The sequence below is a fragment of the Streptomyces sp. NPDC059832 genome, from assembly GCF_042731715.1.
Classification (GTDB): domain Bacteria; phylum Actinomycetota; class Actinomycetes; order Streptomycetales; family Streptomycetaceae; genus Streptomyces.
This window is the reverse complement of sequence record NZ_JBHWIY010000015.1, coordinates 1-56276: the sequence shown is the minus strand read 5'-3', so window position 1 is coordinate 56276 and position 56276 is coordinate 1. Positions and strand designations below refer to the sequence as shown.

General features: G+C 71.1%; 50 protein-coding genes and 3 pseudogenes (1 of these 53 running past the window's edge). 20 read left to right on the top strand and 33 right to left on the bottom strand.

The window, feature by feature from the left end; all coding sequences use genetic code 11:
* On the top strand, nt 1-54 hold the final stretch of the coding sequence (locus tag ACFV8T_RS25565) for a heme A synthase (protein WP_385331541.1). It extends 966 nt beyond the left edge of the window; the window shows 54 of its 1020 coding nt (coding positions 967-1020); its start codon lies off the left edge, out of view; its stop codon occupies nt 52-54.
* Nucleotides 55-173: 119 nt separating this feature from the next.
* Here the strand turns inward: ACFV8T_RS25565 and ACFV8T_RS25560 are convergent, their stop codons facing one another.
* Both ACFV8T_RS25560 and ACFV8T_RS25555 read right to left on the bottom strand, forming a co-directional pair.
* Entirely contained in the window at nt 174-530 is a 357-nt protein-coding gene (locus ACFV8T_RS25560) for a hypothetical protein (RefSeq protein WP_385331538.1), read from the bottom strand.
* Between the two features lie 97 nt (nt 531-627).
* Entirely contained in the window at nt 628-1581 is a 954-nt protein-coding gene (locus ACFV8T_RS25555; protein WP_385331536.1) for a heme o synthase, read from the bottom strand.
* Nucleotides 1582-1979: 398 nt separating this feature from the next.
* On the opposite strand from ACFV8T_RS25555, the gene tkt reads away from it, so the two are divergent.
* The 6 genes and pseudogenes from tkt to ACFV8T_RS25525 all read left to right on the top strand — a co-directional run bounded on the left by tkt (nt 1980) and on the right by ACFV8T_RS25525 (nt 9007).
* Nucleotides 1980-4082: a transketolase gene (gene tkt, locus ACFV8T_RS25550; RefSeq protein WP_385331534.1), complete on the top strand. Its 2103-nt coding sequence runs from the start codon at nt 1980-1982 to the stop codon at nt 4080-4082.
* 34 nt (nt 4083-4116) lie between these two features.
* Nucleotides 4117-5235, top strand: a complete 1119-nt coding sequence (gene tal / locus ACFV8T_RS25545) for a transaldolase (RefSeq protein ID WP_385331532.1) — start codon at nt 4117-4119, stop codon at nt 5233-5235.
* A gap of 5 nt (nt 5236-5240) precedes the next feature.
* Complete coding sequence (gene zwf, locus ACFV8T_RS25540) at nt 5241-6773, top strand: glucose-6-phosphate dehydrogenase (protein WP_385331530.1); 1533 nt, start codon at nt 5241-5243, stop codon at nt 6771-6773.
* Nucleotides 6770-7783, top strand: a complete 1014-nt coding sequence (gene opcA / locus ACFV8T_RS25535) for a glucose-6-phosphate dehydrogenase assembly protein OpcA (protein ID WP_385331528.1) — start codon at nt 6770-6772, stop codon at nt 7781-7783. The genes zwf and opcA overlap by 4 nt, the downstream gene beginning before the upstream one ends.
* Nucleotides 7780-8562, top strand: coding sequence for a 6-phosphogluconolactonase (pgl, locus tag ACFV8T_RS25530; protein WP_266420928.1), 783 nt, complete (start codon nt 7780-7782; stop codon nt 8560-8562). Before opcA ends, pgl begins: the two co-directional genes overlap by 4 nt.
* 86 nt (nt 8563-8648) lie before the next feature.
* Nucleotides 8649-9007: pseudogene (locus ACFV8T_RS25525) on the top strand (VOC family protein).
* Between the two features lie 6 nt (nt 9008-9013).
* Here the strand turns inward: ACFV8T_RS25525 and ACFV8T_RS25520 are convergent.
* The 14 genes from ACFV8T_RS25520 to ACFV8T_RS25455 form a co-directional block, all read right to left on the bottom strand.
* On the bottom strand, nt 9014-10594 hold the full coding sequence (locus tag ACFV8T_RS25520; protein WP_385331525.1) for a PH domain-containing protein: 1581 nt from the start codon (nt 10592-10594) through the stop codon (nt 9014-9016).
* Nucleotides 10591-11094 (bottom strand): PH domain-containing protein, encoded by a 504-nt coding sequence (locus ACFV8T_RS25515; protein WP_266420923.1) that lies wholly within the window; start codon nt 11092-11094, stop codon nt 10591-10593. Before ACFV8T_RS25515 ends, ACFV8T_RS25520 begins: the two co-directional genes overlap by 4 nt.
* A 4-nt stretch (nt 11095-11098) precedes the next feature.
* Complete coding sequence (gene pgi, locus ACFV8T_RS25510; RefSeq protein ID WP_385331523.1) at nt 11099-12751, bottom strand: glucose-6-phosphate isomerase; 1653 nt, start codon at nt 12749-12751, stop codon at nt 11099-11101.
* A 187-nt stretch (nt 12752-12938) separates the two neighbouring features.
* Nucleotides 12939-13274: an RNA polymerase-binding protein RbpA gene (locus ACFV8T_RS25505; protein ID WP_072483070.1), complete on the bottom strand. Its 336-nt coding sequence runs from the start codon at nt 13272-13274 to the stop codon at nt 12939-12941.
* A 109-nt stretch (nt 13275-13383) separates the two neighbouring features.
* On the bottom strand, nt 13384-13620 hold the full coding sequence (gene secG, locus ACFV8T_RS25500; protein ID WP_072483071.1) for a preprotein translocase subunit SecG: 237 nt from the start codon (nt 13618-13620) through the stop codon (nt 13384-13386).
* A gap of 115 nt (nt 13621-13735) precedes the next feature.
* Nucleotides 13736-14512, bottom strand: a complete 777-nt coding sequence (gene tpiA, locus ACFV8T_RS25495) for a triose-phosphate isomerase (RefSeq protein WP_385331521.1) — start codon at nt 14510-14512, stop codon at nt 13736-13738.
* Between the two features lie 6 nt (nt 14513-14518).
* Entirely contained in the window at nt 14519-15730 is a 1212-nt protein-coding gene (locus ACFV8T_RS25490; protein WP_385331518.1) for a phosphoglycerate kinase, read from the bottom strand.
* Between the two features lie 108 nt (nt 15731-15838).
* Entirely contained in the window at nt 15839-16849 is a 1011-nt protein-coding gene (gene gap / locus ACFV8T_RS25485) for a type I glyceraldehyde-3-phosphate dehydrogenase (protein WP_329593142.1), read from the bottom strand.
* Between the two features lie 260 nt (nt 16850-17109).
* The gene (gene whiA / locus ACFV8T_RS25480) at nt 17110-18099 is read right to left on the bottom strand and encodes a DNA-binding protein WhiA (RefSeq protein ID WP_093539665.1); all 990 of its coding nucleotides are present in this window, start codon (nt 18097-18099) and stop codon (nt 17110-17112) included.
* Nucleotides 18090-19124 (bottom strand): uridine diphosphate-N-acetylglucosamine-binding protein YvcK, encoded by a 1035-nt coding sequence (gene yvcK / locus ACFV8T_RS25475; protein WP_385331514.1) that lies wholly within the window; start codon nt 19122-19124, stop codon nt 18090-18092. The genes whiA and yvcK overlap by 10 nt, the downstream gene beginning before the upstream one ends.
* On the bottom strand, nt 19121-20110 hold the full coding sequence (gene rapZ, locus ACFV8T_RS25470) for an RNase adapter RapZ (protein ID WP_266420903.1): 990 nt from the start codon (nt 20108-20110) through the stop codon (nt 19121-19123). Before rapZ ends, yvcK begins: the two co-directional genes overlap by 4 nt.
* Nucleotides 20107-22179, bottom strand: a complete 2073-nt coding sequence (gene uvrC / locus ACFV8T_RS25465) for an excinuclease ABC subunit UvrC (protein ID WP_385331511.1) — start codon at nt 22177-22179, stop codon at nt 20107-20109. Before uvrC ends, rapZ begins: the two co-directional genes overlap by 4 nt.
* Before the next feature lie 119 nt (nt 22180-22298).
* Entirely contained in the window at nt 22299-23192 is an 894-nt protein-coding gene (locus ACFV8T_RS25460; RefSeq protein ID WP_385331508.1) for a hypothetical protein, read from the bottom strand.
* Nucleotides 23193-23196: 4 nt separating this feature from the next.
* Nucleotides 23197-23829: a papain-like cysteine protease family protein gene (locus ACFV8T_RS25455; RefSeq protein ID WP_385331505.1), complete on the bottom strand. Its 633-nt coding sequence runs from the start codon at nt 23827-23829 to the stop codon at nt 23197-23199.
* Nucleotides 23830-24056: 227 nt separating this feature from the next.
* Here ACFV8T_RS25455 and ACFV8T_RS25450 point away from each other — a divergent pair, with 227 nt between their 5' ends.
* The gene (locus tag ACFV8T_RS25450) at nt 24057-24983 is read left to right on the top strand and encodes a hypothetical protein (protein ID WP_385331502.1); all 927 of its coding nucleotides are present in this window, start codon (nt 24057-24059) and stop codon (nt 24981-24983) included.
* 41 nt (nt 24984-25024) lie between these two features.
* On the opposite strand, the gene ACFV8T_RS25445 is transcribed toward ACFV8T_RS25450, so the two are convergent.
* Nucleotides 25025-25453, bottom strand: coding sequence for a Rieske (2Fe-2S) protein (locus ACFV8T_RS25445; protein WP_385331500.1), 429 nt, complete (start codon nt 25451-25453; stop codon nt 25025-25027).
* 272 nt (nt 25454-25725) lie between these two features.
* Nucleotides 25726-28785 carry an excinuclease ABC subunit UvrA gene (gene uvrA / locus ACFV8T_RS25440; RefSeq protein ID WP_385331497.1) on the bottom strand — a complete coding sequence of 1020 codons (3060 nt, stop codon included), beginning with the start codon at nt 28783-28785 and terminating at the stop codon, nt 25726-25728.
* Between the two features lie 175 nt (nt 28786-28960).
* Between uvrA and ACFV8T_RS25435 the strand changes: the two genes are divergently transcribed.
* Both ACFV8T_RS25435 and ACFV8T_RS25430 read left to right on the top strand, forming a co-directional pair.
* Nucleotides 28961-29650 carry a maleylpyruvate isomerase family mycothiol-dependent enzyme gene (locus ACFV8T_RS25435; RefSeq protein WP_385331495.1) on the top strand — a complete coding sequence of 230 codons (690 nt, stop codon included), beginning with the start codon at nt 28961-28963 and terminating at the stop codon, nt 29648-29650.
* A 10-nt stretch (nt 29651-29660) separates the two neighbouring features.
* Entirely contained in the window at nt 29661-30317 is a 657-nt protein-coding gene (locus tag ACFV8T_RS25430) for an MBL fold metallo-hydrolase (RefSeq protein ID WP_385331492.1), read from the top strand.
* Nucleotides 30318-30496: 179 nt separating this feature from the next.
* On the opposite strand, the gene ACFV8T_RS25425 is transcribed toward ACFV8T_RS25430, so the two are convergent.
* The 5 genes from ACFV8T_RS25425 to ACFV8T_RS25405 all read right to left on the bottom strand — a co-directional run bounded on the left by ACFV8T_RS25425 (nt 30497) and on the right by ACFV8T_RS25405 (nt 37679).
* A complete protein-coding gene (locus ACFV8T_RS25425; RefSeq protein ID WP_385331489.1) occupies nt 30497-31495 on the bottom strand; it encodes a TerC family protein in 999 nt (332 codons plus the stop codon).
* A 288-nt stretch (nt 31496-31783) separates the two neighbouring features.
* Nucleotides 31784-33718 (bottom strand): TerD family protein, encoded by a 1935-nt coding sequence (locus tag ACFV8T_RS25420; RefSeq protein ID WP_385331486.1) that lies wholly within the window; start codon nt 33716-33718, stop codon nt 31784-31786.
* Nucleotides 33719-33898: 180 nt separating this feature from the next.
* On the bottom strand, nt 33899-34477 hold the full coding sequence (locus ACFV8T_RS25415) for a TerD family protein (RefSeq protein WP_073747806.1): 579 nt from the start codon (nt 34475-34477) through the stop codon (nt 33899-33901).
* A 131-nt stretch (nt 34478-34608) separates the two neighbouring features.
* Complete coding sequence (gene uvrB / locus ACFV8T_RS25410; RefSeq protein ID WP_385331483.1) at nt 34609-36729, bottom strand: excinuclease ABC subunit UvrB; 2121 nt, start codon at nt 36727-36729, stop codon at nt 34609-34611.
* 62 nt (nt 36730-36791) lie between these two features.
* The gene (locus ACFV8T_RS25405) at nt 36792-37679 is read right to left on the bottom strand and encodes an MHYT domain-containing protein (protein WP_385331480.1); all 888 of its coding nucleotides are present in this window, start codon (nt 37677-37679) and stop codon (nt 36792-36794) included.
* A 215-nt stretch (nt 37680-37894) separates the two neighbouring features.
* On the opposite strand from ACFV8T_RS25405, the gene ACFV8T_RS25400 reads away from it, so the two are divergent.
* The 3 genes from ACFV8T_RS25400 to ACFV8T_RS25390 all read left to right on the top strand — a co-directional run bounded on the left by ACFV8T_RS25400 (nt 37895) and on the right by ACFV8T_RS25390 (nt 40872).
* A complete protein-coding gene (locus ACFV8T_RS25400) occupies nt 37895-38845 on the top strand; it encodes a glycerophosphodiester phosphodiesterase (RefSeq protein ID WP_385331478.1) in 951 nt (316 codons plus the stop codon).
* 47 nt (nt 38846-38892) lie between these two features.
* Nucleotides 38893-39435, top strand: coding sequence for a methylated-DNA--[protein]-cysteine S-methyltransferase (locus ACFV8T_RS25395; RefSeq protein ID WP_385331475.1), 543 nt, complete (start codon nt 38893-38895; stop codon nt 39433-39435).
* A 117-nt stretch (nt 39436-39552) separates the two neighbouring features.
* Nucleotides 39553-40872 carry an MFS transporter gene (locus ACFV8T_RS25390; protein WP_385331472.1) on the top strand — a complete coding sequence of 440 codons (1320 nt, stop codon included), beginning with the start codon at nt 39553-39555 and terminating at the stop codon, nt 40870-40872.
* Between the two features lie 4 nt (nt 40873-40876).
* On the opposite strand, the gene ACFV8T_RS25385 is transcribed toward ACFV8T_RS25390, so the two are convergent.
* The gene (locus ACFV8T_RS25385; protein WP_385331470.1) at nt 40877-41239 is read right to left on the bottom strand and encodes a cupin domain-containing protein; all 363 of its coding nucleotides are present in this window, start codon (nt 41237-41239) and stop codon (nt 40877-40879) included.
* Between the two features lie 153 nt (nt 41240-41392).
* Between ACFV8T_RS25385 and ACFV8T_RS25380 the strand changes: the two genes are divergently transcribed.
* Both ACFV8T_RS25380 and ACFV8T_RS25375 read left to right on the top strand, forming a co-directional pair.
* Nucleotides 41393-42358 (top strand): pseudouridine-5'-phosphate glycosidase, encoded by a 966-nt coding sequence (locus ACFV8T_RS25380; protein WP_385331467.1) that lies wholly within the window; start codon nt 41393-41395, stop codon nt 42356-42358.
* Complete coding sequence (locus tag ACFV8T_RS25375) at nt 42355-43251, top strand: carbohydrate kinase family protein (protein ID WP_385331464.1); 897 nt, start codon at nt 42355-42357, stop codon at nt 43249-43251. The genes ACFV8T_RS25380 and ACFV8T_RS25375 overlap by 4 nt, the downstream gene beginning before the upstream one ends.
* Before the next feature lie 69 nt (nt 43252-43320).
* Here ACFV8T_RS25375 and ACFV8T_RS25370 read toward each other — a convergent pair whose 3' ends face one another.
* Together ACFV8T_RS25370 and ACFV8T_RS25365 are read right to left on the bottom strand one after the other, a co-directional pair.
* The gene (locus tag ACFV8T_RS25370) at nt 43321-43971 is read right to left on the bottom strand and encodes a uridine kinase (RefSeq protein ID WP_385331462.1); all 651 of its coding nucleotides are present in this window, start codon (nt 43969-43971) and stop codon (nt 43321-43323) included.
* Nucleotides 43972-43999: 28 nt separating this feature from the next.
* Nucleotides 44000-45154, bottom strand: a complete 1155-nt coding sequence (locus tag ACFV8T_RS25365; RefSeq protein ID WP_385331459.1) for a hypothetical protein — start codon at nt 45152-45154, stop codon at nt 44000-44002.
* Between the two features lie 65 nt (nt 45155-45219).
* Between ACFV8T_RS25365 and ACFV8T_RS25360 the strand changes: the two genes are divergently transcribed.
* The gene (locus ACFV8T_RS25360) at nt 45220-45585 is read left to right on the top strand and encodes a nuclear transport factor 2 family protein (RefSeq protein ID WP_385331456.1); all 366 of its coding nucleotides are present in this window, start codon (nt 45220-45222) and stop codon (nt 45583-45585) included.
* Nucleotides 45586-45683: 98 nt separating this feature from the next.
* Here the strand turns inward: ACFV8T_RS25360 and ACFV8T_RS25355 are convergent, their stop codons facing one another.
* On the bottom strand, nt 45684-46352 hold the full coding sequence (locus ACFV8T_RS25355; RefSeq protein ID WP_385331453.1) for a winged helix-turn-helix transcriptional regulator: 669 nt from the start codon (nt 46350-46352) through the stop codon (nt 45684-45686).
* An 86-nt stretch (nt 46353-46438) separates the two neighbouring features.
* Here ACFV8T_RS25355 and ACFV8T_RS25350 point away from each other — a divergent pair, with 86 nt between their 5' ends.
* Nucleotides 46439-47650: a pyridoxal phosphate-dependent aminotransferase gene (locus tag ACFV8T_RS25350; RefSeq protein ID WP_385331450.1), complete on the top strand. Its 1212-nt coding sequence runs from the start codon at nt 46439-46441 to the stop codon at nt 47648-47650.
* A gap of 13 nt (nt 47651-47663) precedes the next feature.
* On the top strand, nt 47664-48281 hold the full coding sequence (locus ACFV8T_RS25345; protein ID WP_385331447.1) for a peptidase: 618 nt from the start codon (nt 47664-47666) through the stop codon (nt 48279-48281).
* A gap of 336 nt (nt 48282-48617) precedes the next feature.
* Here ACFV8T_RS25345 and ACFV8T_RS25340 read toward each other — a convergent pair.
* The 3 genes and pseudogenes from ACFV8T_RS25340 to ACFV8T_RS25330 all read right to left on the bottom strand — a co-directional run.
* Nucleotides 48618-48703: pseudogene (locus ACFV8T_RS25340) on the bottom strand.
* 32 nt (nt 48704-48735) lie between these two features.
* On the bottom strand, nt 48736-49467 hold the full coding sequence (locus tag ACFV8T_RS25335; RefSeq protein WP_385331444.1) for a hypothetical protein: 732 nt from the start codon (nt 49465-49467) through the stop codon (nt 48736-48738).
* Nucleotides 49468-49534: 67 nt separating this feature from the next.
* A pseudogene (locus ACFV8T_RS25330) lies at nt 49535-49687 on the bottom strand (RidA family protein); the annotation flags it as partial.
* A gap of 280 nt (nt 49688-49967) precedes the next feature.
* On the opposite strand from ACFV8T_RS25330, the gene ACFV8T_RS25325 reads away from it, so the two are divergent.
* Nucleotides 49968-50483, top strand: a complete 516-nt coding sequence (locus tag ACFV8T_RS25325; RefSeq protein ID WP_385331441.1) for a DUF3574 domain-containing protein — start codon at nt 49968-49970, stop codon at nt 50481-50483.
* A gap of 18 nt (nt 50484-50501) precedes the next feature.
* Here ACFV8T_RS25325 and ACFV8T_RS25320 read toward each other — a convergent pair whose 3' ends face one another.
* Entirely contained in the window at nt 50502-51050 is a 549-nt protein-coding gene (locus ACFV8T_RS25320) for an HXXEE domain-containing protein (protein ID WP_385331438.1), read from the bottom strand.
* Nucleotides 51051-51132: 82 nt separating this feature from the next.
* Between ACFV8T_RS25320 and ACFV8T_RS25315 the strand changes: the two genes are divergently transcribed.
* Complete coding sequence (locus tag ACFV8T_RS25315) at nt 51133-51711, top strand: TetR/AcrR family transcriptional regulator (RefSeq protein ID WP_385331435.1); 579 nt, start codon at nt 51133-51135, stop codon at nt 51709-51711.
* A gap of 142 nt (nt 51712-51853) precedes the next feature.
* On the opposite strand, the gene ACFV8T_RS25310 is transcribed toward ACFV8T_RS25315, so the two are convergent.
* Together ACFV8T_RS25310 and ACFV8T_RS25305 are read right to left on the bottom strand one after the other, a co-directional pair.
* Complete coding sequence (locus ACFV8T_RS25310) at nt 51854-53158, bottom strand: SWIM zinc finger family protein (RefSeq protein ID WP_385331432.1); 1305 nt, start codon at nt 53156-53158, stop codon at nt 51854-51856.
* The gene (locus ACFV8T_RS25305; protein WP_385331429.1) at nt 53155-56109 is read right to left on the bottom strand and encodes a DEAD/DEAH box helicase; all 2955 of its coding nucleotides are present in this window, start codon (nt 56107-56109) and stop codon (nt 53155-53157) included. The genes ACFV8T_RS25310 and ACFV8T_RS25305 overlap by 4 nt, the downstream gene beginning before the upstream one ends.
* Nucleotides 56110-56276 lie beyond the last annotated feature (167 nt).

Genomic DNA, 56276 nt, shown 5'->3' with positions numbered 1-56276 from the left:
GTGCCCGGCCCCGGCCCCGCCGCCGAGCAGCCGGAGCCCGCAGCGGCGGGCTGACCGCAGGCAGCCCCCTCTCCCGTACGCCGATCGCCGGACGGTTCCTTCTCGGAACCGTCCGGCGATCGGCGTACGGGGGCACCGCGCGCTCAGACCTCGCGCGCCCGGACCACGCGCGCTCAGGCCTCGTTGGAGGGGCCGCCGACCTGGATGCCGGCCATCCGCGTCCACTCGTACGGGCCGGTGCGGACCTTCGCGGCGAACTCCCCGTCGAAGGACTCGTGCATCGTGATCCCGGCCTTCCGCGTGGCGCTCTCGGCGACCTCGTACGACGGGGCGACCAGGTCGCCCCAGCCGCCGTCCTCGCCCACGAGCACGATGCGGGTGCCCATCTGCCCGATGTAGGCGAGCTGTCCCTCCGCACCGCCGTGCGCCTTGGAGAAGGCGCTGATCTCCTTGGCGAGCTTCGCCGCCCTGCGCTCCGCGCGGGCCGCCTGCTTGCCGCTCTCCACCTGGGTCTCTGCCGTCTCAGCCATGCCCAGGATGCTACCGACGGGTAGCGCAACGTGCGACGGGCGGGGTACGTGGCCTGGGCCACGTACCCCGCCCGTCGGCAGGGATCGAGGAGCGGGACTACCTGAGGAAGGGGTCGACCGCCACGGCGACGAAGAGCAGCGACACATAGGTGATGGACCAGTGGAACAGCCGCATCTCCTTGAGCTTTCCTCCAGTCACTCCGGCCTTGGCCCGGCTCTGCAGGCCGTGCGCCTCCCAGAGCCAGAACCCGCCGGTCGCCAGCGCCACCGCCGTGTAGAACCAGCCGGTGTAGCCCAGCGGCGTGAGCAGCAGCGAGACGGCCACCATCACCCAGCTGTAGATGACGATCTGGCGGGCCACCACCCGGTTGGACGCGATGACCGGAAGCATCGGGACGCCGACCCGGGCGTAGTCCTCCTTCACCTTCATGGAGAGCGGCCAGTAGTGCGGCGGCGTCCAGAAGAAGATGACGGCGAAGAGGATCACCGCGGCCCAGGACATCGAGTTCGTCACGGCCGACCAGCCGATGAGAACGGGCATGCAGCCCGCGATGCCGCCCCAGACGATGTTCTGCGAGGTACGGCGCTTGAGCAGCATCGTGTAGACGACGACGTAGAACAGCAGCGCGCCGAGCGACAGCGCCGCCGAGAGCCAGTTCACCAGCAGGCCGAACCAGACCGTCGAAATCGCCGCGAGGGCGAAACCGAAGACCAGGCACTCGCGCGGGCTCACCATGCCGGTGACCAGCGGGCGCTGCGACGTACGGTCCATCAACGCGTCGATGTCGCGGTCGATGTACATGTTCAGCGCGTTGGCACCGCCGGCGGAGAGGTATCCGCCGATGGTGGTGGTGACAACGAGCCACAGGTCTGGCACACCCTGAGCGGCGAGGAACATCACCGGAACAGTGGTGATCAGCAGCAGCTCGATGATCCGCGGCTTGGTCAGCGCCACGAAAGCCTTGACACGGGCCCCGAACGGGCGATGGCCCCCTGGGCTGGGAGTCAAGGCGACCCCTGCGGGTCGGGACTCGACGGCCGTCACGCACACCCCTGACAGAGAAATCCCAGCAAGCTCCGGGCGTGAAGGCCCGGTAAAGACTTGCGCGAACCAGACCACTGTAGACGTTGGGGACAGGCCGCCCTTCGCGGGGGTGGGTCGTGTTGGGGCGGCGCGGAATCGGGGCCCATGAGCTGGGGGGGGGTACCGCTCACCGGAGCGGAACAGAAGTATCGGGACGCGCTCGCACAGGGCCCATAAGTAAGGAGAAGCGCTCATCGGAGTAGCGCAGAAGTGAGCCGTCGCGCTCATACGGGAGGCGAACTCCGCGGGCCGCCTGCACCCTGGAAAGCAGCGGAAAATGCATGTTCCGACGGGGGTAGGCTCGACAACGCCCGGTGCGGTCACAGTCACCGGTTTACAACAGTGGAGAGGAGCCCTGACTCAGGGTGAGCACCAAGCCGACCACCACAGATCTCCAGTGGACCGAATTGGACCAGCGGGCCGTGGACACTGTCCGTGTCCTTGCAGCGGACGCCGTACAGAAGGTCGGAAACGGCCACCCTGGTACGGCCATGAGCCTCGCTCCCGCCGCGTACACCCTCTTCCAGAAGGTGATGCGCCACGACCCCGCCGATGCGGACTGGGCCGGACGCGACCGGTTCGTGCTCTCGGCCGGTCACACCAGCCTGACCCTCTACATCCAGCTCTACCTGGCCGGGTACGGCCTGGAGCTCGATGACCTCAAGGCCTTCCGCACCTGGGGCTCGAAGACCCCCGGCCACCCGGAGTACGGCCACACCACCGGCGTCGAGACGACCACCGGCCCGCTGGGCCAGGGTGTCGCCAACGCCGTGGGCATGGCGATGGCCGCCCGCTACGAGCGCGGCCTGTTCGACCCGGAGGCGGCCCCCGGCACCTCCCCGTTCGACCACATGGTCTGGGCCATCGCCGGTGACGGCTGCCTCCAGGAGGGCATCTCCGCGGAGGCGTCCTCGCTGGCCGGGCACCAGAAGCTGGGCAACCTGGTCCTGCTGTGGGACGACAACCACATCTCCATCGAGGGCGACACGGAGACCGCGGTCTCCGAGGACACCCTGAAGCGGTACGAGGCGTACGGCTGGCACGTCCAGCGCGTCGAGCAGCTGCCCAACGGCGACCTGGACCCGGCGGGTCTGTACCGCGCGCTGCAGGCGGCCAAGGCCGAGACCGGGCGCCCGTCGTTCATCGCGGCCCGCTCGATCATCGCCTGGCCCGCGCCGCACGCCCAGAACACCGAGGCCTCGCACGGCTCGGCGCTCGGTGACGAAGAGGTCGCGGCCACGAAGAGGGTCCTCGGTTTCGACCCGGAGAAGACCTTCGAGGTCGCCGACGAGGTCATCGCCCACACCCGTGAGGCGCTGGACCGCGGCCGTGAGGCCCGGGGCGAGTGGGAGAAGACCTTCGCCGCGTGGCGCACCGCCAACCCGGAGCGCGCCGCCGAGTTCGACCGGATCGCCGCCGGCGAGCTGCCCGCGGGCTGGGAGGACCGGCTTCCGGTCTTCGAGCCGGGCAAGGGTGTCGCCACCCGCGCCGCCTCCGGCAAGGTGCTCCAGGCGCTCGGCGAGATCATCCCCGAGCTGTGGGGCGGCTCCGCCGACCTCGCGGGCTCGAACAACACCACGATCGACAAGACGTCGTCGTTCCTCCCGGCGGGCAACCCGCTGCCGGGCGCGGACCCGTACGGCCGCACGATCCACTTCGGTATCCGCGAGCACGCCATGGCCGCGGCCATGAACGGCATCGCGCTGCACGGCAACACCCGTATCTACGGCGGCACCTTCCTGGTGTTCTCCGACTACATGCGCAACGCCGTGCGCCTGTCCGCGCTGATGCACCTGCCGGTGACCTACGTGTGGACGCACGACTCGATCGGTCTCGGCGAGGACGGCCCGACCCACCAGCCGGTGGAGCACCTGGCCGCGCTGCGCGCCATCCCGGGCCTGAACATCGTCCGCCCGGCCGACGCCAACGAGACCTCCATCGCCTGGCGCGAGATCCTGCGCCGCTACACCAAGGTGTTCGGCAAGGGCGCCCCGCACGGTCTGGCGCTGACCCGCCAGGGCGTTCCGACGTACGAGGCGAACGAGGACGCGGCCAAGGGCGGCTACGTGCTCTTCGAGGCCGAAAGGCCCGACGGGCAGAGCACGGAGCCGCAGGTCCTGCTGATCGGTACGGGCTCCGAGGTGCACCTCGCCGTCGAGGCGCGTGAGGAGCTGCAGGCGGCCGGCATTCCGACCCGGGTGGTCTCGATGCCGTCGGTCGAGTGGTTCGAGGAGCAGGACCAGGCGTACAAGGACAGCGTTCTGCCGCCGTCCGTGAAGGCGCGCGTCGCCGTCGAGGCCGGCATCGGCCTGACCTGGTACCGCTACGTCGGTGACGCCGGCCGGATCGTCTCGCTGGAGCACTTCGGTGCCTCGGCCGACGCCAAGGTCCTCTTCCGCGAGTTCGGCTTCACCGGCGAGCACGTCGCCGCCGCCGCGCGGGAATCTCTCGCCGCAGCCACGCGCTGACGCCGTTATACGACTAGTAGGAGATGCAATTCTCATGACAGACGCACTCAAGCGCCTCTCCGACGAGGGCGTGGCGATCTGGCTCGATGACCTGTCGCGCAAGCGGATCACCTCGGGCAACCTCGCCGAGCTGATCGACCAGCAGCACGTCGTGGGCGTCACCACCAACCCGTCGATCTTCCAGAAGGCGATCTCGCACGGGGACGGTTACGAGCAGCAGCTCACCGACCTCGCCACCCGCAAGGTCACGGTCGACGAGGCCATCCGCATGATCACGACGGCCGATGTGCGGGACGCTGCGGACATCCTGCGTCCGGTCTTCGACGCCACGGACGGCCAGGACGGCCGGGTCTCCATCGAGGTCGACCCGCGTCTGGCCCACCGCACCGACGCCACCGTCGCCGAGGCCAAGCAGCTGGCCTGGCTGGTGGACCGGCCCAACACGCTCATCAAGATCCCGGCGACGAAGGCCGGCCTCCCGGCGATCACCGAGGTCATCGGCAAGGGCATCAGCGTCAACGTCACGCTGATCTTCTCGCTGGAGCGCTACCGCGAGGTCATGGACGCCTACCTGGCGGGCCTGGAGAAGGCGAAGGCCGCGGGCCTGGACCTCTCCAGGATCCACTCGGTGGCCTCGTTCTTCGTGTCCCGCGTGGACACCGAGATCGACAAGCGCCTCGACGCCCTCGGCACCGACGAGGCCAAGGCACTCAAGGGCAAGGCGGCGCTCGCCAACGCCCGGCTCGCCTACCAGGCGTACGAGGAGGTCTTCTCCTCGGACCGCTGGGCCGCCCTCGACAAGGCCCAGGCCAACAAGCAGCGTCCGCTGTGGGCCTCGACCGGCGTCAAGGACCCCGCCTACAAGGACACCCTGTACGTCGTCGACCTGGTCGCCCCCGGCACGGTGAACACCATGCCCGAGGCCACCCTGGACGCCACGGCGGACCACGGGCAGATCACGGGCGACACCATCACCGGCACCTACCAGCAGTCCAGCGCCGAGCTCGACGCGGTGGCGAAGCTCGGGATCTCCTACGACGACGTCGTCCAGCTCCTCGAGGACGAGGGCGTCGAGAAGTTCGAGGCGGCCTGGATCGACCTGCTCAACTCGACCGAGGCGGAGCTCAAGCGCCTCGCCCCTTCGGAGGGCTGACCACCTTGTCTGGTGTTCCCGGAGCCAACCCGCTTCGTGACCCCCAGGACCGACGGCTCCCGCGCATCGCGGGACCGTCGGGCCTGGTGATCTTCGGGGTCACGGGTGATTTGTCCCGTAAAAAGCTGATGCCCGCCGTCTACGACCTGGCCAATCGCGGCCTGTTGCCGCCGGGCTTCTCCCTCATCGGATTCGCGCGCCGCGAGTGGCAGGACGAGGACTTCGCACAGGAGGTCCACGACGCCGTCAAGCAGCACGCCCGTACACCGTTCCGCGAAGAGGTCTGGCAGCAGCTCATCCAGGGGATGCGCTTCGTCCAGGGCAACTTCGACGACGACGAGGCCTTCGAGCAGCTGAAGACCACGATCCAGGAGCTGGACAAGGCGCAGGGCACGGGCGGCAACTTCGCCTTCTACCTGTCCGTGCCGCCGAAGTTCTTCCCCAAGGTCGTCCAGCAGCTCAAGAAGCACGGACTCGCCGACCAGAAGGAGGGCTCCTGGCGGCGTGCCGTCATCGAGAAGCCCTTCGGCCACGACCTGAAGAGCGCGCAGGAGCTCAACCAGATCGTGCATGACGTGTTCCCGCCCAACGAGGTCTTCCGGATCGACCACTACCTGGGCAAGGAGACCGTCCAGAACATCCTGGCGCTGCGGTTCGCCAACACGATGTTCGAGCCGATCTGGAACAGGTCGTACGTCGACCACGTCCAGATCACGATGGCCGAGGACATCGGCATCGGCGGCCGGGCCGGCTACTACGACGGCATCGGCGCCGCCCGTGACGTCATCCAGAACCACCTGCTCCAGCTGCTGGCGCTGACCGCGATGGAGGAGCCCGGCTCCTTCCACCCGAAGGCCCTGGTCGCCGAGAAGCTCAAGGTGCTCACGGCGGTGGAGCTGCCGGAGGACCTGGGCAAGCACACGGTGCGCGCCCAGTACGTGCACGCGTGGCAGGGCGGCGAGGAGGTCCCCGGGTACCTCGACGAGGACGGCATCGACCCCAAGTCGAAGACCGACACCTACGCCGCGATCAAGCTGACGATCAACAACCGCCGCTGGGCGGGCGTGCCGTTCTACCTCCGTACCGGAAAGCGGCTCGGCCGCCGGGTCACGGAGATCGCGGTCGTCTTCAAGCGGGCCCCGTACCTGCCCTTCGAGTCCGGCGCCACCGAGGAGCTGGGCGGCAACGCCCTGGTCATCCGGGTCCAGCCGGACGAGGGCGTGACCGTGCGGTTCGGCTCCAAGGTGCCCGGCACCTCGATGGAGGTCCGGGACGTCACGATGGACTTCGCCTACGGCGAGTCCTTCACGGAGTCCAGCCCGGAGGCCTACGAGCGGCTCATCCTCGATGTGCTGCTCGGCGACGCCAACCTCTTCCCCCGGCACCAGGAGGTCGAGCTCTCCTGGAACATCCTCGACCCGATCGAGGAGTACTGGGACAAGCACGGCAAGCCCGCACAGTACCCGGCGGGCACCTGGGGTCCGGCCGAGGCCGACGAGATGCTCGCACGAGACGGACGGAGCTGGCGCCGGCCATGAAGATCGATCTCACGGAGACCACTTCCAGCAAGATCAACCAGGCGCTGGTCTCGGCCCGCCGGGCCATCGGCACCCCTGCCATCGGCATGGTGCTCACCCTGGTCATCGTCACCGACGAGGAGAACGCGTACGACGCGCTCAAGTCGGCCGGTGACGCCTCGCGCGAGCATCCCTCGCGGATCATCGCGGTGATCAAGCGGGTCAGCCGCTCGCCGCGCAGCCGCCGGGACGCCCGGCTCGACGCCGAGGTGCGGGTCGGTTCCGACGCGGGCACCGGCGAGACGGTCGTCCTGCGTCTGCACGGCGAGCTGGTCAACCACGCCCAGTCGGTGGTCCTGCCGCTGCTGCTGCCGGACGCCCCGGTCGTGGTCTGGTGGCCCGAGGACGCGCCCGCCGACCCGGCGAAGGACCCGCTGGGCGCGCTCGCCCAGCGCCGGATCACGGACGCGTACTCGGCGGAGCACCCGGGCAAGGAGCTGGCGGCGCGCGCCGACTCGTACAACCCGGGCGACACCGATCTGGCCTGGACCCGCATCACGCCGTGGCGCTCGATGCTGGCGGCCGCGCTCGACCAGCAGCACGTCGAGGTCGTCTCGGCGACGGTCGAGGGCGAGTCGGAGAACCCGAGCTGCGAGCTGCTCGCCATGTGGCTCGCGGACCGGCTCAAGGTGCCGGTGGAGCGCACCGTCTCCGCCGGCCCCGGTCTGACGGCCGTGCGGATGGAGACCAAGAACGGCGTCATCGTCCTGGACCGTCCCGACGGTTCGCTGGCCACGCTCTCGATGCAGGGCCAGCCCGACCGCGCGGTGGCGCTCAAACGGCGGGACACCGCCGAGCTGCTCGCCGAGGAGCTGCGCCGTCTGGACCCGGACAACACCTACGAGGCGACGGTGAAGTTCGGCGTGGCGAAGCTCGGCGGACCGGCCGGTCCGCAGCCGGCCGAGCCCGCCCCGGCCGCCGCCCCGGCCGCCGCGAAGAAGACCGCGGCCAAGAAGGCGGCGTCGAAGTGAGTGCCCCTCAACTCGTCGTGCACCGCGACAAGGAGCTGATGGCACAGGCCGCCGCGGCCCGGCTGATCACGAAGATCGTGGACGCCCAGGCCGCACGCGGCTACGCCTCGGTGGTCCTCACCGGCGGACGCAACGGCAACGGCCTGCTGGCCGCGCTCGCCGGCGCGCCCGCCAGGGACGCGATCGACTGGTCGCGGCTCGATCTGTGGTGGGGCGACGAGCGGTTCCTGCCGGAGGGCGATCCGGAGCGCAATGTCACGCAGGCCCGCGAGGCCCTGCTGGACTCGGTGGAGCTGGACCCGTCCCGGGTGCACGCGATGCCCGCTTCGGACGGCCCGTTCGGCAACGACGCCGACGCGGCGGCGGCCGCGTACGCCGAGGAACTGGCCGCCGCGGCCGGTCCCGAGGACCACGGCCCGGTGCCGACGTTCGACGTGCTGATGCTGGGCGTCGGCCCGGACACGCATGTCGCGTCGCTCTTCCCGGAGTTGCCCGCGGTACGGGAGACCGAGCGCACCGTCGTCGGTGTGCACGGCGCCCCCAAGCCGCCGCCCACCCGCGTCTCGCTCACGCTGCCCGCGATCCGGGCGGCGCGCGAGGTGTGGCTGCTCGCCGCGGGCGAGGACAAGGCGGAGGCCGCGGAGATCGCGCTCTCGGGGGCCGGGGAGATCCAGGCCCCGGCGGCCGGTGCGTACGGACGCAGCCGCACCCTGTGGCTGCTGGACGCGGCGGCGGCCTCCCGGCTGCCGCGCGCGCTGTACCCGCCGGCCTCTCCCTGATCGACCGTCAGTACCGTTGCGCACAGGCCCGGTTCGCTCCTCGGAGCAGCCGGGCCTGCTGCGTGAGGGCATGAAGGACTCGGGCCATGGTGCGTATCGGGACCGTGGTGATGGGCGCGTCGGACGTACGGCGTGCGGCGGAGTTCTGGAAGGCGGCGCTCGACTACGTGGAGCGTGAGCCGTCGAAGGACGACTGGGTGGTGCTGGTCCCGGCCGAGGGGCCCGGCGCCGGGCTGGCCCTGGGCCGCAGCGGTACGCCGGTGCAGGAGGTCCCCCGGGTCCGCCTCGATCTGTACACCGAGGAGCAGGACGCCGAGGTGGACCGGCTGATCGCACTCGGCGCGGTGCGGGTCGACCGGGATCTGTACCCGGACGACCGGACTTCGTGGTGTTGGCGGACCGCGAGGGAAACCGATTCTGCGTGATCGACACCACGCACGGCTGACCGGGGTCAGCCGGTGGGCGGGACGCGCTCCAGGAAGGGTTCCAGCAGGCCGGGCACGGCCTCGGAGGCGAAGTCGAGGCCCTCGCTCGCGTCCGTGTCGTACGCCGTGTACGCGCCCGCTCCGGCGGCCGTCGTCGCGGTGACGCTCAGCACCCCGGCCCGCCGCTGGAAGTACGTCTGCCGGACCGTCCAGCCGATGACTCCGGCCCGCTCCAGCGCGGCGGTCGAGCGCCTGACGCTGCCGGACCTCACCACCAGGTAGTCGCCGCTGATGGCGTGTCCCAGGCCGCGGTACGCGTCCCGGGCCAGGAACACCCCGGCGGGCAGCGCCACGACGGCCCAGGCGAGCGCGATCCGGAGCAGGACGGGTGTCAGCAGCACGCCCAGGAGGGCCAGGACCAGCGCCGGGGCCGCGACCGCCCAGAACGCCCGGCGCAGCCTGCGGCCACGGGCCGCGAGGGGATGCCCGGTCAGCGGGGCGCCGGTCGGGGACGTGGTCTCGCGCAGGACGTCGGCGGCCACCGCGTCGGCGACGGTCCTGGGCACGGCGGGCAGCAGGGTGTTGTGGTCGCCGTGCTGCTCCTCGTCGTCCTTGGCGAGTCCGGTGGTGATCGCGTCGACCCGGGCCGCGCCGAAGGTACGGATACCGAGCGGTTCGACGAGGTCGACGCCGCGCAGCCGGCGCTCCTCGATGGAGACGGAGCGGGAGGTCAGCAGTCCGCGGCGGATCCGCAGGGTGCCGCCGGGTTCGCGCTCCAGCCGGTAGTTCCACCACATCTCGACCCACAGGCCGAGCGCGCCGACGACACCGGCGAGCACCGCGGCGAGGGCGAGGATCACGATCATGGCGAGCAGCGAGGTGTCCCGGAAGCGGTCGCCGACCCACTCGATCACCCGCCCCTGCGCCCCGAACCAGTCGCTGACCTGCATCACCGCGCCGGCCGCCGCACCGCCGAGCGCGGGGGCGACGAACGAGACCGGCGCGTAGCGGATCCAGCGCGGGTCGAGGGCGACGAGCTCGCCCTCGCGATGGGTGCCCGGGGTGCCGGTGGGCGTTCGTTCCAGCAGTTCGCGGCGGAGCCGTTCGCCCTCGGGCCGGGTGACCGGGTCGAGTTCGAGGGTGGAGTCGTTGCCGGAGTGCTCGCCGGTGCCGATGCGGACGGTGACCAGGCCGAGCACCCGTTGCAGCAGATGGGCGGTGAGGTCGACGCTGCGGATGCGTTCCCGGGCCAGTGAGCGCTTCTTGACCAGGAGCAGCCCGGTGTGGAGCTCGACCCGGTCGGCGCCGACGCGGTAGCGGGTGCGGCGCCACCGTACGTGGTCGCCGACCGCCGCGGAGCCGATCAGCAGGATCGATCCGGCAAGGACCCAGGCGACCGCGGGCCCGAAGCCGAAGCGTCCGGACAGGCCGAGCGTGGTGGGCACGGCCGCACCGGCGGCCACTCCGGCCGTGACGAGAGCGCTGACGAGCACCGTGCGCCGGTCCAGGTGCCGCCAGTCGGCGGCGGTGGCCGTGCCGGGGCCCTGGGCCCGGCTCTGCTCGCCCCCGGCGTCCGGGGAGGGGGAGAGCGCCGCCTCGGAGCTCATGTGGCGTCCCCGGGGGTGTCCTGGGTGATCCGGGTCAGCCGCTCGGCCAGTTCGGCCGCCGTTTCGTGGTCGAGGCCCTCGATCCGCACCTCGCCCTTGGCCGACGCGGTGGTCACGGTGACGGTGGCGAGCCGGTAGAGCTGTTCGAGCGGTCCGCGCACGGTGTCCACGGTCTGGATCCGGGACATCGGGGCGATCCGCCACTCCTGCCGGAAGACCCCGGTCCTGACGTACACCGCTTCGTCGGTGACCTCCCAGCGATGGGTGCGGAACCACCAGGCGGGGAGGAGGACGGCGCAGCCGGTGCCGAGGACCGCGAGGATCGCGGCGGGCAGCAGCAACCAGAACCGGGCGGGCTCGATGAGTACGCCCAGCACGGCCAGGACGACCACGGGGGCCGCGGTCAGCAGCAGCCACTGGGCCCGCCACCATCCGACGGCCCTCGCGTCCAGCGTGTTGTTCGGCGGCCGCAGCCGCACCGTCCCCTCCCCCGTGGTCATCGGCTCAGCGCCCCCGGCGGGCGCGGTACGCCTCGACGAGCGCGGCGGTCGAGCTGTCCAGCTGCTCGCCCCCCTTGCCCTCGGTAAGCACCGGCTCGATCTTCCTGGCGAGGACCTTGCCGAGTTCGACGCCCCACTGGTCGAAGGAGTCGATGTTCCAGACGGCGCCCTGGACGAAGACCTTGTGCTCGTACAGCGCGATCAGCTGGCCGAGCACGGACGGGGTCAGCCGGTCGGCGAGGATCGTCGTCGTCGGGTGGTTGCCCCGGAAGGTCTTGTGCGGCACCAGTTCCTCGGCGACGCCCTCGGCACGGACCTCGTCCGGCGTCTTGCCGAAGGCCAGCGCCTGGGTCTGGGCGAAGAAGTTGGCCATCAGCAGATCGTGCTGGGCGACCAGGCCGGGCAGCAGGTCGGCGACCGGCTCGGCGAAGCCGATGAAGTCGGCCGGGATGACCTTGGTGCCCTGATGGATCAGCTGGTAATAGGCGTGCTGTCCGTTGGTGCCGGGGGTGCCCCAGACGACCGGTCCGGTCTGCCAGTCGACCGGATTTCCGTCCCGGTCCACGGACTTGCCGTTGGACTCCATGTCCAGCTGCTGCAAGTACGCGGTGAACTTGGACAGATAGTGGCTGTACGGCAGCACGGCATGCGACTGGGCGTCGAAGAACGCGCCGTACCAGACGCCCAACAGGCCCAGCAGCAGAGGGACGTTGTCCTCGGCGGGGGCCGTGCGGAAGTGCTCGTCGACCAGGTGGAAGCCGTCGAGCATCTCGCGGAACCGGTCCGGGCCGATGGCGATCATCAGCGAGAGGCCGATGGCGGAGTCGTACGAGTAGCGGCCGCCGACCCAGTCCCAGAACTCGAACATGTTGGCGGTGTCGATGCCGAAGTCCGCGACCTTCTCGGCGTTCGTGGACAGCGCCACGAAGTGCTTGGCGACCGCGTCCTGGCCGGCCCCCAGACCGGTCAGCAGCCAGTTGCGGGCGGAGGTGGCGTTGGTGATGGTCTCGATCGTGGTGAAGGTCTTCGACGCGATGATGAAGAGCGTCTCGGCCGGGTCGAGATCGCGCACCGCCTCGTGGAGGTCGGCGCCGTCCACGTTCGACACGAAGCGGACGGTCAGTCCGCGGTCCGTGAAGGAGCGCAGCACCTCGTACGCCATGGCGGGGCCGAGGTCGGAACCGCCGATGCCGATGTTGACGACGTTCTTGATCCGCTTGCCGGTGTGACCGGTCCACTCCCCCGACCTGACGCGGTCGGAGAACGCCGCCATCTTGTCGAGCACGGCGTGCACACCCGGCACCACGTTCTCGCCGTCGACCTCGATCACCGCGTCGCGCGGGGCACGCAGCGCGGTGTGCAGGACGGCGCGGTCCTCGGTGGTGTTGATCTTCTCGCCGCGGAACATCGCGTCCCGCAGCCCGGCCACCCCGGTGGCCGCGGCGAGTTCGCGCAGCAGCCGCAGCGTCTCGTCGGTGACCAGGTGCTTGGAGTAGTCGATGTACAGATCGCCGACCCGGAGGGTGTATCCGGTACCGCGCTGCGGATCGTCCGCGAAGAGCTGTCGCAGATGTGTCGTTCCGAGCTGCTCGCGGTGCTTGCCCAGAGCGGTCCACTCGGGCGTCTGGTTGAGCCTGGTTCGGCTACGTGTATTCATCCCGGATATCAGCCCAATTCTTCTCGTGCCTGCAGATGCCCCGCTGCACCTCCAACCTAATTGATCAGAGGGGCCGACGAGGCAATGCAGACCTGCGGCACGGCCAGGGCCTGTCCGGCCCTGATCCGCCGGACAGGCGCTGAAGCAGTCCGGCCGGGCACCCTGTGGGTGCCCGGCCGGTGAACTTCTAGATCTCGCCCCGGAGTTTCGCCAGGGCCTCGGCGAGAATGGCCTCGCCGTCCGCATCGCTGCGCCGCTCCCGTACGTACGCGAGGTGCGTCTTGTACGGCTCGGTGCGCGGCGGGTCCGGCGGGCTGTCCCGGTCCTGGCCGGCCGGGAAGCCGCAGCGCGGGCAGTCCCAAGTCTCCGGTACCTGCGCGTCACTGGCGAAGCTCGGCTGCGTCTCGTGCCCGTTCGAGCACCAGAAGGAGATGCGCAGGCGCGGCGCGGACTCGCCGCGCTCGGCCTCCCCCATCGGCCCCGCTCCGACCCGGCTTCCCCGGATCGCGTTGCCACTTGCCACGGTCGTAACTCCCTGCGTGATGGTGCTCGAAGATGCCCCAGTCTACGTAAGGCCCAACGCGCGTCCAGTGAAAGGAGTTACACCATCACCGGGAATCGCGTACGACGGGTCAGTTGTCCAGCTTGATCAGCAGACCAAGCACAACAATGCACGCGAACCATCCCAGACCGACGACCACGGTGATCCGGTCGAGGTTCCGCTCCGCGACCGAGGAGCCGCCGACCGACGACTGCATGCCGCCACCGAACATGTCGGAGAGTCCGCCGCCCTTTCCCTTGTGCATCAGCACCAGCAGCATCAGCAGCAGGCTGAAGACGATCAGGGCGATCTCGAACGCCAAAATCACGGCTGGTCCCTACTTTCCGGAATTCCTCTGGACTGCATGTGCGAACAACGGGGGCCGGGAGGCTACACCCTCCACGGCCCCCGCAAGGGTACGACGGATCCGCGCTACCGCATACTCACTGGTCGCGGAAGCGGACGATCTTGACGAACTCGTCGGCATCCAGCGCGGCGCCGCCGATCAGTGCCCCGTCCACGTCGGGCTGCGCCATGATCGCGGCGACATTGCCGGACTTCACCGAGCCGCCGTACTGGATGCGGACGGCGTCGGCCAGCTCCTGCGAGTACAGCTCGGCCAGCCGGCGGCGGATCGCTCCGCAGACCTCCTGGGCGTCCTCGGGGGTGGCGACCTCGCCGGTGCCGATGGCCCAGACCGGCTCGTACGCGATCACGATGGACTCGGCCTGCTCGGCCGGTACGTCCTTCAGACCGCCGTCGAGCTGCGCGAGGGTGTAGGAGACCTGGTCACCGGCCTTGCGGATGTCCAGGCCCTCGCCGACGCAGAGGATCGGGGTCAGGCCGTGCTTGTACGCGGCCTTCACCTTGGCGTTGCAGATCTCGTCGTTCTCACCGTGGTACTGACGGCGCTCGCTGTGGCCGACGGCGACGTAGGTGCACCGCAGCTTGGCGAGCATCGGGCCGGAGATCTCGCCGGTGTACGCGCCGGAGTCGTGCGCCGAGATGTCCTGGGCGCCGTACTTGATCTTCAGCTTGTCGCCCTCGACCAGGGTCTGCACGGAGCGCAGGTCGGTGAAGGGCGGCAGGACGGCGACCTCGACGACGTCGTAGTCCTTGTCGGTCAGCGCGAAGCCGAGCTTCTGGGTGTGTGCGATGGCCTCGAGGTGGTTGAGGTTCATCTTCCAGTTGCCCGCCATCAGCGGGGTACGAGTGGTCATGAAAGGTCAGTCCTCCAGTGCGGCGAGGCCGGGAAGCGTCTTGCCCTCGAGGTATTCGAGGCTGGCACCGCCACCGGTCGAGATGTGTCCGAATGCGTTCTCGTCGAAGCCCAGGGTGCGGACGGCCGCGGCGGAGTCGCCACCGCCGACGACACTGAAGCCCGAGGAGTCGACGAGGGCCTGGGCGACGGCCCGGGTTCCCTCGGCGTAGTCGGGGTGCTCGAAGACGCCCATGGGGCCGTTCCAGAAGACGGTGGCGGCGTCGGCGAGCTTCGATGCGTACAGCGTGTTGGTCTCGGGGCCGTTGTCCAGGCCGATGAACCCGGCCGGGATGGCGTCCGCGGGCACGGTGCGGTGCTCGGTCGGGGCCTTGGCCTTGAGGTCCGGGAACTGCGCGGAGACCACGACGTCGACGGGGAGCACGAACTCGACGCCCTTGTCCTCGGCGCGCTTGAGGTACTCCAGCACCGCCGGGATCTGGTCCTCCTGCAGGAGCGAGCTGCCGACCTCGTGGCCCTGGGCCTTGAGGAAGGTGTACGCCATGCCGCCGCCGATCAGGATGCGGTCGGCGCGCTCCAGGAGGTGGTCGATGACGCCGAGCTTGTCGGAGACCTTGGAGCCGCCGAGCACCACGGCGTACGGACGCTCGACGTTCTCGGTGAGCTTCTTCAGGACGCCGACCTCGGTGGCGATCAGGTCACCGGCGGCGTGCGGCAGCCGGGCCGGGAGGTCGAAGACCGAGGCGTGCTTGCGGTGCACCGCTCCGAAGCCGTCGCCCACGTACAGGTCGGCGAGCTCGGCGAGCTGATCGGCGAAGGCGCCGCGCTCGGCGTCGTCCTTGGACGTCTCGCCGGGGTTGAAGCGGAGGTTCTCGATGACGGCGACCTCACCGTCCCCCAGCGCGGCGACCGTGGCGCGGGCGGACTCGCCGACCGTGTCGGTCGCGAAGGCGACGTCCGTGCCGATGAGTTCACCGAGGCGGGCGGCGGCAGGCGCCAGGGAGAAGGCCGGGTCCGGAGCGCCCTTGGGGCGGCCCAGGTGCGAGGCGACGACGACCCGCGCGCCGGCCGCGACGAGCTTCTCCACGGTCGGCTGGACGGCGCGGATGCGGCCGTCGTCGGTGATGGTGGTGCCGCTCAGCGGCACGTTGAGGTCGGCGCGGACGAATACGCGCTTGCCGGTGACCCCTTCGGCGATCAGTTCGTCGATCGTCTTCATCTTGCTGGACTCCTTGGAGGGCGGGAGAGCATGCGACGGGGCTCGAACAGCGCGACGTTGCGCTGTTCGAGCCCCGTGCTCACATCGAGGTGCCTGCCGGTTCGACGGTCAGAGCTGGTTGCCGACGAAGACGGTCAGGTCGACGAGGCGGTTGGAGTAACCCCACTCATTGTCGTACCAGCCGAGGATCTTCACCGACTTGCCCTCCTGAACCATCGTCAGCGAGGAGTCGAAGGTGCAGGACGCCGGGTCGCCGACGATGTCCGAGGACACGATCGGGTCCTCGGTGTAGTACAGGATGCCCTTGAGGTCGCCGTCGTCCGCGGCCTTCTTGAACGCGGCGTTGACCTCGTCCTTGGTGACCTCGCGCTGCAGCTCCACGACCAGGTCGGTGGCCGAGCCGGTCGGGACCGGGACGCGCATGGCGATGCCGTCCAGCTTGCCCTTCAGCTGCGGGAGCACCAGGGCGGTGGCCTTGGCGGCACCGGTGGTGGTCGGGATGATGTTCTCGGCGGCGGCGCGGGCGCGACGCAGGTCCGAGTGCGGGAAGTCCAGGATGCGCTGGTCGTTCGTGTACGCGTGGACCGTCGTCATGAGGCCCTTGACGATGCCGAAGTTCTCGTCCAGAACCTTGGCCATCGGCGCGACACAGTTGGTCGTGCAGGAGGCGTTGGAGATGACGTGGTGGCTGGCCGCGTCGTACTTGTCCTGGTTGACGCCCATCACGATGGTGATGTCCTCGCCCTTGGCCGGAGCCGAGATGAGGACCTTCTTGGCGCCGCCGGCGATGTGCTTCTCGGCGTCGGCCTTCTTCGTGAAGATGCCGGTCGACTCGATAACGATGTCGACGCCCAGCTCACCCCAGGGGATGTCGGCCGGGTTGCGCTCGGAGAGCACCTTGATCGTGTGACCATCGACGGTGATGGTATCGGCGGTGTGGCTGACCTCTGCCTTGAGACGACCCAGGATGGTGTCGTACTTCAGCAGGTGGGCCGTGGTCGCGGTGTCACCCAGGTCGTTGACAGCCACGATCTCGATGTCCGCACCCTGCTCCAGCAGCGCGCGGAAGTAGTTACGACCGATGCGGCCAAAGCCGTTGATGCCTACGCGGATCGTCACGAACCGATCTCCTCGTTAGGTACGCGGGGCTTTCACCCCGGCGAGTTGTATGAGATGTCCCCGACCGCCTCCGACCCTACCTCTCCGACGGCCCCGGGGTGACATCGAGCGGGGACGTCGGAACCGCCGAGGCCCGTACTCCTCGGTAGGAGTACGGGCCTTCGAACACCCGGTCGTACGAGCAGCTGAAATTACGCAGCGTCAACATCCCGTGGAGCGCCGCGCGTCCCGGATCCGGCCGGATTCACCGCCGTCGCGGGTCAGCCCACCAGGCCGTCGGCGAGCTCCTCGCTGAGGGTGGATTCGGTGCCCGGGATCCCCAGGTCCTGGGCCCGCTTGTCGGCCATCGCCAGCAGCCGGCGGATCCGGCCGGCGACCGCGTCCTTGGTCAGCGGCGGGTCGGCGAGCGCGCCCAGCTCCTCCAGGGACGCCTGCTTGTGCTCCATGCGCAGCCGGCCGGCGGCCGCGAGGTGCTCGGGCACCTCCTCGCCCAGGATCTCCAGCGCGCGCCCCACCCGGGCGCCCGCGGCGACCGCGGCCCGCGCGGAACGGCGCAGGTTGGCGTCGTCGAAGTTGGCCAGGCGGTTGGCGGTGGCGCGGACCTCGCGGCGCATCCGCCGCTCCTCCCAGGCCAGCACCGAATCATGGGCGCCCAGCCGGGTGAGCAGGGCTCCGATCGCGTCGCCGTCGCGGACGACGACCCGGTCCACCCCGCGCACCTCGCGGGCCTTGGCCGCGATGGAGAGCCGGCGGGCGGCGCCGACCAGGGCGAGCGCCGCCTCCGGGCCGGGGCAGGTCACCTCCAGGGAGGAGGACCTGCCCGGTTCGGTCAGCGAGCCATGGGCCAGGAAGGCACCGCGCCAGGCGGCCTCGGCATCGCAGGTGGCCCCCGAGACCACCTGCGGGGGCAGGCCCCGGATGGGACGGCCGCGGCCGTCCACCAGACCGGTCTGGCGGGCCAGCTGGTCGCCGCCCGCCACGACGCGTACGACGTAGCGGGAGCCGCGCCGCAGCCCGCCGGGCGCCATCACGATCAGCTCCGAGCTGTGCCCGAAGATCTCGAGAATGTCCCGCTTCAGCCGGCGCGCCGCCATCGAGGTGTCCAGCTCCGCCTCGATCACGATCCGGCCGCTCACCAGGTGCAGTCCACCCGCGAACCGAAGAATCGCCGAGACCTCTGCTTTTCTGCAGCAGGTCCGGGTCACGGGAAGCCGGGAAATTTCGTCCTTCACCGCCGGCGTCATCGCCATGGGCCGATCCTTCCATGCATCCGAAAAATACGGTCGTACGCGGCGGCCAACAGCTCCGGGTCATGAATCGGAACGCCGTCGGGTGAGGCCACCGGCGCCAGCTCGACCGCGGCGCCGAGCCGCTTGGCGGCATCGGCGAGGGACTCACGATCGGGCACGGCGGCTTCGTCGGCCAACACCACGTCCAGGGCGAGTTTAGGGGCGTGTCGTCCCAAAACCTCCAAATGACGCTGCGGGGAGAAGCCATCAGTTTCACCGGGTTGCGGTGCGAGGTTGAGCGAGAGGACCTTGCGGGCCTTGGTTTCGACGAGCGCGTCGAGCAGTTCGGGGACGAGCAGGTGCGGGATCACGGAGGAGAACCAGGACCCCGGGCCGAGCACCACCCAGTCGGCGTCGAGGACCGCGGCGACGGCCTCGGGGACGGCCGGCGGGTCGTGCGGGACGAGGTGGACGGACTGCACCTCGCCGGGGGTGAGCGCCACCGTGGCCTGTCCGCGCACGGTGTCCACCTCGTCCGGGCGGGCCGGGTCGTGTCCCCGGACGAGCGCCTGGAGCTCCAGCGGCACGGCGGACATGGGCAGCACCCGGCCGTGCGCCCCGAGGAGCCTGCCGACCAGGTCGAGAGCCTGTACGTGGTCGCCGAGCTGCTCCCAGAGGGCGACGATCAGCAGATTGCCGACCGCGTGCTCGTGCAGATCGCCCTTGGACTGGAAGCGGTGCTGGATCACCCGGGCCCAGGTCTGGCCCCAGTCGTCGTCACCGCACAGGGCGGCGAGCGCCTTGCGCAGGTCGCCGGGCGGCAGGACGCCGAGCTCCTCGCGGAGCCGGCCGCTGGAGCCGCCGTCGTCGGCGACGGTGACCACGGCGGTGAGATCGCCGGTGATCCGGCGGAGCGCCGCGAGCGACGCGGACAGGCCCATGCCGCCGCCGAGGGCGACGACCTTGGGCTGCGCGCCGCGCTTGCGGCCGGACAGCGCAGATGTGGCCCTGCGCAGCCGCCGCAGGCGCAGATTGCGGCTGGTCACTCGCGCCCCATGTCCCGGTGGACGAGAACGGTCTCGATGCCTTCGGTCGCGAGCCGGGCCGCGAGCTTCTCGGACATGGCAACCGAACGGTGCTTGCCGCCCGTGCAGCCGACGGCGATCGTCACATAGCGCTTGCCCTCGCGGCGGTACCCGGCGGCGATGAGCTGGAGCAGCTCCGTGTACTGGTTGAGGAACTCCTTGGCGCCGGGCTGGTCGAAGACGTAGGCGGAGACCTCCTCGTTGAGCCCGGTGAACGGGCGCAGCTCGGGAACCCAGTGCGGGTTGGGCAGGAAGCGGCAGTCGACCACCAGGTCGGCGTCGACCGGCAGGCCGTACTTGAAGCCGAACGACATCACCGTGGCGCGCAGCTCCGGCTCCTCGTCGCCGGCGAACTGGGCGTCCATCTTGGCGCGCAGTTCGTGCACGTTGAGGCTGGACGTGTCGATCACCAGGTCGGCGTCGCCGCGGAGCTCGCGCAGCAGGTCGCGCTCGGCGGCGATGCCGTCGACGATCCGGCCGTCGCCCTGGAGGGGGTGCGGGCGGCGGACCGATTCGAAACGGCGGACGAGGGCGTCGTCGGAGGACTCCAGGAAGACGATCCGCCGGGTGACGTGCTTGGCCTCCAGGTCGGCGAGGGATTCGCGGAGGTTGTCGAAGAAGCGGCGCCCGCGGACATCGACGACGACGGCGATCCGCGCCACGTTGCCCTGCGAGCGGGCGCCGAGCTCGACCATGGTGGGGATCAGGGCGGGCGGCAGGTTGTCGACGACGAACCAGCCGAGGTCCTCCAGACACTTGGCCGCCGTGCTGCGCCCGGCGCCCGACATCCCCGAGATGATCACCAGCTCGGGAATGGCCGCATTCCCGTCGCTCGTCTCGATCGTGGTGCCCGTACTCACGTGTCCTGCTCCGTCTGCTCGGTCGGTGCCGTCGTGCTCGACTTCTTGCTCGCGCTCGGCTTCGTGTTCGTTTTCACGCTCGGTCATGTCGTGCTGCCCCCGTCGTCCTCTTCAATGATCTCTCCTGTCGCCGTGTTCACGGCGGGCGTGGCCGGGGCGGCCGAGGCGAGGGCGACAGCCACTGATTCCGCCGTCCTGCGGCCTATCCCCGGAACCTCGCAGATCTCGTCGATTGTCGCCTGCTTCAGCTTCTTCACGGAGCCGAAATGCTTGATCAACGCCTGTTTCCGGGTTTCGCCGAGACCGGCGACGGCGTCCAGGGGGCTGGACCGGATGCGTTTGGCCCGCTTGGCGCGCTGATAGGTGATCGCGAAGCGGTGGGCCTCGTCGCGGACACGCTGGAGGAGATAGAGGCCCTCGCTGGAGCGGGGCAGGACGACGGGGTCGTCGTCATCGGGCAGCCAGACCTCTTCGAGGCGCTTGGCGAGGCCGCAGACGGCGATGTCGTCGATCCCCAGCTCGTCGAGAGCCCGCTTGGCCGCGGCGACCTGCGGCTGGCCGCCGTCGACCACGACGAGCTGCGGCGGATAGGCGAACCGCTTGGGCCGCCCGTCGTCCTCACGGGGCTCGGCGTCCGGATCGGGGACGGCGTCCGCGCCGGTCGGGGCCGCGGGGTCGGCCAGGGCCGCCGGGTCGGTCTGTGGAGCCGGGACCGGTCCGGTCGGGGCGGGGGTCTCCTCCCACTCCCCCGTCCGTTCCTTGTCCTGCAGATACCGCTTGAAGCGGCGGCCGATCACCTCGTGCATCGACCGGACGTCGTCCTGGCCCTCGAAGCCCTTGATCTGGAAGCGGCGGTACTCGCTCTTGCGGGCGAGGCCGTCCTCGAAGACGACCATGGAGGCGACCACGTCGTCGCCCTGGAGGTGCGAGATGTCGAAGCACTCGATGCGCAGCGGGGCGGTGTCGAGGCCGAGCGCCTCGGCGATCTCCTCCAGGGCGCGGGAGCGCGTGGTCAGGTCGGAGGCGCGCTTGGTCTTGTGCAGCCCCAGGGCCTGCTGGGCGTTGCGCTGGACCGTCGTCATCAGGTCCTTCTTGTCGCCGCGCTGCGGGATGCGCAGGCTGACCTGGGAGCCCCGGCGGCCGGCGAGCCACTGGGAGACCGCGTCCGGGTCCTCCGGCAGGGCCGGGACGAGGACCTCCTTGGGGACGGAGTCGCCCGTCTCCTCGCCGTACAGCTGCTGGAGGGCGTGCTCGACCAGACCCGAGGTGTCGACGTTCTCGACCTTGTCGGTGACCCAGCCGCGCTGGCCGCGCACCCGGCCGCCGCGCACATGGAAGATCTGGACGGCGGCTTCGAGCTCGTCCTCGGCGACCGCGATCAGGTCGGCGTCGGTGGCGTCGGCCAGGACGACGGCGCTCTTCTCCATGGCCCGCTTCAGGGCCTCCACGTCGTCGCGGAGCCGGGCCGCCCGCTCGTACTCCATCTCCTCGGCCGCCGCCATCATGTCCTTCTCCAGGCGGCGGATGTACGTACCGGTCCGGCCGGCCATGAAGTCGCAGAAGTCGTCGGCCAGTTCGCGGTGTTCCTCGGGGGTGACGCGGCCGACGCAGGGGGCCGAGCACTTGCCGATGTAGCCGAGGAGGCACGGGCGGCCGGTCCTGGCGGCGTTCTTGAAGACCCCGGCGGAGCACGTACGCACCGGAAAGACCCTCAGCATCAGGTCGACCGTCTCGCGGATGGCCCAGGCGTGCCCGTAGGGACCGAAGTAGCGCACGCCCTTCTTCTTGGCTCCGCGCATGACCTGGACGCGCGGGAACTCCTCGTCGAGTGTGACCGCGAGATACGGATAGCTCTTGTCGTCGCGGTACTTGACGTTGAACCGCGGGTCGAACTCCTTGATCCAGGAGTACTCCAGCTGGAGGGCCTCGACCTCCGTGGCGACGACCGTCCATTCCACCGAGGCGGCCGTGGTGACCATCGTGCGCGTACGCGGGTGGAGCGCGGCCAGGTCCTGGAAGTAATTGGCCAGGCGCTGGCGCAGGTTCTTGGCCTTTCCGACGTAGATCACCCGGCGGTGTTCGTCGCGGAATTTGTAGACCCCCGGGGAGTCGGGGATCTGTCCCGGCTTGGGGCGGTAGCTGGAGGGGTCTGCCATGTGTCCCACCCTACTTGCGGGCAGTGACAGTGCGGCCGGGCCGGAGGGGGTGCCGTGCTCCGGGGCGCGGATCGCGGGAGCGCGCCCCGGAGCACGGGATCAGGGGGTGCCGCTGCCGGTCACGGGGTCTCCCGGTGACGGCGACGGTTGCGCAGGACGGTGAGGCCGCTGAGGACGAGCACGACGAGGGCGCCCCCTCCGGCGGCGGTCGAGGTGGCGGTCAGCGCCGTGCCGGAGCCCGTGCTCGCCGCGACCGTGCGGGTTTCCCGGCTGCCGGGCACGGGGGCGGTGGACGGGGAGTAGCCGCCCGCCTTGCCGGAGCGGGCGTATCCGGAGCCGGGGAGCTTGTCGCCGTAGGCGGCGCGCACCCGGGCGCGATAGGCGGCCAGCGTGGTGCCCCGGGCGCCGACCGCGCGGACCGCGTCCCGGTCCAGCGGGAGCACCTTCGTCCCCTTCTGGACGTACCAGGCGTCCACCTGTGGTTCACGGAAGACCGTGCCGCCGGGCAGCTTGCGGGCGCCCGCGGCGGCGTACCTCGTCTCGTCGTCGCCGGTCGCGATGTTCACCACCTGCCAGCCGCCGTCCTTCCCTTCCTTCGGAAGGGTCCACAGCGATGCCTTCTGACCGTCCGAGGAGACGGCCGTGCTGGCGAGGTAGTCCAGCCTCGCGACGGGCGCTCCCGGTCTCCCGGCCACGAAGTCCGGATCGAGGGTGTGTACGGGAACGGCGGCGCCCTCGATGCGTGGGGCCGCCGCCGACCTGGTGATCGTGCCCTCGCGGGCGAAGAACCGGGCCAGGGTGTCCAGGGTCGCGGGGGCGCTGGCCGCCTGTCGGGCCGCCGCCAGTTCGGCCGGACCGGCGGTGGGTCCGGAGGCGGCGGCCGTCCCGGGGGCCGCGACGGTGAGCAGGGCGGCGCCGGCCAGGACGCCGGTGGCTGCCAGGGCGGCGGCCGCGGACCGGGCGGCCCGCGGGGACCGTATGCCGTGTGCGGCGCGTGCGGTCTCGTGGATCATTCCGTCACGCTCCGATCCGGTAGAGGGAGTGGGTCCAGGAGAACTCGTTGTTGTTCACGTACCAGGCGTGCGAGGCCCAGTTGTAGCGGTTGCTGGAGGGCCAGGGATCGCCCCAGTAGACCCAGCTGTTCGCGTCGTCGTACCCGTACAGGACATGCATGTGGCCGCCGCCCGCCGACCACTGGATGCGGGTCTCGACGGGGCGGCCCGCGGCGAGCTCGGCCTGGACGGTGGGGTAGCGCAGCCAGCCGGTGACGTACGAACCGGGGTTGATGCCGGCCCAGTGGAGACCGTCCTGGACATTGCCGAGCGTGGCCTGCGAGTTGGGGCACTCGTAGCCCTGTGCGCGGCCGAAGGCGGCGTTGCAGAACTGGTTCTGCGAGTAGTTCCGGCCGAACCAGGTGGCGACGGTGTTGCCGGAGGCCGCCCAGCACCAGTTGGTCTTCTCCTGGGCCTGCATGGTGATGTTCAGACGCTGGGTGGCGGCGAGGGAACTGCCGACGGTGGCGCTTCGCGCCGTGGCGGCGGGGGTGGGGTGCTGCGCCGCCGTGGCGCTCGCCGTCGGTACGGCGAGGAGCGCGGCGGCCAGGGCGGCCATGGCCGGGAGCAGTCCCGTTCGGATTCTTCGGTTACGCATGACGTTCCTCCCGGGGCGGGGGTGTGGGATCGGAGGAGCGCGTCCGGACGCTGTCCGAGGAGCATCAACCGTTGTCGGGGACGGGTCAACACGCTTCAATGCGGGGGAACATCGCGGTGTGAACGGCGTGGCGGATACGTGAACGGCACTCCCCCGGCCACCTGCGGCGCCGCCCCCACCACCGCGGTCTCCCACACCGCGTCGTGAACGTTCACCAGGAGGACCTCATGCAGCACACCGAGGCCGAACTGGCGCAGGTGCTGCACACCGGCCCGTTCCATCTGGCACTGCGCACCGCGCTGTCGGTGCGGGGGCTGCCGCTCCAGCGGGTGCAGCACCATCTCGCGCACCGCGGGGTCAGGGTCGGGGTGACGAGCCTGAGTTACTGGCAGCAAGGGGCCAGGCGCCCGCAGCGCGCCGAGTCCCTGCGGGCCGTGAAGGCGCTGGAGGAGGTGCTGGAGCTGCCGGGGAACTCGCTCCTCCGGTTACTGGGAACCGGGAGCACACGCCCGGAAGCCGACCGTCCGGCCGCGCGTTCGTACCGTTCCCTGATGGAGTCGTCCGGCGCCGTGGAGCGGCTGCTGGCGGCCATGGGGTCACCGGTGGACGGGGGACTGCACACGGTGGGGCACCACGAGCGGGTATGGATCGGTCCCGGCCGGGAGCTGCGGCAGCGCGAGTCGCAGCATGTGGTGCGTGCCCACCGGGACGACATCGACCGCTATCTCGCCGTCCACCGGGGCGATCCGGGCTGCGATCCGGCGCGGGTGACGGTGACGGCACGGGAGAACTGCCGGACGGGGCGGGTCCGCTGGGACCGCGGGACGGGGGTGCTCGTCGCCGAGCTGCTCTTCGACACCCGGTTGAGGGCGGGCGACACGTACCTCTTCGGCTACGGCTTCGACGACGGCACGGGAGGCCCGTGCGGCGAGTACGTGCGGGGGTTCAGCTTCGGCGGTGGGCAGTACGTGCTGCAGGTGGCCTTCGACGAGGCCGCGCTGCCGGTACGGTGCCGGCGCTTCGCGCAGGTCTCGGCGGGCGCGGCGCGCGGCGCCCGTACGGATCTCACGCTGACCGGCCGGCACCGGACCGTTCACCTGGTGGAGCAGGGGGTACGGCCCGGTCTGGTCGGCATCGACTGGGACTGGGAGTGAAATCCGACCGGGACCGGGAGTGAACCGGTCCGCAGCCGGTGTCAGGCGTCGGGGCCCGCGATCAGCCTTCCGCCCTCGACCCTGACCGGGACCGAGGGCAGCGGCGCGGTCGCCGGGCCGCGCATCGCCTTGCCGGTCGTGGTGTCGAAGTGGCTGCCGTGGCAGGGGCACTTCCCCACGTTGTCCTCGACCTTGTCCAGCAGGCAGCCCGCGTGGGTGCACTGGGCGCTGAACGCCTTGTACTGGCCCTTGGCCGGGCAGTTCACGATGACCCGCTCATTGCGGTAGAGCTTGGAACCGCCGACCGGAATCTCGTCCGGCGCACCGAGCTCGACGGGAGCGGTCGGCGTCGGCGTCTCGGCGTGGCCGAGCTTCGATTCGGTCGAGCAGGCGGCCACTCCCAGCCCGGCGGCGCCGGCGAGAGCGGCACCCTTCAGCACGGTACGGCGGGCGGCGGGCTGGCCGGACATGCGGTCTCCACTGGTCAAAGGGGCGGATGGGCACCGGGCGCGACCGGGGCGCCGCGAGTACCAGGAGTACCGCGGACATCTGAGTCGTCGGAACCGTCGGTGCCATCGGTGACAGAACCGACGATACCGGCGGAGACCGACGGCCCTGCGGCCGGGCCACCCGAGACCGGTTGTTCCTGGTCAGCGGCTCGGCGGCTCAGCGGCTCAGCGGCGGCAGAACGCGAACGGCGACCCCCGGAGGTCCGAGGGCCGCCGTTCGCGACGCGGTGGTGTCAGGCCTTGCGCGCGCGGGTCGCCTTCTTCGCCGCGGGCTTCTTCGCCGCGGCCGTCCTGGCGGTCTCGGCCGTGGTGGACTTCGCGGTCCTGCCCGCGCCTGTCCTGGCCGTGGCCGTCTTCCTCGCCGGGGCGGACTTCGCGGCGACCGCCTTCTTCGCGGCCGCCTTCCGCACCGGCTTGCGGGCCGCGGGCACCGCGGCCTCGCTCACCCGGTCCGGGTCCAGGATGCCCTGGAGGAACTTGCCGGTGTGGCTGGCCGGAACCCCGGCGACCTCCTCCGGTGTTCCCTCGGCGATGACCAGACCGCCGCCGCTGCCGCCTTCGGGGCCCATGTCGATGACCCAGTCCGCGGTCTTGATCACATCGAGGTTGTGCTCGATGACGATCACCGAGTTGCCCTTGTCGACCAGCCCGGAGAGCACCTTGATGAGCTTGCTGATGTCCTCGAAGTGCAGACCCGTGGTCGGCTCGTCCAGGACGTAGACCGTGCGGCCGGTGGAGCGCTTCTGCAGCTCGCTGGCGAGCTTCACGCGCTGCGCCTCACCGCCGGAGAGCGTCGGCGCGGACTGGCCGAGCCGCACATATCCGAGGCCCACCTCGTTGAGCGTACGGAGGTGGCGGGCGATCGTCGGAACGGCCTCGAAGAACTCCAGGCCCTCCTCGATCGGCATGTCCAGCACCTCGGCGATGGACTTGCCCTTGTAGTGGACCTCCAGGGTCTCCCGGTTGTAGCGCGCTCCGTGGCAGACCTCGCACGGGACGTACACATCCGGCAGGAAGTTCATCTCGATCTTGATGGTGCCGTCGCCGGAGCAGTTCTCGCAGCGGCCGCCCTTGACGTTGAAGGAGAAGCGGCCCGGCAGATAGCCGCGCACCTTCGCCTCCATCGTCTCCGCGAACAGCTTGCGGACATGGTCGAAGACGCCGGTGTACGTGGCCGGGTTGGACCGGGGCGTGCGGCCGATGGGCGACTGGTCGACGTGCACCACCTTGTCGACCAGATCGTCGCCGTCGACCCGGGTGTGCCGGCCGGGGACCGACTTGGCGCCGTTCAGCTCGCGTGCCAGGTGGGTGTAGAGGATGTCGTTGACCAGCGTCGACTTCCCCGAACCCGAGACGCCCGTGACGGCCGTGAGCAGGCCGAGCGGGAAGGAGACGTCGATGTCCTGGAGGTTGTTCTCCCGGGCGCCGTGCACCGTGAGCATCCGCTGCGGCTCGACGGGGCGCCGGATGTCGGGCATCGGGATCGACTTCGCGCCGGTCAGATACTGGCCGGTGATCGACTCGCCGTTGGCCAGCAGCTCCTTGAGCGATCCGGAGTGGACCACCTTGCCGCCGTGCTCGCCGGCGCCGGGGCCGATGTCGACGACCCAGTCGGCGACCTTGATGGTGTCCTCGTCGTGCTCGACGACGATGAGCGTGTTGCCCATGTCGCGGAGCCGGACCAGGGTCTCGATCAGCCGGTGGTTGTCCCGCTGGTGCAGGCCGATGGACGGCTCGTCCAGCACGTACAGCACACCGACCAGGCCGGAGCCGATCTGGGTGGCGAGCCGGATGCGCTGGGCCTCGCCGCCGGACAGGGTGCCGGCCGCGCGGTTGAGCGAGAGGTAGTCGAGGCCGACGTCGACCAGGAACTTCAGCCGCTCGTTGACCTCCTTCAGCACCCGCTCGGCGATCTTCTTGTCGCGGGCGTTGAGCTTCATCCGGCCGAGGAACTCGGCGCACTCGCTGATCGACATCGCGGCGACCTGGGCGATGGACTTCTCCATCACCGTCACCGCGAGGACGATCGGCTTGAGCCGGGTGCCCTCACAGGTCGGGCAGGGCACCTCGCGCATATAGCCCTCGAAACGCTCCCGGCTGGAGTCGCTCTCGGCGTCGGAGTGCCGCCGCTTGACGAACTGCACCGCGCCCTCGAAGGCGGGGGTGGTGTACGCGCGCTCCCGCCCGTAGCGGTTGCGGTAGCGGACCTCGGTCTGGATCTTGTGGCCGTGGAGCAGCGCCTTCCTGGCCCGCTGCGGCAGACCGGCCCAGGGGATGTCCGTACGGAATCCGAGGGCGTCGGCGAGCGCGTTGATCTGCCGGCCGAAGTACTCCTTGGTGTGGCCGTGCGACCAGGGGTGGATCGCGCCCTCGTCGAGCGACTTCTCCTCGTCGGGGACGATCAGCTCCGGGTCGACCTCCATCCGCGTACCGATACCCGTGCAGTCGGGGCAGGCGCCGAAGGGCGAGTTGAAGGAGAAGGAGCGCGGTTCGAGCTCCTCGAAGGAGAGGTCGTCGTACGGGCAGTAGAGGTGCTCGGAGTACATCCGCTCACGCTCGGGGTCGTCCTCGGAGAGGTCGACGAAGTCGAGCACGACCATGCCGCCGGAGAGCCCGAGCGCGGTCTCGACCGAGTCGGTCAGCCGGCGCTTGGCGCTGTCCTTCACCGTGAGACGGTCGATGACCACCTCGATGGTGTGCTTCTCCTGCTTCTTCAGCTTGGGCGGCTCGGAGAGCTGGATGGTCTCGCCGTCGACCCGGGCCCTGCTGTAGCCCTTGGTCTGCAGATCGGCGAAGAGGTCGACGAACTCGCCCTTGCGCTCGCGCACCAGTGGCGAGAGCACCTGGAAACGGCTGCCCTCGGGCAGGCCGAGCACCTTGTCGACGATCGCCTGCGGCGACTGGCGCGAGATGGGCCGGCGGCACTCCGGGCAGTGCGGCTTGCCGATCCGGGCGAAGAGCAGCCGGAGGTAGTCGTAGACCTCGGTGATCGTGCCGACCGTCGAGCGCGGGTTGCGCGAGGTCGACTTCTGGTCGATGGAGACTGCGGGCGAGAGTCCCTCGATGAAATCGACGTCCGGCTTGTCCATCTGGCCGAGGAACTGGCGGGCGTACGAGGAGAGGGACTCCACGTAGCGCCGCTGGCCCTCGGCGAAAATTGTGTCGAACGCAAGGGACGACTTGCCCGACCCGGAGAGCCCGGTGAAGACGATCAGGGAGTCGCGGGGGAGGTCGAGCGAGACGTTCTTGAGGTTGTGCTCGCGAGCGCCACGGACGATGAGACGGTCGGCCACGCCGGTCCGCACCTTTCTGGAGAGAAGTGGGGGAACTGAGCCCCTGTCCCAGGGTATGGGGGGCGCCACAGCGATGTACGAAGCTTTCGACTCCGAGCGTATAGCACGCACATTCGATTTATGGACGGCCGCGGACTCCTTCACCCGAATGAGTGGCGAGGCTAGGCTCAGCCTCATGATTGATCATGCGCGCGACCTGGACGCCGTACGTGAAGCAACCGACCGACTGCTCAGCGCCACCGGAAAATTGGACGCTGCCGCACTGGCCGAGCCGTCGCGGCTGCCGGGTTGGAGCCGCGGCCATGTCGTTGCGCACCTCTCTCGTAACGCCGACGCGCTCGTAAATGTTCTCCAGGGCCGGCCCATGTACGCAGACAGCGAAACCCGCGACCGCGACATCGAGCGCGACGCCCCCCGGCCACAGGCGGAGCAGCTGGCCGACCTGGCCGGGAGCGCGGACCGCTTCGTGGCCGCCGCCTCCGCCCCGGCCGACTGGTCCCGCACGGTCACCCTGCGCAACGGCGTGACCGACTCCGCCTCCCGGATCCCCTTCCGCCGCCGCGTCGAGGTCGAGCTGCACCATGTCGACCTGGGGATCGGCTACGAGCTGGAGGACCTGCCGGAGGAGTTCGTCTCCCGGGAGATCGAGTTCCTCGCCGAGCGGTTCGACGGGCACCCCGATGTCGTGTCCACGAGGCTGGACGACGGCCGGGGACCGATCAGAACGAGCGGCGGCGGCGCGGAGGGCGGCCCCGTCACGGTCCGCGGCGCGGCCCCCGACCTCCTCGGCTGGCTCTGCGGGCGCCGCGACGGGGCGGCGCTGACCGTCGAGGGCGGCCCGCTTCCCGTACTGCCCCCGCTATAGGCTGAGACGCATGACGTACAGCGGAGCGGTCAAGGTCGGCGGACGCGCGGATGTGCACGAGCTGACGGATCTGATGATCTCCAAGGTCGCCGTCGGCCCGATGAACAACAACGCGTATCTGCTGCGCTGCCGGGCCACCGGCGAGCAGCTCCTGATCGACGCGGCCGCCGAGGCCGGGACGCTGCTGCGGCTGATCGGTGACGACGGCATCGTGTCCGTCGTCACCACCCACCGGCACGGCGACCACTGGCAGGCGCTGGCCGAGGTGGTGGCGGCCACCGGAGCGCGCACCTACGCCGGGCGGTACGACGCCGAGGGCATCCCGGTCCCGACCGATGTCCTCGTCGACGACGGCGGCACGGTCCGGGTGGGCGAGGTCTCCCTGACCGCCCGCCACCTCGTCGGTCACACCCCGGGCTCCATCGCGCTGGTCTACGACGACCCGCACGGCGCTCCGCACCTGTTCACCGGGGACTGCCTCTTCCCGGGCGGGGTCGGCAACACGCACAAGGACCCCGAGGCCTTCGCGAGCCTGCTCCACGATGTGGAGACCAAGCTCTTCGACCAGCTGCCCGACGAGACATGGGTCTACCCGGGCCACGGCCACGACACCACGCTCGGCGACGAGCGTCCGCAGCTGCCGCAGTGGCGCGCCCGCGGTTGGTGACACCGGCCCGCACCGGGCCCGCGCGCGTGAGGTGAGCGCCGCCCGGTCGGCCACCGCCTCCCCGGACCGGGGAGGCACCGTACGGAAAGACACCGGCCGGGGCGGGCGACGAACCGTTGCGCGCCCCGGCCGGTGCCGGTTGCCGTCCGGGTGGACGGCCGCCGGGCCGTCCACCGCGATCAGGCGTCGATGCCTGCGCCCTTGTCGGCGGCCTCGTCCTCGACCGACTCCGTCCGGGCCTGCTTCTTGTTGGCGACGAGGCTGGTGATCGTGGTGATCACCAGCACGCCGCAGATGACGCCGAGCGACACCGGGATGGAGATCTCGGGGACGTGCACCCCGGACTCGTGCAGCGCGTGCAGCACCAGCTTCACCCCGATGAAGCCGAGAATGACCGAGAGCCCGTAGCTGAGGTGGACCAGCTTCTTCAGCAGCCCGCCGATCAGGAAGTACAGCTGCCGCAGCCCCATCAGGGCGAAGGCGTTGGCGGTGAAGACGATGTACGGGTCCTGGGTCAGACCGAAGATCGCGGGGATGGAGTCCAGGGCGAACAGCACATCGGTGGTGCCGATGGCGAGCATCACGACCATCAGCGGTGTCAGGACGCGCTTGCCGTTGTTCCGGATGAAGAGCTTGGTGCCGTGATAGCGGTCGGCCACCCCGAAGCGGCGCTCGATCGTCTTGAGGAGGCGGTTCTCCTCGAACTCCTCCTCTTCCTCGTCGGCCCGCGCCTCCTGGATGAGCTTCCAGGCGGTGTAGATCAGGAACGCGCCGAAGATGTAGAAGACCCACGAGAAGTTGGCGATCACGGCGGCGCCGGCGGCGATGAAGATCGCCCGCAGCACCAGCGCGATCAGCACACCGACCAGCAGTACCCGCTGCTGGAGGTGCGAGGGGACCGAGAACTTCGCCATGATCAGGACGAAGACGAAGAGGTTGTCGACACTGAGCGACTTCTCGGTGATGAAGCCGGCGAAGAACTCGCCCGATGCCTGGCTCTCGCCGAAGAGCAGCAGGCCGAGCCCGAAGAGGGCGGCCAGCGCGATCCAGACGATCGTCCAGATTCCGGCTTCCTTGGTCGTCACGTCATGGGGCTTGCGCCCGATGAAGAAGTCGACGGCGATAAGGGCTGACAGACCAAGAATGGTCAGCACCCAGAGGGTCCATGAAACGTCCACTGCGCCTCCGGCAGTTCGCTACGGCTACTGATCAGCGTCGTCGCTGCCGGAGGTCTCTTCCACCCGGGCGCACGGGATGCGCGCCACGGGCCGGCGCCCCGGGACCGGTCACGGTCCGTATTGACGGGAACGCCGCGTATGGGAGTACTCCCCTCCGCCCAAAGAACAGTACAGGGAATACCAAGGAAAGGTAAAGGAGAGGGTAAAGATCATTCAAAAGCGCAGGTCGGAGTGGTGTGTGCTCGGTGCCGGTGTGCCCGGCCCGGATGCGTGCCGGGCACACCGGGCTCAGGGACGCCGGGGGCGCCGGGCCGCGGCCACCGCGGCGAGCACCTGCTCCAGAACGCGGCTGCCCGGCGGCATCCGCGGCGGCTCATACGTCCAGGCGTGGCCCACCCAGGGATCGGCCAGGTGGTCGTCGGCGACCGGGGTGAGCCGGAGCAGCGAGCGCCACAGCGGGTCGAGCACCGGCCCGTATGCGCCGGCGTCCTCCCGGTCCGCGACCATCATCAGATGGACGCCGACCGAGGGCCCCTCGTCGGCGAGGTAGCGCAGCTGGGTGACGGACCGGTCGTCGAAGCCGTGCGGGAAGTCGTTGACGATCAGCAGCTGCTCGCCCGTGTCCACGTCCGGTGGAAGCGAGTCGGCGGCGCCGGCCCGGATCGCCATCTGCACCAGGTCGACGCGCCGGGTGAGACGGGCGAGGACCGAGGCCACGCCCCCGGCTCCGGAGGCGGGCGGCCCGGCGAGCACCCCGGACCGGACCAGGGGAGCGAGCGCCCCGGCCGCGGAGCCCGCGGGGTCGATGACATGGACCGAGAACTCGTCGGCCGGGTAGACGGCCAGCAGCCGGGCCGCGTGCGCGACCGCGCTCTCCATGGCGAGGCCGCGCAGCCGGGCGCCGTCCATCAGGGCCGCGGCCTCGGACGCCGTGCGGCCGCTGTCGATCCAGATCCCGCGCTCCAGCGGCAGCCGGACCAGCAGCGGGATGCGCAGGCCGGGGTTCTCGGGCAGGTGGAGGTCGCCGATGCGCAGCGCCATGGGGATCTCCATCGGGACGCGGTAGGCGTGCCAGACGGGGTTGTCCCAGCCCGCGAACGCGGCGGGCAGCGCGGGCTCCACCACGGCGGCCTCTGCGACGAGCTGGGCGAGATCGCGGTCGAGGGCCTCGCGGGCCCGGGAGGTCAGCTCGTCGCGCTTGGCGCGGGCCTCCTCGCGGGCCCGGTCCCCCGCGCCGCCGATCCGGCTGCGCGGGTCGGACAGGGCGCGGTCGAGCTCCTGTTCCATGCGGGACTCGGCGAAGTCGACGGCGCTGCGGTAGGCCGCGGTGGTGCGGGCCAGATCCTCGAACATGCCCCAGATCTGGTTGTAGAGGCGCTCGTCCATGGACCAGCCGGTCGCGTCCCCGGCCACGGGCTGTGCGGGGCGGCCCGGCTCGGCGGGCGGCGCGGTGGGAGGGGGCGGCGGGGGTGCGGCGGCCTGGCGGCGCGGGTGCGCGTAGTTGATGGGACCGCCGGTCGGGGCGGCGGGCGGCGGGGTGGCGGGCTCCGTGAGCGGCCGGGGCGGCTGGGCGGCGGGCCGGCGGCCGTCCGGGGGCGGTACGGGGCCGGTGCCGGATCCGACCCGGTCGGCGTCCGGGGTGCGCGGCGGGGGCGGGGTGACCGAGCGGGCCGTCGCCCGGGTGACCGCGTCCTGGATCGAGCGGGCCAGCTCGGCGGCCCGGGGCAGGCCCTGGTCGGCGAGCATGGCATCGAGGCCGCCCGCATAGCCCTGGCCGACGGCGCGTACCTTCCAGGCGCCCTGGCGGCGGTAGAGCTCCAGGGCCGCGACCGCGGATTCGGTGTCCAGGCCGGTGAGGGTGAAGGTGGCGATCTCGGTGCCGTCGAGCCCGGTGACGGCGACGAACGGGGAGGCGACCGCGCCGAACCGGACCGGGCCGCCGGCCCCCGTCGGCAGGGCCAGCAGCACGGTGACCCGGTGCACCGAGGCGGGCAGGGCGTCGAGGTCCACGGCGAGCCGGTGGTCGGCGGCGGCCTGTTTGGACACTTCGAGCCCGGGGAGCTGGGGCGATCCCGGGTGGGCGATCCATTCGGTGCCGTGCACCGTGCCGTTCTCGTCACCGAGCGTGGCACCGGCCACGACGGGCGTGCCGGCCGAAACCCGGATCTCCAGACGGGTCTGGGGCAAGGTGTGGTTCTGCCCCCGGACCAGCTCGGCCGTCATTGCCCTGTCCCCTCGACGAGTCGCTGCTGCGTGGCGCGCCGCGCGCGCTGCGGCGCTGTGTGGTGCGGCGCCATGTGGTGCAGCTCCCGGCGGCCGATGCCTCCGGGAGCTGCGGGTACCGATGTGTACCGGCTCGGAGGGTGCTGAAGATCTTCAGTGCCCTCCTTGGTCGGCCTCTGCCTACAGGTGCGGCAGGATCGCCGGCATCAGGTCCTGGAAGGTGCGGCCGTTGGCCGGGTTGCCGAGGGCGGTCATCTGCCACCCGTTCCCCGAGCGGTGCACCTTCGCCATGATCTGGGCGGTGTACTGCCCGCCGCCGTCCAGCGTGTAGCGGGCGAGCTCCTGGCCGTTGGTCTCGTCGACGATGCGGCAGAAGGCGTTCTGCACCTCCTGGAACGTCTGGCCGGTGAAGGAGTTCACCGTGAAGACGATCTGGTCGATGTGGACCGGCACCCGCTGCAGGTCGACGAGGATCGCCTCGTCGTCGCCACCGGAACCGGCGCCGCCGACCAGGTTGTCCCCGGTGTGCTTGACCGAGCCGTCGTCACTGACGAGGTGGCGGAAGAAGACCACGTCGACCGGCTGCTTGTCGGCGAAGAGCACCGCCGATGCGTCGAGGTCGATCTCCCGTGTACGTGAACCGAACAGGCCCCGGCGCGGCGCCGCCTGCCAGCCGAGCCCCATCCGCACCGCGGTCAGGGTCCCCCCGTCGCTCTTCTGCAGGCTGATGGCCTGACCCTTGGTCATATTGACCGTCACGCGCTGTCCCCTCTCCGCTTTCCCCGCAACCGTCCGTGCGCGGTTTCCCAGAACCCTACGCAGTCACGCCGGTGGCGCGACCGTTCGGGGCCGTTTCGTGTCGGTCCTGCAACACACCAGGTGCGGCGGGCTCAGGCGAGACCCGCTTCCCGCATCTGGCGCAGCTCCTTCTTCAACTCCCCGACCTCGTCGCGCAGTCGTGCCGCCACCTCGAACTGGAGGTCCGCGGCGGCCGCCCGCATCCGGTCGGTCATCTCCTCGATGATTCCCGCGAGTTCGGTGGCGGGCCGGTCGGTGACCGTTTCGCCGCCGCTCCTGGCCTTCTTGGATCCGGCCGACTTTGTGCCCAGCGCGGGAACGGGGGCCTTGGCGCCCTTGGCCTGGCGGTAGCCGGTGCCGAGCAGCTGCTCGGTGTCGACCTCCTCGCGGGCGATCGTCGCGACGATGTCGTTGATCTTCTTCCGCAGCGGCTGCGGGTCGAGTCCGCGCTCGGTGTTGTAGGCGATCTGCTTCTCGCGGCGGCGATTGGTCTCGTCGATGGCCTGCGCCATCGCCGGGGTGATCTTGTCCGCGTACATGTGGACCTGTCCCGAGACGTTTCGGGCGGCTCGCCCGATGGTCTGGATCAGGGACGTCCCCGAGCGCAGGAAGCCCTGCTTGTCCGCGTCGAGGATGGCGACGAGCGACACCTCGGGCAGGTCGAGGCCCTCGCGCAGGAGGTTGATGCCGACCAGTACGTCGTACTCACCGGAGCGCAGCTCGCGCAGCAGCTCGATGCGGCGCAGCGTGTCGACGTCGCTGTGCAGATAGCGGACCTGGATGCCGAGCTCCAGGAAGTAGTCGGTGAGGTCCTCGGCCATCTTCTTGGTGAGGGTGGTGACCAGGACCCGCTCGTCCTTCTCGGCCCGCGTGCGGATCTCGTGCACCAGGTCGTCGATCTGACCCTCGGTGGGCTTGACGACCACCTCCGGGTCGACGAGGCCGGTGGGGCGGATGATCTGCTCCACGAAGCCGTCGCCCCGGGACAGCTCGTACTTCCCGGGGGTGGCGGAGAGGTAGACGGTCTGGTCGATCCGGCCCAGGAACTCCTCCCACTTCAGCGGGCGGTTGTCGAGCGCGGAGGGGAGCCGGAAGCCATGGTCGACGAGGGTGCGCTTGCGGGAGGCGTCGCCCTCGTACATCGCGCCGATCTGCGGCACGGTGACGTGCGACTCGTCGAGGACGAGGAGGAAGTCCTCGGGGAAGTAGTCGAGGAGGGTGTTGGGGGCGGTGCCGGGCGAGCGGCCGTCGAAGTGCATCGAGTAGTTCTCGACACCGGAGCAGGTGCCGATCTGCCGGAGCATCTCGATGTCGTACGTGGTGCGCATCCGCAGCCGCTGGGCCTCCAGCATCTTGCCCTGCTTCTCCAGCTCGGCGAGGCGCTGCTCCAGCTCCTGCTCGATGCCGCTGACCGCCTTCTCCATGCGCTCGGGGCCCGCGACGTAGTGGCTGGCGGGGAAGACGTGGAGGGACTGGTCCTCGCTGATCACCTCGCCGGTGAGCGGGTGGAGGGTGGAGAGCGCCTCGATCTCGTCGCCGAACATCTCGATGCGGACGGCGAGCTCCTCGTAGACCGGGAAGATCTCGATGGTGTCGCCGCGGACCCGGAAGGTGCCCCGGGTGAACGCGAGGTCGTTGCGGGTGTACTGGATCTCGACGAAACGGCGCAGCAGCTGGTCCCGGTCGATCTCGTCGCCGACCTTGAGCTGGACCATCCGGTCCACGTACTCCTGGGGCGTACCGAGGCCGTAGATGCAGGAGACGGAAGCGACCACGACGACATCGCGCCGGGTGAGCAGCGAATTCGTCGCGGAGTGGCGCAGCCGCTCGACCTCCTCGTTGATCGAGGAGTCCTTCTCGATGTAGGTGTCCGACTGCGGGACGTACGCCTCGGGCTGGTAGTAGTCGTAGTACGAGACGAAGTACTCGACGGCGTTGTTGGGCAGCAGTTCGCGGAACTCGTTCGCCAGCTGGGCGGCGAGCGTCTTGTTCGGCGCCATCACGAGCGTGGGGCGCTGCAGCTTCTCGATCATCCACGCGGTGGTCGCCGATTTACCGGTGCCGGTCGCGCCGAGCAGGACGACGTCCTTCTCGTCCGCGCGGATGCGCCGCTCCAGCTCGGCGATGGCCGCGGGCTGGTCGCCGCTGGGCTGGTAGGGACTGACGACCTCGAAAGGCGCCACCGAACGTTCGATCTTCGAAACGGGCCGCATGCAACCACCGTACGACCCGCCACTGACAACCGGGCCGGGTCAGCCGGCGTACCGGGCCGGGGTCACCATTCTCCCGGCGGCGCGGGGTCGCGCGGCCGGGAGTGGAACGACGCCGGGTCGGCATGCGTTCCGAACCGCGGCACCTGCCGCTGGGCCGGGATTCCGGCCGGCCGGCCGGCCCCTTTCAGGGCCCCGGGGTCGTTCCAGTCCGGGGTGCCCATCACCATCAGCGGATCGAACATCACGACCACCGCGGCAAGGAGCAGGAAGCAGCCGGGACCGATCAGCAGCGGCACGAGCGGTGCGGTCGCCCCGTCGGCCGGAGCGTTGTCGGGAAGGGCGCCGGGGTGCAGGTGGACGCTGAGCGCGGCCATGCCGGTGTAGTGCATGCCGCTCACCGCGACGCCCATGACGACGCTGGCCCCGAGACTGGGCAGGAAACCGTTGATGGAGACGGCCGCCCAGAGCGCGGTCGTGGCGGCCACCACGGCGATGACGACGGAGAGGGCCACGGTGAACGTGTCGTACTCGAGCTGTCCTTCGAGACGTATTCCGGCCATGCCCAGGTAGTGCATGGTGGCCACGCCGAGTCCGGTGATGGTGCCGCCCGTCACCAGGGCCATTCTGGTGGCGCCGCGGTATCCGACGATGAAGATGCCGACGCCGACCATGCCGACGGCGACCGCGAGACTGGCGAAGGTGATCGGCTTGTCGTAGCCGATGGTCACCCCGTCGACGGAGAAGCCCATCATCGCGATGAAGTGCATCGTCCATATGCCGGAGCCGATGGACGTCGCACCGAGGGCCAGCCAGCCTGCCTTGAAGGAACGCTCGGTGCGCAGCGAACGGTTCGTGCAACGCAGTCCGAGGGCCGCGCCGAGGCAGGCCATGAGGAAGGCCGCGACGGGCGTCACCGCTCCGTAGCTGAAACCGTCGATCGTGCCCTGCATGCTCGTACGCCCTTCGCGGAAGCCCGGGTTCGGGGTGACCCTAAGGCGCAAGTCCCGGCAAACAAACAGAAGAGCTGCATTTTATCGAGCGGGAATCCGGCCCGTGACCCGGCATCGGCGGCCGCGTTCACGTTGTGGCCATCCTTCGCCTGTCCCCCGTTGGGGCGTGGCTGTCACTCTCGGCCCGTCCGCAACTTCTGACGCAAGGAGTACACGTGTACGCACGCACCGCAACCGCCGCTCTGGCCGCCGCCGCTCTGACGGGTACCGGCGCCCTTCTGATGTCGACCGCCGATACGCGGACCCCGGACAGCGCCACGGCCGGCGCCGGGCACGTGACCGCGGTCACCGGCATCAGCACGGTGAGCGCCCGGACCACGGACGCGAAGCGGACCGCCCCCGTCGTCTTCGCCCACCGGGGCGCTTCGGCCTATGCGCCGGAGAACACCCTGGCCGCCGTCGACAAGGCCGACGCCCTCGGCTTCGACTGGGTGGAGAACGATGTCCAGTTCACCAAGGACGGCGTACTGGTGGTCGTGCACGACACCGATCTGAAGCGGACCACCGATGTCGAGGAGGTCTTCCCGGACCGGACCTCGTGGGCGGTCAAGGACTTCACGGCGGCGGAGATCGCCCGGCTGGACGCGGGCAGCTGGTTCGGTCCGCAGTTCGCCGGGACCCGGGTGCCCACGCTCAAGCAGTACCTGGACCGGATCGAGCGCAACCGGCAGAAGCTGCTGCTGGAGATCAAGAGCCCCGAGATCTACCCGGGCATCGAGAAGGAGACCCTTCGGGTGCTGCGCCAGAAGGGGTGGCTCGACCGCGCTCATGTGAAGAACCGGCTCGTCATCCAGAGCTTCGGCGCGGACAGCGTGAAGAAGGTGCACCAGCTGCGCCCGGACATCACGACGGGCTTCCTCGGCACCCCCGCGGTGGCCGATCTGCCGTCGTACGCGGCCTTCACCGACCAGATCAACCCCTCCTCCACATCCATTTCGGCCGACTACGTGAGCGCGGTCCACGCGCTGAAGGGCGCGCACGGCAAGAAGCTCCGGGTCAACACCTGGACGGTCAACGACGCGGCGAGCGCCCGGAAGGTGGCGGGCCTCGGCGTGGACGGGATCATCACCAACAACCCCGACGTGGTGCGCGAGGCCACGGGCTGACCCGGGGCCGCGGCCGGTTGTCGGTGGGCGGCCGTACGGTGGTTCCCATGAACAGCAACGGGGTCGTCGAGTGGGCCGTCGTCGGGAGCGACATCGGCCCGCTGCTCCTTGCCGCGACCGGCGCGGGCCTGGTGAGCGTGGCCTTCCACGCCCGTCCCGAGGTGCGGGACAAGGCGGTGGGGCAGCTGCGGGCACGGCTCGGCGCGGAGCCGGTGGAGAGTCCCGGCTCCGCCCGGCTCGCCGAGCCGATACGCCAGCTCGCGGCGTACTTCGCGGGCTCGTCGCGGGAGTTCTCGCTCGACCTGGACTGGTCGTTGACCTCCGGATTCAACCGCCGGGTGCTCCGCGAGCTGGCGACGGGCGTACCGTACGGGACGGTCGTCGGATACGGGGATCTCGCCGGTCGCGTGGGGCAGCCGGGAGCCGCGCAGGCGGTCGGGGTGGCCATGGCGTCCAATCCGCTGCCGGTGGTGGTGCCGTGCCACCGGGTGGTGGAGAGCGACGGCGGGCTCGGCGGTTTCGGCGGGGGTGTCGAGACCAAGCGGCAGCTGCTGGCGCTGGAGGGCGTGCTGCCCCAACCACTGTTCTGAGCCGGTCGCCGGAGGCTTCGCGCCGGGCGATCCCGGGCTCCTGCGCGCCGGGGCGTGCCGGCCGCGTCCGTCCCGAACCCGGTTTCGTACCTGTGTACGGACTGGCACACTGCGCCAGTGACCAACACCCTTGACGCACCTGACACCCCCACCGGGCCCGGCGGTCCCGCCGCCCGGGTCTCGGCGGCCGAGCTACCCGGGCTGCGGCGCAGAACGTCGGCGGTGCTCATCGGCAGCCAGATACTCGGCGGCCTCGGCGTGCCCATCGGTATCGCCCTGGCCCCCGTGCTGGCCACGGAGGTGAGCGGCTCCGAGGCGCTGTCCGGTCTGGCCCCGACCGCTTCGGTGACCGGGACCGCGCTGCTCTCACTGCCGCTGGCCGCGCTGATGACCGCACGCGGCCGGCGCCCCGGTCTGGTACTGGCGTATCTGATCGGTGCGCTCGGCGCGGGGCTCGTGGTCCTGTCCACCCTCGTGGAGAGCTTCCCGTTGCTGCTGCTCGGCATGGCCGGGTTCGGCGCGGGGTCCTCGGCCAATCTGCAGGCCCGGTTCGCCGCCGCGGATCTGGCCGAGCCCGACCGGCGCGGCCGGGCGATCTCCACCGTCATCTGGGCCACCACCATCGGTTCCGTCCTCGGGCCGAACATCGCCGCCCCGGTGGGCCATGTCTTCCGCGGCACCGCAATATCCGAGAAGGCGGGTCCCTTCGTCTTCGCGGCCGGAATCTTCCTGCTGGCCGCCGTGGTGGTCGGGGCGCTGCTGCGGCCGGACCCGCTGCTCACGGCGCGGGCGCTGGCGCCGCAGGGCGACGGGTCCCCGGCCGGCCGTTCACTGCGTGCCGGGGTCGCGGCCGTCCGGGCCTCGCCGATGGCACGGCTGGCGCTGGTGACGGTGGCCGTCTCGCACACCACGATGGTCTCGATCATGGTGATGACCCCGGTCGATCTGGGCCACCACGGCGCCGGTCTCCAGCTGATCGGCCTGGTCATCAGCGGCCATATCGCGGGGATGTACGCGTTCTCCCCGGTGATGGGCTGGCTGTCGGACCGCTTCGGCCGGCTCGCCGTGATCGGTCTGGCGGTCGGGCTGTTCTCCTGCGCCGCGCTGCTGGCCGGAACCGCGGGCCCCAGCCACGGGCAGACGGCGGCCGGTCTCTTCATGCTCGGTCTCGGCTGGTCGGCGGGGCTGGTCGCCGGTTCGGCGCTGCTCACCGACTCCGTGCCGCAGGCGGCCCGCGCCGCCGTGCAGGGTCTGTCGGATCTGACCATGAACACGGCGGCGGGCATCGGCGGAGCCGTCGCCGGCGTCGTCGTCGCGCGGGCGAGCTACGGCTGGCTGAACGTGGTCGGAGCATGTCTGCTGCTGCCGATGGCGGCGCTGGCGCTGCGCCGGGCACTCGCCCGGCCCACGGCACCGGCGTCTCCACGCGACCTCTGAGGCCTCAGAGGTTGATGTGGTACGCCTTGCGCAGCGTCTCGTGCACGGTCCACGTCGTACGGTCGCCCTCGCGCAGCACGGCGGCGTCCCCCGGGCCGACCTCCAGCGTCGCACCGCCCTCGACCGCGACGGTGGCGCGCCCGCTGACGACCACGAAGAGTTCGTCGGCCTCGGTGTCCGTGACCACGCCGGGCGTGATCTGCCAGATCCCGCGCACCTGCTTGCCGTCGGGCGACTCCCAGAGCACCTTGCCGGTCACCACGGGCTCGCCCGAGACGATCTGCGCGGGGTCGAGCGGTTCCGGTTCGAGTTCGGCGTCCGGAATGTGCACGGCGAACGAGGCAGGAGCTTGATCAAATGTGGTCATGGCCGGTCACCTTAGCGACCGCCGGAAAGCGACTCCGCAGCAGGATGCGCCGGGAGGGGACGGCACGGACCCGGCCCGTCCGGCCCGCCCCGTACGCATCCGCCACTCCGGTCGCACGTTTGAGGCGGGTGCGCCCGCGACAGGGATGTGGACATGTCATCCAACGCGTCGCACAGCGCATATCCCTGCGCCCCCGCCCTCTCCCCCGAGGTACGGGCGGCCCTCGCCACGCACCACCCCGTCGTGGCCCTGGAGTCGACGATCATCGCCCACGGTCTGCCGCGCCCCCGCAATCTGCGGGTCGCCGAGGAACTCGAAGGGCTCGTACGGTCCGCGGGCGCGGTGCCCGCGACGATCGCCGTACTCGACGGCAGGGCCCATATCGGCCTGGACAAGGCCCAGTTGGAGCGTGTCGCCGCGGACCCCGCGATGCGGAAGCTGGGGCACCGGGACCTCGCGCCGGCCCTGGCGACGGGCGCGAGCGGGGCGACGACCGTGTCCGCGACGGCCTTCCTGGCCGCGCGCGCGGGCCTGCGCGTCTTCGCGACCGGCGGACTCGGCGGCGTACACCGGGAATGGACCCGGACCCAGGACGAGTCCGCGGATCTCCGGCTCCTCGCACGGACCGGCATCACCGTGGTGTGCGCGGGGGTGAAGTCGATCCTGGACGTCCCGGCCACGCTTCAGCGCCTGGAGACACTCGGCGTCGCAGTGCTCGGCTACGGCACCGACCGCTTCCCCGGCTTCTATCTGACCAGTTCGGGCGAGCCGGTCGACTGGACGGTGCGGACACCCGAGGAGGTCGCGGGGGTGATGCGGGCCCAGGACGTGCTCGGTGGCCCCGGTTCCGCGCTGGTCGTCGCCAACCCCGTGCCCGTGGCGGACCAGTTGGATCCCGCGCTCCATGACCGCGTGCTGGCCGAGGCCCTGGAGGAATGCCGGGAACGCGGCATCGTGGGCCAGGCCGTCACACCGTTCCTGCTGGACCGGCTGATGCGGGGAACCGGGGGCGCTTCGCTGGAGGCCAATCTGGCGGCCGTGCGCGGAAACGTAGCGCTTGCCGCGCGGATCTCCGGCGCGTGGGCCGCCACGCCCCGGGACCCGGAGGCCGGAGCATGACCGACGGCGGTCTGCTCGTCATCGGGGACGTGGTCACGGACGTGGTGGCCCGGCACGGAACGACGCTGGTCCACGGCACGGACACCCCGGCCAGGATCCGCACCCTGCCCGGCGGCGCGGGGGCCAACGTCGCCTGCTGGGCGGCCCGTTCGGGATGTTCCGACGTACGGTTGCTGGCCAGGGTCGGCGCCGACAGCGCGGACTGGCACCGGGAGGCACTGCGGCGGGCGGGGGTGCGCTGCCTGCTGGCCGTGGACGACGACGCGCCGACCGCCACCGTCGTCGCGCTCGTCGACTCCGCCGCCGAGCGCACCTTCCTCACCGACAGCGGCGCCGTGATCCGCCTCTCCGCCGACGACTGGTCACCGTCGATGCTGGACGGCATCGCCCATCTCCACCTCTCCGGCTACCTCCTCTTCGCCGCGACGAGCCGTGCGACGGCCCTGCTCGCCCTGCGGGAGGCGCGGCGGCGACGGATCCCGGTGAGCGTCGACCCGGCCTCGGCCGGTTTCCTCGCCGAGCTGGGCGCCGACCGGTTCCTGAGCGCCGTGGAGGGCGTCGACCTGCTGCTGCCCAACGCGGACGAGGCCCGGCTGCTCACCGGACTGCCCGAACCGGCGGACGCCGCGGCCAAGTTGAGCCTCCAGGCGAGCCGGGTGGTCGTCACGCTCGGCGAGGGCGGGGCGCTGCTTGCCGCCGCGGGCGCGGTGACCCGGCGCGTCCCGGCCGTTCAGGTGCGCGGAGCGGTGGACTCGACCGGGGCGGGCGACGCGTTCACCGGCGGATTCCTCGCGGCGCACCTGGCGGGGGCGGACGACGCCTCGGCCGCGGCGGCGGGATGCCGGGCGGGGGCGGAGGCGGTCACCACCGTGGGCGGCCGCCCCGGCCCCTGACCAGGACGTCGGGTCGCCGCCCCGGCCCTGAGCACACATCGGTTCGTCGCCCCGGCCCTGACCACACCGTCAGGTCGCCGCCCCGCCCCACCCGGTCCAGGCCGGGTGCAGCGGATCGTCGGCCCGCACGACCGCGTCCGCACGTTCGCCGGGCGCCGCCTCGTCCTCGTACCGCGCGAAAGCGGGCAACGTCCAGCGCTCGCCCTCCTCGGTGCGCCGCCGCAGCGCGCCCGGCGACAACCGCAGATGGACACTCAGATCGAACGGGAACCAGTGCCCCAGCAGCAACGGGCCGTGCATCACCAGCACTCCACCCTCGGGCAGCGGCCGGTACGGGCTGCGCGTGGCCCGGTCGGTCAGCGGATCCCAGAGATCGGTCAGCACCCGCCCGCTCCCGCCGGCCTCCAGCGGCCCGAAGACCTCGCGCCACAGCGCGCCCGTGTCGAACCAGCTGTCGTAGTACGAGTCGGGATCCTCCTTGCCGTACTCGTACCGGAGACTCGCCGGCCGCAGGAATCCCTGGGTGGACACGACCAGCACCGCACGGCCCCGGACCCGCAACGCCTGTGCGACGCGCTCGGCCGGCTCCCCGGTACGGGCCGCCGGAGCGCCGTCGACGGCGACCTTCAGCCAGGGCCCGCCGTCGGCGGGTTCGAGGGCGTCGGCACGTGCGGCGAAGGCTTCGGCCAGCCGCTCCCAGGTGATCGCTTCGAATCGCACCCGACCATCATCGCCCCGGCTCCGGTGCTCAGACCCGGCCGTCCCACCACCGGGGGGCGCCCTCGTCGGGTTCGTCGGGGCCGGCGAAGCGGAACGGGACGCCGAGCCGCTCCGCCAGTTCCCGTCCCGTCCGCTCCGCCTCGCCGGTACCCGCCGCGCCGATCCGGAAGTCGGCCAGGGCGACGCTCTCCCACGGCCGGGCCAGGACCGCGGTCAGCACCACGATCCAGCCCCGGGTGTCGCCGTCCCGGACCGCCTCGACGGCGACGGGGGCACGGGGCAGGGCGCCGGCAGCTGCGGCCAGGGCGTCCACGTCGTGGCGGGGCGATGGCGGCATGCGGTCCGCGAGCGCGCGGTGGCGCCCTTCGAGCACGTCCACGCAGGTGTGCAGCTCCGGACGGGGCTCGATGCCGCACTCCCGCATCGCGTGGACGGCCTGGATGGTCCGGCCCGCCAGGACCAGCGCGTCGATCCGCTCGCGTACGTCGGCGGGGAACGTCCACCACATGAGCTGTGCCCGGTGGCCCTCGGCGAGGCGCAGCACACGATCGGCGAGCGGGCGCAGGCCGGGTTCGCGGTCGGCCGCCGTATCGGCGAGCCGGCGGATGTCGTCGAACCATCGTCCGGACCCGCCGTCCGGCGCGTCGACGCGCCGGAGGCCGCGCTCCAGCAGCCCCTGGGCGTTCTGCGGCTGTCCGCGCAGTACGGCCTTCGTCGCGGCGACCGCGTTGGCCAGCGCGCTCGCCGGCCGCGACCAGTCGTCGCCGTCCGTCGCGGGGACGTCCTGGCCGTGGCCGGACCGGTGGGCGCCCGGTGACGCCCTGATCTCCAGGTCCACGCGCCAGAACAGCGGAAGCCCGCGGAAGGCGGCGAAGAGCAGCCGCCGCTCGCGGGAGTTCCGCGACTCGGGATCCGTACGCAGGGAGTCCAGGGGCGAAACCGCTTCGAGCACGCCCGGGACGGCGGCGAGGCAGGTGCCGAACCGGTCGCCGGGCACGGTCCAGGCGATGTCGATGTCGCTGTACGCGTCCGCTGTTCCGCGGGCGAGCGAGCCCCGCAGCTCCGCCCGCGAACCGGGGCAGTGCGCGGTGAGCGCCCGCGTCAGGTCCTGTGCGAACGCGGCGCGGCGCACCGGGTCGAGTTCACCCGCGCTCGTCCGGTCCCGGGGGTCCTCCGCATGCATGGCCTCTCTCCCCTCGTCAGAAAAATGCTCCGTTCCCGGCGGGTCCGCCTCCTACGATCGTCCCCATGAACCTCGAATTCGCCCGCACGTTCGCCGCCGAGTGGCTGGACGGCTGGAACTCCCATGACCTGGACCGCATTCTGACGCACTACCACGACGACGTGACGTTCAGTTCACCCGTGATCGCGCAGATGACCGGCGACGCGTCCGGCACGGTGCACGGCAAGGAGGCGCTGCGGGCGTACTGGGCGACGAGCCTGGAGCGCATCCCCGAGCTGCGGTTCGAGCTGGTGGACGTCCGGGTGAGCGTCCACGCCCTGGTGATCGACTACCGCAACCAGATCGGCGGCCGGGTCAGCGAGGTGCTGACCTTCCGCGACGGGCTGGTGATCTCCGGCTTCGGGGCGTACGGGGAGACGCTCGCCAACTGACGACGGGCCCACCGCGTCGGCGCCCGGAGATCGCCCCGGGCCGGTCAACTCCTCCGGCCCCCACGGGAGTCGACGCGGGAAGCCTTCGGGCCGCTCCGTCACTCGCCGCGCAGCTCGGCGGCGAGCGGCCCGTCGCCCGACACCTCGACGCGCCCGTTCTCGACGGCCTCGGCGAGGGTCAGCCCGCCCTGCGCGAGCTCCAGGCAGACCTCGACGTCGAGCGCGATGCGGGCATCGGCGCGGGCGGCGGGACCATCCCCGTAGACAGCCGACCCGTCCTCCGCATCACCGGCACGCACGTGGAACTCGCCCTCTGCCAGGTGCACTTCGACGACCCCGGCGTGGGTCAGCCCGTCCAGCGCACGCAGCAGCGGGAGAGCGAACCAGTGGGCCCGCACCGCGTCGGTGGGCCGCCGTTCGGCGAGCTCGGGCGCACCCCACTCCGCGAGCGCGGCGAGCACCGGCATCAGGCCGTGGCCGCGGCCGGTCAGTTCGTAGACCGAGGCGGCGGCGGGCGGCGGGAGCCGGCGGCGGGTGGCGAGGCCGCTCTGCTCCATGTCCCTGAGCCGGGAGGCGAGCACGTCCGTACTGACGCCGGGCAGGTCGGCGTGGAGATCGGTGTAGCGGCGGGGGCCCGCCAGCAGTTCACGGACGATCAGCAGGGTCCACCGGTCGCCCACGGAATCGAGGGCCCGTGCGGTGGCGCAGAACTGGTCGTAGCTCCGGCGGCGGACCGGGCGCGTTGCGGGCTGTTGCTGACGTGGCATGCGACGCAGTCTAGACATGTTGTTGGACTTTCCAAGCCTGAGCTTGGTAAAACCAAGTATCGCAATCAGGTCGGGGAGGCCACCGCATGGAATTCCGGCAGTCCAGCAAGCTCAACGAGGTCTGTTACGAGATCCGGGGCCCGGTCATCGAGCACGCCAACGCCCTGGAGGAGGCGGGCCACAGCGTGCTCCGGCTCAACACGGGCAACCCCGCGCTCTTCGGATTCGAGGCGCCGGAGGAGGTCGTCCAGGACATGATCCGGATGCTTCCGCAGGCCCACGGCTACACGGATTCGCGCGGCATCCTGTCCGCCCGCCGGGCGGTGGCGCAGCGCTACCAGGCGATGGGGCTGCCGGACGTCGGGGTCGACGACATCTTCCTCGGCAACGGTGTCTCCGAGCTGATCTCGATGGCCGTCCAGGCGCTGCTGGAGGACGGCGACGAGGTGCTCGTCCCGTCCCCCGACTATCCGCTGTGGACCGCGGTGGTGACCCTCGCGGGCGGCAAGTCCGTGCACTACACCTGCGACGAGGCGTCGGACTGGAACCCGGACCTCGCCGACATGGCTTCGAAGATCACCGACCGCACCAAGGCCGTCGTGATCATCAACCCGAACAACCCGACCGGCGCCGTCTACCCGCGCGAGATCCTCGAAGGCATCCTCGACCTGGCGCGCAGGCACGGCCTGATGGTGTTCGCCGACGAGATCTACGACCAGATCCTGTACGACGACGCCGAGCACCACAGCGTGGCGGCCCTCGCCCCCGACCTGGTCTGCCTCACCTTCAGCGGCCTGTCGAAGACGTACCGCGTGGCGGGCTTCCGCTCCGGCTGGATGGTGGTCTCCGGCCCGCAGCAGCACGCCCGCAACTATCTGGAGGGGCTGACCACGCTCGCCTCCATGCGCCTGTGCCCCAACGCGCCCGCGCAGTACGCCATTCAGGCCGCGCTCGGCGGCCGGCAGTCGATCCGGGAGCTGGTCGCGCCGGGCGGCAGGCTGTACGAGCAGCGCAACCGGGCCTGGGAGAAGCTGAACGAGATCCCCGGGGTGTCGTGCGTGAAGCCGAAGGGCGCGCTGTACGCGTTCCCGCGCCTAGACCCGAAGGTGCATCGCATCGTCGACGACGAGAAGTTCGTGCTGGATCTGCTGCTGCGGGAGAAGATCCAGGTCGTGCAGGGCACCGGCTTCAACTGGCCGCGGCCCGACCACTTCCGGATCCTCACGCTCCCGTACGCTGACGATCTCGACGCGGCGATCAGCCGCATCGGCCGCTTCCTGACCGGATACCGCCAGTGATCGGATGCCCCCGATGACCTGCTCCACCTGCCGCTTTCCCGTCCATACCCAGTTCGCCTCGTCCGGGCTCGTCGGCCCGATCGTGGAGGACGGACTCGATCCGGCCACCGACCCGGCCTGGGCGGAGTCGGGGGCGGCGTCACCGGCCGAGTACGCGCGCTGGTCGGGTCATCTGTGCGGTATGACCTGCCTGCGCATGGCACTCGGCGCCGGGGCCCCGTCCCTGTTCGCGCTGCGCGACGGGGCGCTCCGGTACGGCGCGTACACGCAGGACGCGCAGGGCGAGATCCGGGGTCTGATCTACGCCCCCTTCGCCGAGTACGCACGCGAGGTGCACGGTGTGGACGCCACGGTGCACCGCCATCTCGCGCCGGAGGAGATCCTCGGTCTGCTGGACGGCGGCCGGACGGTGATGGCCTCGGTGCACTACGGCATCCGGTACCCCGGGCGGCCGGCTCCCGGGCGGGGCGGACATCTGGTGCTGCTGACTTCCCGTACGGCCGACGGCACGGGCGTCCACTTCCACAACCCGTCGGGCACGACGGCGGGAACGCGGGCCGCGGAGCTCGCGCTGCCCGACTTCGAGCGCTTCTTCGCGGGGCGCGGGGTGTCGCTGCCCGCGAGCGTCTGAGCGGCGCGTCGCGGGATCGAGCCGCACGTCGCCGGAGACGGGAGCGGGCCCGGGGGCGTAGCCGGCCCCCGGGCCCTGGTGTGCCACCCATTCGGCACGCCGACACTTTTAAGGACCCGTGTCAGGTTTATGTCGCCGCGTCCTGCCTTTAGACGACCGCAGATCGAAGCTCTGCGAGCCGGAGTCGAACCGGCATCTCGACGCCCATGGGCACGGGCCCGTTTGATTCGGCGATGGGTGGCGAATGCTGAGTCTGGAGCAAGAGTCTGAGATTGATCGCGGTCTGCCTCTTCCATTTGGGCCACCCCGGCCCGTTCGTGTGCGGGAGGCACGGAATGCCGGGGGGAGGACTCGAACCTCCACTGGAACCGCGTCGTCACGACAAGCTTCAGTTTCAGCTTGCGCTCCTCGCGCACCCCGGCCGAAATGAGTCGGCCGGGGAATCAATGGTCGGTCACCCGAAGAGGTAACCGAATACCGCATCACCCACCCGCCGGTCGGTGACGTCCGCGCCGTTGGCTTCCTCGCGGGCGTACTTCACGGCCTGCTGGAGCTTCTCCACCCGGTCCAGCATCTCGTTGACGCGCCGCGCGGGAAGGGCGCCGGAGAACTTCACCGTCGTCCAGTACCCGATCGGGATGTCCTCGTAGTACACCTCGACCTGCGCCGGGTGCTTGTCGGTGGCCTCCGCCTTCACGTGGTTGCGGGGCACCTTCTTCGTACGGAGGGTCCGCACCGGCTCGGTCTTCCAGGAGTCCGTCGACGGGTCCTGGGTCCAGGCCTCCGCGGCGTCGAGCACCGGCAGCTTGCGGACGAAGGTGTTGAGATCCGTCAACTGCTTCTCCAGGAAGAGCAGATACGAGACCGGCACCTCGCTCACGAGCACCCGTCCGTCGACCTTCACGTCCGCGCGGGCCGTGCAGTTGGCCCAGTCCTTCGTGGCGGTCACATCGAAGAGCCGGGTCAGGGTCGCCGCGGTCTCCCGCAGCACGTCCTCGGCCTTGATCTGCACCAGCGTCGACTCGGGCGGCAGCTGCTCGCCCTCCTCGTCCTTCGGCTGGTACGTCCGGGAGATCCCGGCCAGCAGGCCGGTCTTCTGAAGGCCGTGATGCGCCGCCGTCAGGTCCTGGTGAGCCTTGGACTTGACGCCCTTCTCCACTGCGATGATCTGATTGAGTTTCGCCACGTCGAGGACGCTAGCAACGTCAAGTCGGCCGGGACAAACGACTTTTCGAATGGCCCGCCCCCGGATGTCAGTCGGGCAGTGCCGCGGTGAGGTCGACCTCGATCAGCTGTCCGGGGAAGCCGAGCCGCGTAACTCCGAGGAGCGTGCTCGCGGTGGTGAACGCGGGCCCGACGACCGATCCGGTGAGCCGGCGCCAGGCGGCCCCCAGGACCGTGCCGTCGTCGCCGCCCACGTGGATCGCCGACCGGCCTGGGCCGCGGGGCGCAGCGGGATTACGGCAGTGCCCCGGACCGACCCGTACGGGTGGTTTCCGCCGGATGCCCATGTCCCTGCCGCTGTCCGGCGGGGACCGCTTGTCACAGTGAGGCCCGCGCATCCGCACCACCGGCCCGCAGGCTCTCCGCTCGCGCACGGACTCCGCCCTCGCGGGCCTCTCCCCCAGCCGCGTCCGGACACCACCCGTCACCGCCTCCTCCAGGCGCCGAACGAAGGTCCTCGCCTTGCCTCGTCTTCCCCGCTTCACCGTCCCGGAGGGCCTCACCGGCCCCAGGAAGCACACCGCGCTCACCGCGACGGCCACCGCCCTGGCCGTACTGACCGTGGGAACGCCCGTCGCGTACGCCACACTCGGCGACGAGGCCCCCGCGGCCTCGCGGCCCACGGCGTCGGCCCTCGCCTCGCGCGGGAAGGCCTACATCGAGACCCGACTGTTCTTCGGCACCGAACGCCCCGACGGCGGACCTGATGTGACCGATCGTCAATTCCTGGCCTTCATCGACGAGGAGGTCACACCGCGCTTCCCGAACGGACTGACCATCCAGGACGGCCGGGGGCAGTGGCGGGACTCCAACGGAGTCATCGAACGGGAGCGCAGCTACGAACTGACCCTGCTCTACCCCGTGTCCGAGGCCCGTGTGCGCGACGCCCAGATCGAGCGGATCCGCGACGCCTACGAGAAGGCCTACGCCCAGGACTCGGTGGCCCGGCTGGAGGAACGCACGACCGCCGACTTCTGACACCCGGCCACCGCCCGGTCACACCGCCGCGCGGGCCCCGCGCCCGCGCGGCCGGTTGATCCGGTGCGCCAGCGCGTGAACTCCCGCCACGGTCACCGGAAGAAGCGCCAGTGCCGCAGCGGTCGCGCCGGCGCCGCCGCTCCTGATACCGGCCGCCTTCAGCCGCCGCAGGGCCCAGACCGAGTACGGAATGACGACCGTCGGCGCCGTGAGCACCCCCGGCGTGTAGCCCCGGTACGCCAGCGACAGCGCCAGGTGCGCGATGCCGTGCACCCCGAAGCCGACCAGCACGCTCCGGAAGAACGGGCTGCGGCCGCCGGTGCGCGCCCCGTCCGCCGACGCCGCCGCCATGACCCCGCCCATGAGGCCGATCGCGACATCGACGTCCCGCTGCGAGAGCTCCATCCGCTCCCAGACCGCTTCGGGCACCCCCGGGAACCGCTCCTGGAGCACGGGCCGGGCGGCCCGCGCCCAGCCGGCCATGGTGGCCAGCTCCTCCAGGTCGTTGGCCACCCAGGCGGCGAGCAGCCCCCAGGTCACCGCCTTGGAAACCGTCGCCTCCGCCATACCCCGGGCCTCCCGCGTCGCAGTACGATGACAGCACCCTACAGCGCAACGCAACGTTGCGTTGCTTTTCTCTGGAGTGCTCATGTCCGACCCGACCGTGAACCGCCGTCCTGGCCGGGGCCCCCGCGCCGCTGAGGCGATCTTCGACACCACGCTGCGCCATCTCGCGGAACGCGGCTACGCCCGGCTCACCATCGAGGCCGTCGCCCAGGAATCCGGGGTCAACAAGACGACGATCTACCGCTGGTGGCCCTCGAAACCGGCGCTCCTGCGGGCGGCCCTGATCCATGCCCGGGTCCTCGACATCGACATCCCCGACACCGGCAGCCTCCGCGGTGATCTGATCGCCCTCACCGAACAGATCACCGGCCTGCTCACCAACGGGCGCACGGAACCCGTGGCCCGCGCCATGACCTCGGGCACCGGCCTGCCCGACGACGAACTCGCCTCGCTCACCCGCGACTTCTTCGCCGATCGCTTCTCCCGTGAACAGCCGGTCTTCACCCGCGCCGCCGCTCGCGGCGAACTCCCCGTGGACGCCGACCCGATGCTGCTGCTGGACCTGATCGCGGGGGCGGTCTGGATGCGGGTGCTGCTCCGCCGCGAACCGGTACCGCCGGACTTCGCCCGGGATGTCGTCGCTGCCGTACTGCCTCGCTGACGGCGCCGACCGGGGCCGGTCCGGCCAGGAGAACGAGGGGTTCCGCAAGGCCGGCTGATCGTGCTGCCGATCGTCGCCGTGCTCCTGATCGTTCTCTTCGTCCGTCTGCAGAGCTGCTGAGGCCCGAACGGCCCGGTCGGGTTCAGCCCCCGCTGAGCTCCATGAGCGCGCTCACCGGGTCGGTGTCCGGGGTCGCGCGGGGCCACCAGTCGTCCTCGCCCGGCTCGGATTCGTAGCCGTACCAACGGCCGTCGTGGCCGAAGCGGAGCTGGAGTGTGCCGCCGGGGTGTGTGAGGTGGTTGCGCCGGGGCTGGAAGCGCGGGAAGCCGGCTGCCGAGAGTGCGGGGCGGGCCCGGTCGAAGGGGCCGGCCGGGGGGTCCCAGGGGGTTTCGAGGACGGCGAGCCCTCCGGCGCCGCCCTGGCGCCAGGCCGCGACCGCCCGTGCCAGGTCGGTGGTGGTGCGGCCGGTGGCGTACGCCAGCTCGCGGTAGAGGGCGCGGGTGGTGGCGGTGAGCCCGGCGGTGGGACGGGACGCGGCCAGCCGTACCGCGTCCTGCCAGGGGGTGAGTCCGGCGAGCGGGTCACGGCCGGTGGTGAGGAGCGCGTGCGCGCGGGCCGCCGCGTCCGTGGCGAGGTGGTCGAGGGCGAGCGGGTCGCGCGCCCCGGGCAGGCTCGGGTACGAGGGTGGCTGTGCGGGATGCGGCAGCACCGGCAGTGGGGCGGGGAGCGGCGGAAGATAGCGGTCGGCCAGGGCTTCGCGGGCCGGTACGGAGGGGGCGGCGGGGGCCGTGGGACGTTCCCGGGCGGAATGTGCGGCGTTGCGGCGGCCCAGCTCTTCGAGGAGCTCCCGTTCGCCCCGGCCGCGCAGCAGCAGCAGGACGAACGGGTCGGTGTCCAGGAGCCGCGCCATCTGGTAGCAGAGCGCGGCCACGTGCTTGCAGGGCCAGCCGTGGTCCGGGCAGGAGCAGCCGGGGTCGAGGTCTCCCGCGGCGGGCAGCAGCCCGATGCCGGCCTCGGCCGCCGTGTCGGCCAGCGAGTGCGGCATCTCCTTGGTGAGCAGCGCGGCGAGGTGGCCGGGCCGGGCCGCGACGGCGTCGAGAAAGGTGTCCCAGTCGGGGTCGGCGAGGATCCGCAGCCGCAGTTCGCAGCGGTAGGGGCGGGGGCGGCTGCCGTGGACGTAGGCGACGACCCGTCCGGGGGTGACGGTGATCGCGGCGACCTTGCCGCTGTCGGCGTACGTACGGCCGCGGGAGAGCCGGCCCTCGTCCATCGAGAGGGATTCCAGGGCGGCCACCCAGGCACGGCCCCACCAGCTGTCCGCGAAGGGTTCGTCGCCGTCGGAGGTGCGGGGCGGTACGGCCTCGAAGGTGCGCCGCAGGTCGTCGGGGCCGGGGCGCGGGCGGGCGGCGGGACGGGGGTCGTGACCGCTGTGCGGGCGGGGGCTCATGCCGGCCTCCGGAGCGAGACGAGATCGGCCAGGTCGCGGTCGCTGAGCTCGGTCAGCGCGGTCTCGCCGGTCCCGAGGACCGTGTCGGCCAGGGCGCGCTTCGCCTCCAGCAGCTCGCCGATCCGGTCCTCGACGGTGCCTTCCGCGATCAGCCGGTGCACCTGCACGGGCTGCGTCTGGCCGATGCGGTACGCCCGGTCCGTGGCCTGTTCCTCGACGGCCGGGTTCCACCAGCGGTCGTAATGGATGACATGGGCGGCCCTGGTGAGATTGAGTCCGGTGCCCGCCGCCTTGAGGGAGAGCAGGAAGACGGGGACCTCGCCGGACTGGAAGCGGTCCACCATCCGTTCCCGCTCGGCGACCGGCGTTCCGCCGTGCAGGAGCTGGGAGGGGACGGCACGCGAGGCGAGGTGGGCGGAGAGCAGCCTGGCCATGGTCACGTACTGGGTGAAGATGAGGACGGAACCGTCCTCGGCGAGGATCGTGTCGAGGAGTTCGTCGAGCAGGGCGAGCTTTCCGGAACGGCCGACGAGGCGGGTCGGCTCCTCCTTCAGATACTGCGCGGGGTGGTTGCAGATCTGCTTGAGCGAGGCCAGCAGCTTCATGATCAGGCCGCGCCGGGCGATGCCCTCCGAGGCCTCGATGAACGCCATCGTCTCGCGGACCGCCGCCTCGTAGAGCGTGACCTGCTCGCGGGTGAGGAAGACGGGGTGGTCGGTCTCCGTCTTGGGCGGCAGTTCGGGGGCGATGCCCGGGTCGGACTTCTTGCGGCGCAGGAGAAAGGGCCGGACCAGGCGGGAGAGCCGTTCGACCGCTTCGTCGTTGGCGAGCCCGGCAGCCGTACCGGTGTTCTCGACGATACGGGCGTGCCGGGCACGGAAGGCCTTGAGGGGGCCGAGCAGACCGGGAGTGGTCCAGTCGAGCAGGGCCCACAGCTCGGAGAGGTTGTTCTCCACCGGGGTGCCGGTGAGGGCGACTCTGGCCGGGGCCGGGATGGTGCGCAGCGCCTTCGCCGTGGAGGACTGCGGGTTCTTCACGTGCTGGGCCTCGTCGGCGACGATCAGTCCCCAGCTGTGGCCGGCCAGTTGGGCGGCGCTGGAACGCATCGTGCCGTACGTGGTGAGGACGAAGCCGCCGTCGGGCTCGGCGAGCGTGCGGTCGGTGCCGTGGAAGCGGCGCACGGGGACACCGGGGGCGAAGCGGTTGATCTCCCGGTGCCAGTTGCCCAGGAGGGAGGCGGGGCAGATCACCAGGGTGGGCGCGGGATGGGCGCGGTGCAGATGGAGGGCGATGAGGGTGATCGTCTTGCCCAGGCCCATGTCGTCCGCGAGACAGCCGCCGAGGCCGAGCGAGGTCATCCGGTCCAGCCAGGCCAGGCCGCGCAGCTGGTAGTCGCGGAGCGTGGCGTCGAGGCCGGGCGGCGGGGCGATGGCGGTGTGGTCGGCGGTGATGCGCGCGCGGAGTGCGGCCAGCGCCCCGACGGGCACGGCCTCGACCTGTTCGCCGTCGACCTCGGCGGTGCCGGTCAGGGCGACGGCGAGGGCGTCGACCGGATCGAGCAGGCCGAGCTCCCGCTTGCGTGCCTTGCGTACGAGCGCGGGGTCGACGACGACCCACTGGTCCCGCAGGCGCACCACCGGCCGGTGGGCCTCCGCGAGGACGTCCATCTCCGCCTCGGTGAGCTGCTCGTCGCCCAGCGAGAGCTGCCAGTCGAAGGCGAAGAGCTGCTCGGCGTCGAAGAACGAGGTGCCGTCGGTGGCCGAGCCGGGCGCGGGCCGCACGACGGCGGAGGCGGTGAGCGAGCGGACGAGCTCCCTGGGCCAGTGAACGCTCACTCCGGCCGCCGCCAGCCGGGCTCCGGCGTCGCCGAGCAGCTCGTACAGCTCGTCCTCCGCCAGGGCGAGCACATCGGGCACCGGCTGGTCCAGCAACCGCTCCAGCGGCGCCCAGACGCGGGCGGCGCGGCGCAGGGCGAGCACGGCGTCGACCTTGGCCCGCGGGCCGAACGGCTCGCCCGCCCCGCCGTTCCACAGCGCGGCGGCGTCGGTGACATAGGTCGGGTCGGCGAGGCTGTGCACCTGGGTGACGGCCGCGGCGGCGTGCCGCGCGGCGCCTCCGGTGCGGTCGCCGGGGCCGGTGGCATCGGTCCCTGCGGAACCGGTGGCGTCGGAGGTGTCGTACGTATCGGCCGTGTCGAAGAGTTCGTACGCCGACAGGTCGAGGCGCAGCGACACCCGTACGCCCGCGTCGAGCCCGGCCGCGACCTCGACCGCCCAGTCGCGGACCCCCGGCAGGTGCTGGGCCTCGCGGGCCGCGAAGGGGGCCCCCATCGCGTACGCCGCGGCGGGCGTACGGGGCAGGGTGTCGGCGACCGCGTCGAGGAACGAACCGAGCAGCCACTCGGGGTCGGGGAGCCGGAGCGGTGTGCGATCCGGCAGCGGGACCGCGTGCCCCTCGGCCGGCATGGCGGCGGTGATCGCCCGGAGATGGGCGATGTCCTCGGCGTCGCGCGGCCCGGCCCGCCAGGCGTCGTGGTCGTCGCCCGTCAGACCGGGGAGCAGTCTGCCGCGCGCCGCGAGGTTGAGCGCGAGGAGCGCGGCGGCGCCCCAGCATCGCGTGGCGGGGTGGGCGGACTCCTGGTGCCGGGCCCGGACCAGCAACGGCAGCGCATCGGCGACGGGCAGCAGGACCGCGGGCACCGTACGCCTGCGGGCGTCGCCTCCCTGCCCGTGCCGGCGGACGACGGTGATCTCGGCCGTACGCGCACCGGGTGCGGGGCTTGCCGGGTCCACGGGGTGTCCGCAGACCTCGCCCGGCTCCGGGAGGGGACCGCCGTCGGGATCCCAGAAGGCGACGCTCCCGCCCCGCGGCAGCGGTGCGGGCAGGAACACGGCGGCACAGCGCAGGAGACGGGCAGCGGAGGCGTCCTGCTGCTGTTGTGCCGTGGTCATCGGTCCCGCTCCCCTCCCGCCCCGGTCCTCTTGATCGCCTTGATCCTCATGACTCCTGCGAGTCTAGGCGGGGGGTCTGACATTGATACTCGTAGCGGGTTCCGGTGGTCGTGGCTCAGGGTCTGACTGACGCCCTGCTGGGCTGTCCTGCAGTTGTTCTGTCCGGC

What these genes read in the sequence shown, in the direction of transcription:
- ACFV8T_RS25560 (WP_385331538.1), bottom strand. Translation starts at nt 530, where the DNA reads ATGGCTGAGACGGCAGAGACCCAGGTGGAGAGCGGCAAGCAGGCGGCC.
- tal (WP_385331532.1), top strand. Translation starts at nt 4,117, where the DNA reads ATGACAGACGCACTCAAGCGCCTCTCCGACGAGGGCGTGGCGATCTGG.
- opcA (WP_385331528.1), top strand. Translation starts at nt 6,770, where the DNA reads ATGAAGATCGATCTCACGGAGACCACTTCCAGCAAGATCAACCAGGCG.
- ACFV8T_RS25520 (WP_385331525.1), bottom strand. Translation starts at nt 10,594, where the DNA reads ATGAGCTCCGAGGCGGCGCTCTCCCCCTCCCCGGACGCCGGGGGCGAG.
- ACFV8T_RS25515 (WP_266420923.1), bottom strand. Translation starts at nt 11,094, where the DNA reads ATGACCACGGGGGAGGGGACGGTGCGGCTGCGGCCGCCGAACAACACG.
- pgi (WP_385331523.1), bottom strand. Translation starts at nt 12,751, where the DNA reads ATGAATACACGTAGCCGAACCAGGCTCAACCAGACGCCCGAGTGGACC.
- tpiA (WP_385331521.1), bottom strand. Translation starts at nt 14,512, where the DNA reads ATGACCACTCGTACCCCGCTGATGGCGGGCAACTGGAAGATGAACCTC.
- ACFV8T_RS25490 (WP_385331518.1), bottom strand. Translation starts at nt 15,730, where the DNA reads ATGAAGACGATCGACGAACTGATCGCCGAAGGGGTCACCGGCAAGCGC.
- whiA (WP_093539665.1), bottom strand. Translation starts at nt 18,099, where the DNA reads ATGGCGATGACGCCGGCGGTGAAGGACGAAATTTCCCGGCTTCCCGTG.
- rapZ (WP_266420903.1), bottom strand. Translation starts at nt 20,110, where the DNA reads ATGACCGAGCGTGAAAACGAACACGAAGCCGAGCGCGAGCAAGAAGTC.
- uvrC (WP_385331511.1), bottom strand. Translation starts at nt 22,179, where the DNA reads ATGGCAGACCCCTCCAGCTACCGCCCCAAGCCGGGACAGATCCCCGAC.
- ACFV8T_RS25460 (WP_385331508.1), bottom strand. Translation starts at nt 23,192, where the DNA reads ATGATCCACGAGACCGCACGCGCCGCACACGGCATACGGTCCCCGCGG.
- ACFV8T_RS25455 (WP_385331505.1), bottom strand. Translation starts at nt 23,829, where the DNA reads ATGCGTAACCGAAGAATCCGAACGGGACTGCTCCCGGCCATGGCCGCC.
- ACFV8T_RS25450 (WP_385331502.1), top strand. Translation starts at nt 24,057, where the DNA reads ATGCAGCACACCGAGGCCGAACTGGCGCAGGTGCTGCACACCGGCCCG.
- ACFV8T_RS25445 (WP_385331500.1), bottom strand. Translation starts at nt 25,453, where the DNA reads ATGTCCGGCCAGCCCGCCGCCCGCCGTACCGTGCTGAAGGGTGCCGCT.
- ACFV8T_RS25435 (WP_385331495.1), top strand. Translation starts at nt 28,961, where the DNA reads ATGATTGATCATGCGCGCGACCTGGACGCCGTACGTGAAGCAACCGAC.
- ACFV8T_RS25430 (WP_385331492.1), top strand. Translation starts at nt 29,661, where the DNA reads ATGACGTACAGCGGAGCGGTCAAGGTCGGCGGACGCGCGGATGTGCAC.
- ACFV8T_RS25420 (WP_385331486.1), bottom strand. Translation starts at nt 33,718, where the DNA reads ATGACGGCCGAGCTGGTCCGGGGGCAGAACCACACCTTGCCCCAGACC.
- uvrB (WP_385331483.1), bottom strand. Translation starts at nt 36,729, where the DNA reads ATGCGGCCCGTTTCGAAGATCGAACGTTCGGTGGCGCCTTTCGAGGTC.
- ACFV8T_RS25405 (WP_385331480.1), bottom strand. Translation starts at nt 37,679, where the DNA reads ATGCAGGGCACGATCGACGGTTTCAGCTACGGAGCGGTGACGCCCGTC.
- ACFV8T_RS25395 (WP_385331475.1), top strand. Translation starts at nt 38,893, where the DNA reads ATGAACAGCAACGGGGTCGTCGAGTGGGCCGTCGTCGGGAGCGACATC.
- ACFV8T_RS25385 (WP_385331470.1), bottom strand. Translation starts at nt 41,239, where the DNA reads ATGACCACATTTGATCAAGCTCCTGCCTCGTTCGCCGTGCACATTCCG.
- ACFV8T_RS25380 (WP_385331467.1), top strand. Translation starts at nt 41,393, where the DNA reads ATGTCATCCAACGCGTCGCACAGCGCATATCCCTGCGCCCCCGCCCTC.
- ACFV8T_RS25375 (WP_385331464.1), top strand. Translation starts at nt 42,355, where the DNA reads ATGACCGACGGCGGTCTGCTCGTCATCGGGGACGTGGTCACGGACGTG.
- ACFV8T_RS25365 (WP_385331459.1), bottom strand. Translation starts at nt 45,154, where the DNA reads ATGCATGCGGAGGACCCCCGGGACCGGACGAGCGCGGGTGAACTCGAC.
- ACFV8T_RS25360 (WP_385331456.1), top strand. Translation starts at nt 45,220, where the DNA reads ATGAACCTCGAATTCGCCCGCACGTTCGCCGCCGAGTGGCTGGACGGC.
- ACFV8T_RS25355 (WP_385331453.1), bottom strand. Translation starts at nt 46,352, where the DNA reads ATGCCACGTCAGCAACAGCCCGCAACGCGCCCGGTCCGCCGCCGGAGC.
- ACFV8T_RS25350 (WP_385331450.1), top strand. Translation starts at nt 46,439, where the DNA reads ATGGAATTCCGGCAGTCCAGCAAGCTCAACGAGGTCTGTTACGAGATC.
- ACFV8T_RS25345 (WP_385331447.1), top strand. Translation starts at nt 47,664, where the DNA reads ATGACCTGCTCCACCTGCCGCTTTCCCGTCCATACCCAGTTCGCCTCG.
- ACFV8T_RS25320 (WP_385331438.1), bottom strand. Translation starts at nt 51,050, where the DNA reads ATGGCGGAGGCGACGGTTTCCAAGGCGGTGACCTGGGGGCTGCTCGCC.
- ACFV8T_RS25315 (WP_385331435.1), top strand. Translation starts at nt 51,133, where the DNA reads ATGTCCGACCCGACCGTGAACCGCCGTCCTGGCCGGGGCCCCCGCGCC.
- ACFV8T_RS25310 (WP_385331432.1), bottom strand. Translation starts at nt 53,158, where the DNA reads ATGAGCCCCCGCCCGCACAGCGGTCACGACCCCCGTCCCGCCGCCCGC.
- ACFV8T_RS25305 (WP_385331429.1), bottom strand. Translation starts at nt 56,109, where the DNA reads ATGACCACGGCACAACAGCAGCAGGACGCCTCCGCTGCCCGTCTCCTG.